The organism is Streptomyces longisporus, from assembly GCF_039532765.1.
Lineage (GTDB): Bacteria > Actinomycetota > Actinomycetes > Streptomycetales > Streptomycetaceae > Streptomyces > Streptomyces longisporus.
Genome location: NZ_BAAASG010000010.1, coordinates 1 through 57,671 on the forward strand (window position 1 = coordinate 1; position 57,671 = coordinate 57,671).

Genomic DNA, 57,671 nt, shown 5'->3' on the forward strand with positions numbered 1-57,671 from the left:
ATAAGCCCGGCCGTTCACAGCGTCCTCGCTGTGTATTTCAAAGGAACCTCGCCACCAGGAAAAACTTCCCGGTGTCGGGGTATCAACATATCTGGCGTTGATTTTTGGCACGCTGTTGAGTTCTCAAGGAACGGACGCTTCCTTTGTACTCACCCTCTCGGGCTTTCCTCCGGGCGCTTCCCTTCGGTCTTGCGTTTCCGACTCTATCAGACCGTTTCCGGTCCCGATTTCCTCGGTGCTTTCCAGGTTCCCGCTTTCGCGTTTCCCTTTCCGGCGGTTCCGACTTTATCAGAAGTTTTGAGCCGGACTGACCGGCCGCTCATTTCCGATTCATCGGGAGTGGCTTCTTCGAAATCGATGTTTCCGAGAAGCAGGCAGATACTCACTGCTGCCGACCGGACTAGATCCAGTTCCAGGCAACTGTTCGAATCTACCTCCCCGCTTGGGCCGTGTCAACGGCTCCTGCGGGGCGAAGGAGAGACTAACAGGTCGGGAGGCCCGGCCGCACATCAGGCGGCTGTCGGGACCGTGGCGCTGCGCTCCGCTGCCTCGACGTCACCTGTCTCCCCGGCACGGGCCGCTCGGCCGCCCAGGACGAAGACGTACACGAGGAAGGCGAGTTCTGCAGCGACCCCGATGCCTATTCGGGCCCACGTGGGCAGGCCAGAAGGGGTGACGAAACCTTCGATGGCGCCTGAGACGAAGAGGACGAGAGCGAGACCGATCGCCATGCCCACAGCGGCACGGCCCTCCTCTGCGAGGGCCGTGCGGCGGGAGCGGGGGCCCGGGTCTATGAGGGTCCAGCCGAGGCGGAGGCCGGTTCCGGCGGCCACGAAGACGGCGGTCAGTTCGAGCAGGCCGTGCGGGAGGACCAGGCCGAGGAAGGTGTCGAGTCGGCCGGCCGAGGACATCAGCCCGAAGCCGACGCCGAGGTTGATCATGTTCTGGAGGAGGATCCAGAGGACGGGCAAGCCGAGGAAGACGCCCAGGATCAGGCACTGAGCGGCGGCCCAGGCGTTGTTCGTCCAGACCTGGGCGGCGAAGGACGCCGCAGGATGGCTCGAGTAGTACGTCTCGTACTGTCCCCCTGGGCGGGTGAGTTCACGCAGCTCGCTCGGGGCCGCAATCGTGGCCTGCACCTCGGGGTGGGTGCCTATCCACCAGCCCAGAAGGACAGCGACGACGGTGGAAACAAGCGCAGTGGGGACCCACCAACGGCGCGATCTGTAGACCGCAGCAGGGAATCCCTGCGTCAGGAAGCGGGTGATGTCTCGCCAGGAGGCGCGTCGGGTACCTGTGACTGCGCTACGCGCGCGTGCCACGAGCTGGCTGAGGCGTCCGGTCAGCTGGGGGTCAGGGGCGCTGGACTGGATCAGAGAGAGGTGCGTGGCCGTGCGCTGGTAGAGCACGACGAGTTCGTCGGCCTCAGCGCCGGTGAGACGGCGTTGACGTCTGAGGAGGGCGTCGAGGCGATCCCATTCGGCTCGGTGGGCGGTGACGAAGACGTCGAGGTCCATCGGTTTGCCTGCTCCTCGGCTGTTCGTCGGCGGCTCGTCCTGGGGTCAGCTTTTCGTACTGCGGCGCGATGCGCCCTCAGCTTGGCAGACTGGCCGTTCACGGGGCAGGCCAGGGGAAGGACTACGGGCGTGAGTGAGCTTGTGACGGGCGAGGCGGTGGCGCTGGAGTTGCGCCCCGCGAGGCTGCCCAGCAGAGCACTTGCAGTACTGCTCGATCTGACCGTGGCCATGCTCGTCTACGTGGTCCTGACCATCGCTCTCGTCGCTGCCACGGCGTCGCTGGATGACGCGGCGCAGATCGCGGTGTCGATCGCGACCTCCGTTCTGGTGTTGGTGGGCGCGCCGATCGCGGTCGAGACGCTCAGCCATGGGCGGTCGCTCGGAAAGCTGGCGTGCGGGTTGCGGGTGGTGCGGGACGACGGCGGGCCGATCCGGTTCCGGCATGCGCTGGTTCGGGGTGGGATCGGTGTGGTCGAGATCCTGATGACGTTCGGGGTCGTCGCCTGCATCGCATCCCTTGTGTCGGCTCGCGGGCGCCGGCTCGGCGACGTGTTCGCCGGGACTCTCGTCGTTCGGGAAAGGGTGCCTGTGGTGCGGACGGGTTTTCTGCCTCCGCCCCCGCCCTGGCTGGCCGGGAGGTTCTCGGGGCTTGATCTGTCTGCGGTTCCCGACGGACTGTGGCTCGCCGTCCGTCAGTATCTGTCGCGCATGCAGCAGCTGGATCCGCAAGTGGGTTGGGCGATGGCGGAGCGGCTCGCATCGGACCTCTCGGCGCGTACGGGTACGCCGGTTCCCCAGGGGGTTCCACCGGCGGCGTATCTGGCGGGTGTGATGCAGGAGCGGCAAGCCCGGGAGGCGCGACGGGCCTTCGCGAATGGAGCCGCGGTCGGGGGCCCTGCTGCGGGTGGCGTGCACCCGGCTGATGCCCCGGGCTCCTACGAGCCCCCGGCCGGATTCCCTCCGGTGGCGGCTCCGCCGACTGCTCATGTGGCGCAGACGGCTCCGGCGCACGAGACCGTGCAGACCGCCCAGCCGGATGAACCGTCGAGTGACCGGCCAGCGGGCGGAACCACCGGGTCCACCAGCTTCGTCCCGCCGGCGTAGGCCCTTCGCGGCCGCCGGGCCGCCCGGATCAGGCAGGTACGTCCGCGCGTTTCCCTTGCACCGCTTCGGCGAACGTCTCGCTCAGGCGAATGTGGACGGCGGCGATTCGAGGTCTTCGAGCTCGATGCCGGGCGCGGCGAGCACCACGTCGCCGGCGATGTGGACGACGTGCTGCTCACCCGTGTCCAGGGCTGTGACCTGGTACTCGTCCACGGTCAGGCGGGCGTTGTCAGTGGCGTGTGTTTCTCTGTTCACCAAGGCCCAGGACTGGTCCACGGTGCGCGGGGCAAGGACGGGGTCCGTGAAGGCGACGAGGCGTACGCGAGTTGCTGTGGCGGAAGGGGTGAGGCGCAGGAGACGGGTGGTGGCGATGAGAAACGCTGGGGATGTGCCGGTGAAGGCGTGGGCGCGGACGTTGCCTTCGGCGGCATGGGCTCCGGTGGGGTCCGTCCGGACCCAGGTGACGCCGTCGAGGGCGGCACCGCGGACCTGCCAGCCCGCGGCATGCAGCTCGAGGCGGATGGGGCGGCCCAGCTCGTCGAGGGCGAGGTCGACGGAACCCTGCTGATCGCCCGCGGGGGTGGTGAGTTGGGAGACATAACGCCAGCCGGAAGGTCCGGGGGCGCAGTGGAAGTGCTCTTCTGCGAGGGGGGTGTGATCGTGCGGATCGTGGAGCGAATAGCGGCCGCGGGGCATGGGGGTCCTGGGTCTTGACGGGCTGGTCCGGCCGACGGGCCGCAGAGCCAAAGGGGCAGGCCCCCGACACGGGGGTGCGGGGGCCTGCCTCGGAGGAACTGCTGCTGGTGAGCGCGTCAGCGCACCGACACGCTCACCATCGGCTGAGCCGAGCCGCTCAGTAGCGGTAGTGGTCCGGCTTGTACGGGCCCTCGACGTCGACGCCGATGTACGCCGCCTGCTCCGGGCGCAGCGTGGTCAGCTTCACGCCGAGGGCGTCCAGGTGGAGGCGGGCGACCTTCTCGTCGAGGTGCTTGGGCAGCGTGTACACGCCGGTCGGGTACTCGTCCGGCTTGGTGAACAGCTCGATCTGGGCCAGGGTCTGGTCCGCGAAGGAGTTGGACATCACGAACGAGGGGTGGCCGGTGGCGTTGCCCAGGTTCAGCAGACGGCCCTCGGACAGGATGATGATCACCTTGCCGTCGGGGAAGGTCCAGGTGTGGACCTGCGGCTTGACCTCGTCCTTCACGATGCCCGGGATCTTGGCGAGGCCGGCCATGTCGATCTCGTTGTCGAAGTGACCGATGTTGCCGACGATCGCCTGGTGCTTCATCTTGGCCATGTCCGAGGCCATGATGATGTCCTTGTTGCCGGTCGTGGTGATGAAGATGTCGGCCTTGTCGACGACCTCGTCGAGGGTGGTGACCTGGTAGCCGTCCATCGCCGCCTGCAGGGCGCAGATCGGGTCGATCTCGGTGACGATGACGCGGGCGCCCTGTCCGCGCAGGGACTCCGCGCAGCCCTTGCCCACGTCGCCGTAGCCGCAGACGACCGCGGTCTTGCCGCCGATGAGGACGTCGGTGGCGCGGTTGATGCCGTCGATCAGGGAGTGCCGGCAGCCGTACTTGTTGTCGAACTTCGACTTGGTGACGGCGTCGTTGACGTTGATCGCCGGGAAGAGGAGGACACCGTCGCGCTGCATCTCGTACAGGCGGTGCACACCGGTCGTGGTCTCCTCGGTCACGCCGCGGATCTCCGAGGCGAGCTGGGTCCACTTCTGCGAGCCGTTGGTGATGGTGCGGTGCAGGAGTTCGAGGATGACGCGGTGCTCGTCGGACTCGGCGGTGTCGACGGAGGGGACCTTGCCGTCCTTCTCGTACTCGACGCCCTTGTGGACCAGGAGGGTGGCGTCACCGCCGTCGTCCAGGATCATGTTGGGGCCGCCGGTGGGGCTGTCCGGCCAGGTCAGCGCCTGCTCCGTGCACCACCAGTACTCCTCCAGGGTCTCGCCCTTCCAGGCGAAGACCGGGACGCCCTGCGGGTTCTCGGGCGTGCCGTTCGGGCCGACGGCGATGGCGGCGGCCGCGTGGTCCTGGGTGGAGAAGATGTTGCAGGAGGCCCAGCGGACCTGCGCGCCGAGGGCGACCAGGGTCTCGATGAGCACGGCGGTCTGCACGGTCATGTGCAGGGAGCCGGTGACACGGGCGCCGGCCAGCGGCTGGGTCTCGGCGTACTCCTTGCGGATCGCCATCAGGCCGGGCATCTCGTGCTCGGCGAGGGTGATCTCCTTGCGGCCGAAGTCGGCCAGGGAGAGGTCGGCGACCTTGAAGTCCTGTCGGTTGTCGACAGTCGTCATTGCGAGCTGCTCCTCGGGATTGGGTCGAGGGTGGGTACGGCTGGTCTGCGCGGCGGCGGGCACAGGGGTGCCCGAGAAGAGGACACAGGCATGCCCGCGTACGCGCAGCGCAGTCCGTCGGAGGCCCTCTCTCCCTCGGTCGGTCCGCGGTGGGACCGCCCGACCGCCATCAGCAGCGACGTCTGGCTCGGTTCCAAGCTACACCGGCCGCCGGGGCGGCCCCAGTCCGCCTTCCAACACATCGCGCCGAGAGGCCCGTGCGCCGGGTGCGGCAGCCAGGGGTCGCAGGGCGATAACAGGACACCTACGAACGGGAGAACAGGGGCAGCAGACCAGGCCGACCAGGGACTTTCGCGTCTTTGAGCAGGGCCGCAGACGTTTCGCGCCACAAAGGCGTCAGGAGATCGAGGCGGCTGAGGCTCGTCGCGGACAAGGGTGTGGAACCGGCGCCGACCGCACCGGCTGGATCAGCCGCCCAGTGGTGAACAGGGCCTCCGTCGCCAGGGTCCGGGTCCGCCACAGCCGGTTCACAGCGGGCGGCTAGCCTCTGCGCGGCGCGGATGTTCCGTGTGGGGAGGGAGTGGCGATGCGCAGGGCGCGGAAGCTCGGGATCTGGGCGGGGGTGCTGGGGTCGCTGGGTGTCGTGCTGGTGGTTGTGGCGCTGGCAAGCCTGTGGACGGGTTACCACGGGACCACGGTGGCCAGCGACAGCATGTCGCCGACGTACACGCAGGGGCAGCAGCTGGTGTACGAGCGCATGGACGGGACCGGGGTGCGGCGGGGCGACGTCGTGCTGTACTCGGCGCCGGAGCGCTACCAGGGCGCCGTCGTCATGCAGCGCGTCATCCGAGTCGGTGGCGATCACATCGTCTGCTGCACGGGGGAAGACCAGGGTGAGCGGCTCCTCGTGAACGGAAAGCCGCTCGACGAGCCCTACCTGGCGGGCGGTACCGCCGAGGGGACCAACCAGAAGTACGACGTGCGGGTTCCCGAGGGCCGGCTCTTCGTGCTCGGTGATCATCGGTCGAACTCGCGGGACTCGCGGGCCTTTCCCGACGATCATGGAGGCACGGTCCCGGTGAGCGCGGTCCAGGGTCGTGTGACGGACGACTACACCGGGGCGGCCCTGCTCGGGGTGGCCGCGCTGGTGGGTGGCCTGATCGCGCTCACCGGGCTCGGACTGGGGATCGCGGCGGTGGCCGTACGGAAGCGGGTCGTCGTGCCCCCGCCTCCGCCCTGGGCCGTACAGGTATGACGAGGGGGCGTGCGGCGAAGTGGTGTCAGTGGCCGGCGGGGTGGGACGCCGGTCCGCCGGGCGTGGCCTCGCGGTCGGGGCCCTTGGCGGCCTCGGCCTCGCTGTAGATGTCCGGCTCGAGGTAGATGACGCGGGCGATGGGGACGGCGGCGCGGATGCGGGCCTCGGCGGCGTTGATGGCGGAGGCGACCTCCGCGGCCGTGTCGTCGTGCTGGACTGCGATCTTGGCGGCGATCAGCAGTTCCTCGGGGCCGAGGTGGAGCGTGCGCATGTGGATGATGCCGGTGACCGTGTCGCCGTCGACGACGGCCGCCTCGATCTGCTTGACCTCGTCGACCCCGGCGGCCTCGCCGAGGAGGAGGGACTTGGTCTCGGCGGCAAGGACGAGGGCGATCAGGACGAGCAGGATGCCGATGCAGACCGTGCCGATGCCGTCCCAGACCCCGTCGCCGGTGAGCAGGGCGAGGCCCACGCCGCCGAGTGCGAGGACGAGACCGATGAGCGCGCCGAAGTCCTCCAGGAGGACCACGGGCAGCTCGGGTGCCTTGGCGCGGCGGATGAACTGCGACCAGGACAGCGTGCCGCGCAGCTCGTTGGACTCCTTGATGGCCGTCTTGAAGGAGTAGCCCTCGGCGATGATCGCGAAGACCAGGACGCCCACCGGCCAGTACCAGTGCTCCACCTCGTGCGGGTGGCGGATCTTCTCGTAGCCCTCGTAGATGGCGAACATGCCGCCGACCGAGAAGAGGACGATGGAGACCAGGAAGGCGTAGATGTACCGCTCGCGGCCGTAGCCGAAGGGGTGCTGCGGGGTCGCCTCGCGCTGGGCCTTCTTGCCGCCGATCAGCAGCAGGAACTGGTTGCCCGAGTCGGCGAGCGAGTGGACGCCCTCGGCGAGCATCGACGAGGAACCGCTGAACGCGAACGCCACGAACTTCGATGCCGCGATCGCGAGGTTGGCGCCGAGTGCCGCCACGATCGCCCTGGTGCCGCCTGACGCGCTCATCTGTCCGGGTTGTCCCTTCGCCTTCGTACGTACGCCGTCCGGGGCCCCGCCTCGTCGCGGCTTTGCCCGTCCTTTGCCGGTGGGCCATTCTTGCAGCCCTGCCCGACGACGGCGCGTCAGGTATCCACAGCTCCGGTCATACGATCACAGTGGCCCGGAAGACCGTACCCGCTCCCGACACCTCGGCCTTCTCGCCCGCCGGGACGAAGACCGACTGGCCGGGGCGCAGTTCGTGTTCGCCCGCCTGCACGGAACCGGCCGTGCAGAGCAGGATCTGCGGGGTGGCGCGGGTCAGGTCGTGGGCGGAACCGCCCTCGGGCAGGACGTAGCGCGACAGCCGGAACTCGTCGATCGGGGTCTCGTAGACCTCCTCGCCGTCCGGGGACGCCTCGGGGCGCAGCACGCCCGGGTCGCTCGCCTCGAAGCGGACGATGCGCAGGAGTTCGGGGACGTCGACGTGCTTGGGGGTCAGGCCGCAGCGCAGGACGTTGTCGGAGTTGGCCATGATCTCGACGCCGAGACCGTTCAGGTACGCGTGCGGGATGCCTGCCCCGAGGAAGAGGGCCTCGCCGGGCTGCAGACGTACGTGGTTGAGGAGCATCGCGGCGATGACGCCCGGGTCGCCCGGGTAGTGGTGCGCGATGTCCGCGTAGGGCGCGTAGTCGCCGCCGAGGTGGGTGCAGGCGGCCGCGGCTTCGGCGACCGTGTGGTGCATCTCCTCGGGGTCGGCGGTGAGGATCGCCGTGAGGACCTCGCGCAGGGCGGCGTCCTCGGGGTGGGCGTGCAGCAGGTCGACGTACGGCTTGAGGGAGTCGACGCCGAGGCCGTCGAGGAGGGCGGCCGCCCGGAGCGGGTCGCGGAAGCCGCAGAGGCCGTCGAACTCGGTGAGCGCGCAGATCAGTTCGGGCTTGTGGTTGGCGTCCTTGTAGTTGCGGTGCGGGGCGTCGACAGGGATGTTCCGGCGCTCCTCGTCCTCGTAACCCTCCTTCGCCTGCGCCAGGTTGGGGTGCACCTGGAGGGAGAGCGGGGCGCCGGCCGCGAGGATCTTGAGGAGGAAGGGCAGACGGGGGCCGAACTTGGCGACGGCGGCCGGGCCGAGCTCCTTCTCCGGATCCGCGTCGACGACCTCGACGAGCGTGCCGCGTCCGGTGCGCGAGGGGGCGCCGGGGTGGGCGCCCATCCACATCTCCGCCTGCGGTTCACCGGTCGGTTCGACACCGAGCAGGTGCGGGATCGCTGTGGTCGAACCCCAGGCGTAGGGACGGATGGTGTTGTCGAGGCGGTCCATGCTGTGTCTTCGTCTCCGTACGTACGCCGCGCTCGGCGGGCGCTGGTCAGTAAGCGCGGGGTGCGCGGGTCAACGTCAGGCCCCCGAGGCGAGCGCCAGGTAAACGGCGGCGAAATCCGTGATGGCGATCAGTTCGGCGAGGGTCTCCAGTTCGCCGCCGGGTTCCGGTTCCAGTTCGCTGATCGGCGTGTCGTGGCTGAGGGCCAGTTCACGGGCGGCCGGTGCGGCGGTGAGGCCCTCGATAGGGCGGTCGCGGAGCAGCACCACGCGCGCGTGCAGGGCGGGTGCTTCCTCCACGCGGTCGCGGAAGAAGTCGTCCGGGTCGGCGCTGGCGGCGAGCGGGCCGGCCAGCAGGGCGCTGTGTGCGGCGAGTGCCTCGGGGAGTTCGGCGACGACCGCAGGGCGGCCGGAGAGCTCGGCGAGGGCGGCTGCGAAACGCCGTCCCGCCGGGCCTGCCGAGACGCCCTCGGTCCATACGACGGGCAGCGCGTCGGAGAGTTCGGCGGCGAGCGTCTTGGCGGGGTTGCTGTAGGTCGCGATGGCGGGGCCGCAGCGCTCGGCGATGTGGTCGAGACGGTCGGCGATCTTCTCGACGGCCTCCGGTGGGGCGGTGACCAGGCCGGCACGGTCGAGAAGGGCGAGGAGGGGTGTGAGCAGCGCCCACAGGACGCCGGGGGCGGAGGCGGCGAGTTCCTGTTCGTCCTGCTCGTACGGGGCTGTCGCCATCGGTACGAAGAGGCCGTGGGCGCCTTCCACCGCCTCGTTGAGCGGGGTGCGGGCGGGGGCGACGGCGACGACCGTGCAGCCGCGGCGGTAGGCCGCCTCGGCGAGCAGGGACAGGCCCGGTTCGGTGCCGTCGGGGGTGGTGATCAGGAGCAGGTCGACGCTGCCGGCCCAGCCCGGGAGTTCCCAGCGCAGGGCACCCGCGGCGGGGGCGACGCCGGTGGGGGCGAGGCGGATGACGGGGCTGCCGGGGCCGGCGAGCGTGCCGAGGAGGTCGGCGGCGCAGATCGCTGCGGCGCCGGGGCCCGCGATGAGGACCGCGCGGGGGCGGCCGTCGGGCTTGAGGTCGTTCACGCCGGCCTCTGCGGCGTGCCGGGCGGCTGTGCGGACGCGGGCGCCTGCCTCGGCGGCGCCGCGTAGCAGGCCGCGGCGGTCGGCCTCCGAGAGGGCCTCGGGAGTGTCGAGCAGCGATTCGTCGAGCATGGGCGGCAGCCTCCGATCGCCGGGGGTTCTTTGTGTGCGCCGGGGTTGTGCGCGCGGCGGGGGCTTGTTGTGCGGGTGCCCTTTTGCGCGGTGCCTCATTGCGCGGGTGCCTTATTGCGCGCCGGCTTTTGCGGGTGCCTTCTTGCGCGGGTGGCGGGGCTCGGCGTTACGCGGGGCGGCGGGCCTCGTCGACGAGCAGGACGGGGATGCCGTCGCGGATGGGGTAGGCCAGGCCGCAGTCCTTGCCCGTGCAGATCAGCTCGGTTTCCTGCTCGTTGGCTTCCTGCTCCTTGAGGGGGGCGTGGCAGGCCGGGCAGGCGAGGATCTCCAGGAGGCCGGCTTCGAGCGGCATGGGTGTTTCCCTTCGGGGGCGCGCGAGTGCGTGTGCGGATGTGCCTGGTCAGCGTACCGCCGTGGGGAGCGGGGTGCCGGGGTTGGGACGGGGTCGGGTCGGGTTGCTGCGGGAGGGGTCGCCCCCGCCGCCCCCGCCCGTTCCCGTACCCAGGGGTGCTGCCCCTTCGACCCCGCCAGGGGGCTCCGCCCCCTGGCGGCCGCATCGGCCTGAACGGCCTCGTCCTCAAACGCCGGACGGGCTGAATCGGTCAGGCTCGGATGATGGTCAGGGCCTCGTCCCGGATCTTTGTCATGGTGGCCTCGTCCCTTGCCTCCGCGTTCAGGCGGAGCAGGGGTTCCGTGTTGGAGGGGCGGACGTTGAACCACCAGTCGGTGGAGGTGACCGTCAGGCCGTCGAGTTCGTCGAGGGTGACGTCCTCGCGGGCGCCGTACGCCGCCTTGATGGCCGCCAGGCGGTCGGCCTGGTCGGCGACCGTTGAGTTGATCTCGCCGGAGCCGACGTAGCGGTCGTACTCGGCGGTCAGGGCGGAGAGCGGGCCCTCCTGGCCGCCGAGGGCCGCGAGGACGTGGAGGGCGGCCAGCATGCCCGTGTCGGCGTTCCAGAAGTCCTTGAAGTAGTAGTGCGCCGAGTGTTCGCCGCCGAAGATCGCGCCCGACTTCGCCATCTCGGCCTTGATGAAGGAGTGGCCGACTCGGGTACGGGCCGGGGTGCCGCCGTGTTCGCGCACCACCTCGGGGACCGACCAGGAGGTGATCAGGTTGTGGATGATCACGCCCTTGCCGCCGTTCCTGGCCAGCTCGCGCGCGGCCACCAGGGCCGTGATGGCGGACGGCGAGACCGGGTCGCCGTGCTCGTCGACGACGAAGCAGCGGTCCGCGTCGCCGTCGAAGGCGAGGCCCAGGTCGGCGGACTCCTCGCGTACGCGCTGCTGCAGGTCGACGAGGTTCGCCGGGTCCAGCGGGTTCGCCTCGTGGTTCGGGAACGTGCCGTCCAGTTCGAAGTACATGGGTACGACGGTCAGGGGCAGGCCGGCGAGGACCGTGGGGACGGTGTGGCCGCCCATGCCGTTGCCCGCGTCGACGACGACCTTCAGGGGGCGGATGGAGGTCAGATCGACGAGGGAGCGCAGGTGGGCCGCGTAGTCCGACAACGTGTCGCGCGAGGTGATGGTTCCCGGCTCGGCGACCGGCTCGGGGGCGCCCGCCTCGCTCCACTGCTCGGCCAGTTCGCGGATCCGGGACAGGCCCGTGTCCTGGCCCACCGGCGCGGCACCCGCGCGGCACAGCTTGATGCCGTTGTACTGCGCCGGATTGTGCGAGGCCGTGAACATCGCGCCCGGCAGGTTCAGGGCGCCCGAGGCGTAGTACAGCTGGTCGGTCGAGCACAGGCCGATCTCGGTCACGTCGACGCCCTGTGCGGCCGCCCCGCGCGCGAAGGCACGCGACAGGCCCGGCGACGACGGCCGCATGTCGTGGCCGATCACGATCGCGTCCGCCCCGGTCACCTGGACGAAGGCCGCACCGAAGAGCTCGGCCAGCGACTCGTCCCACTGGTCCGGGACCACCCCGCGTACGTCGTACGCCTTCACGATCTGCGACAGATCAGCAGCCACGGCCAACCCTCCTGAAGTCCTATCGGTCGCCTCAAACTACCCGTACCGTCTGACCGTGCGTCGTGCGGTCTCGGAGTGGGCTTCCAGCCGTAGCCTCAGGTCAGAGCCGGGTGAGAAACCGGGAAGGACCGGGGCAGGATCCGGGAAGAGCCGGGGCAGGATCCGGAACGGTCAGGCATGATCCAGAACGGTCAGAATCCAGAACCGTCAGGGCAGCATCCAGTCCAGGACCGGTGAGCTCTGGCCCATCACGATCAGGCACATCACCAGCAGCAGGCCCGCGCTCCAGGTCAGCACCTTGCGCAGCAGATCTCCCTCGCGGCCCCGTGAGGCCCACGGCCGCGCAGACGATGGTGAGGTTCTGCGGCAAGATCATCCTGCCGAGGACACCGCCCGAGCTGTTGGCGGCGGCCAGGAGTTCGGGCGACAGACCGGACTCGCGGGCCGTGGTCACCTGGAGCGCTCCGAAGAGCGCATTGGCGGAGGTGTCCGAGCCGGAGACCGCCACCCGAACCAGCCCAGGACGGGTGACAGGAAGGCCGGTCCGGCTCCCGCCGCCGCCACGAAGTGCCGATGGTGCCCGCCTGCCCGGAGAGGTTCATGACGTACGCGAGCGCCGGCACGGACGTCACGGTCAGGATCGCGAACCTCAGATCGTGCACGGTCGCCAGCCACTCCTTGACCGCCACGCGTGCGTGCACACGGAGCACGACCGCCGTGCAGACCCCGGCGAGCAGGACGAGCGTGCCGCCGGTCGACACGATCGGCCAGATGAAGACATTGCCGCCGACGGGTTTCCCGCCCGCCCTGCGACATCGAGGAACGGCCAGTCGTACGTCTGCGTCGCCCGGGCCGACCAGTCCTTGACCGCCGGGATCTGCGCGACGGAGAAGACCGCGACGATGAACGCGTACGGGGCTTAGGGCGCGCAGGACTTCGGCCGCGGCTCCTCCTCGTCCAGTTCCTTGCTGCGCACGCCGGTCAGCACGGACGCGCGTACCGACTCGGTGGCGGGCACGCGGGCGTGCGGTACGGCGACCAGGGTGCCCGCGCCCACCAAGGAGGCACCGATGTGGGCGAGTTGCGGCGGAGACGTAGTCGGAGGCGGCGAACTGGGCGACGGCGAAGGCGACTCCGCACACCAGGGCGGGCACCCAGGTCTCGCGCAGGCCGCGCCGCCCGTCCACCAGCCAGACCAGGACGAGCCGGCACCAGCAGTGCCAGCAGCGGGGTTTGACGCCCCACCACGGAGTCCAGCGGCAGCCCCGTCACCTGCGCGAGTGTCACGACCGGTGTGCCCATCGCCCCGAAGGCGACCGGCGCCGTGTTGGCGACGAGTGCGACGAGCGCGACGCGCACGGGGTCGAAGCCGAGGGCGACGAGCATCACGGAGCGGATCGCGCCGGCGCACCGAATCCGGCGAGGACCTCCAGAAGCGCGCCGAAGCAAAGCGCGACCGCGAGCGCCTGGATGCGCGGGTCGTCCGACCGCGGTCCGCAGGAGCGGCGCAGGATGTCGAAGTGCCGGGTGCGGACCGTCATCCGGTAGACCCACAGGGCGTTGACCACGATCCACAGGATGGGGAGGAGCCCGAGGCGGCCCCCTGGGCGGCGCTGGAGAGCGTCTGGTCGAGCGGCATGCGTAGGGAGCCAGGCGACCAGAACGGCCGCCAGAAGCCCCGTCAGGCCCGCCAGGTGTGCCTTCATGCGCGCCCCGCCGGGCAGGATCAGGACGATCAGCAGGGGCAGGGCCGCAACGAGGGCGGACAGGCCGAGCGAGTCGGCGACGGGTTCCAGTTCCTGGACGTACACGGGCGCCTCCCCGATTCCGGCATGCGGAAAGCGATTTCCCTCCGGACCCATCACCGGAACGATCGTGTCCGCGCCAAATGCACGTCAATGAGTGTGCCCACTGGGCGGAACGGGGGACGGGAAGCGCAGCTCAGTTGTCCGGCGAGCGCAGTACCCGCAGATGCCCGCGCCGCGCGACCTCCATCGGGTCCGCCGTGCGCGCCCCGCCACCGCCGGCGCCCGCCGCCCGCTCCTGGGGGCGGGCCGCCTCGCGCACCGCGTTGGCAAGCGCTTCCAGGTCGTCACCGCTGGGGCGGGCCGGAGCGGAGCCGTCGAGCAGTCGGACGACCTCCCAGCCACGCGGGGCGGTGAGGCGCTCGGAGTGCTCGGCGCACAGGTCGTAGCAGTGGGGTTCGGCGTAGGTGGCGAGCGGGCCGAGGACCGCGGTCGAGTCGGCGTAGACGTACGTCAGCGTCGCGACGGCGGGACGGCCGCAAGCGGTGCGCGAACAGCGACGTACAGGGCTCACGACGTTGGACGGTACCGCACTCTTGAGCGGGCCGCGACGACTCTCCCCCAGGTCACCCCACCGTGTCGTACTGTGAAACACCCCACACCCCTTCCCTGGAACACCCGGCTGACCTGCACGGACACACATTCACAGGGCCTTGCGCGCCTCTTCGCCCGATCAACACACCGTACAAACACCGTCAATTGCCCCAAGATCGTCGGTCTCGTAGAGATACGGAAACGAGCCCAACCTTGGCTGGAATGGTCATCCTGCGACAGGCCCACCAGGGGCGTCCGAGGCGCTCGGGCCGGCCGCGTGGGGCACGGCGTGCGGTCCCGGCGGGGACTACGCTTCACCAGTGATGGACAACCCCGTACCGCACCGTGCCGCCCGCCCCGGGCCCCGCCGTCGTGATCGCCACGGCCGGGGCATGCGCGGCCCGATCGCGCCGCCCCAGGTGCCGCTCGCCGCGAGCCGTGCCGAGGCGTTCGCGGATCTGGTGCAGGACTCCGTGGAGCGGCTGGAGCGGCGGTGGCCGCAGCTCGCCGAGATCGACTTCCTCGTCCTCGAGGTGCCGCGTCTGGACGGTCCGGCCGAGGCCTGGAGCGACGAGGCAGTGCCGCTGGGCGGCACGATCCCCTCCCGGGAGGGGCGGCCCGCACGGGTGGTCGTGTATCGGCGGCCGGTGGAGATCCGCACGAAGGGGCGGGACGAGCGGGCCGCTCTGGTGCACGAGGTCGTCGTCGAGCAGGTGGCCGAGTTGCTGGGGCTTACTCCGGAGACGGTGGATCCGCGGTATGGCGAGGACTGAGCCGGCGTTCACTGGGGGCCGCCGCCCCCAGACCCCCGCTCTCGGCCTGAACGGCCTCGTCCTCAAATGCCGGACGGGCTGAAAACAACTACCGCTGCAGTACCGACAGGTCCTGGTCCGCCTCCGGTACCGCCACCGTTCCGCGGTCGTCCGGCAGGGTCTGGACCGTGAGGCCCGGGACTCCCTCGACCGTCGCCGCCAGGGTGCGTGCCGCGTAGACCGGGCCGCCGGACAGGGGCTCGACCGTCAGGGCGTAGGTGCCCTGGAGGCCGCTCGGGACGGGGGCGGCGATGTCCTGGGTGGTGCCGGCCTTGATCGTGTACGTCTTCGAGACCGCGGTGCCGCCGTCGCTGCCCGCGGACGCGGTGACCTTCACCTGGGCGGTGCGGGTGGGTGCGGTGAGGGACAGCGTGGTGCCCTTTGCGCTGTTGTCGGCGGACGTCGCGCGCGTGCCCACCGGGCTGGTGGCCGGGATGAACGCCGTCTCCTGCTTGTCGCCCTTGCCCCGTACGACACGCAGCGCGGCGACCACCGGTACGGACTTGTCGGTGGGCGTGAGGACCAGGGAGCCGGCCTCGCCGCGGGTGACGGGGCCGAGGTCGACGGCGGTGGTCATACCGGCCTTCACATGCAGCGTCTCGTTCCCGGCGGGCGTGATCCGACCGGACGGCGAGGCGAGCCGCACCTTCAGGTCGGCGTCCGCGTCGCCGGGCGTGAAGGCGATCAGACGCACGTCCGTGGCGTCCTTGGGGATGCCGGGCAGGACGAGGCTGCCCGCCGGGTCCGTGGACGCGGCCAGCCAGTCGCCGCCGACCTTGTCGTCGAGGGCCTGCACGGCGGCGCCCACGCGTCCGCTGCGGACGTTCACGTGCACGGTGAGGTCGGTCTGCTTCTCGTCGGTGAGCGTGGACAGCAGGACCGGGTCGCTGGAGTGCGGTGCGACGGTGATGCCCTCCCCCACGGTCGACTTGAGGGCGCCGTCCTTGCCGTAGAGCTCGATGTCGACGACGGCGGCGGAGTCGTCCGGGTTGGTGAGGTGCACGTAGTCGGTGCGGGCGGCGTCCGTGCTGGCGCCCGGGAACCAGAACTCGGTGTCCGGCGCGGTGCAGTTGACGCCCTGGAGGCCGCGTCCGCTGCCCGCGGCGACCTCGGTGGTCTCCTGCACCGCCCAGCCGGGCGCGAACCTGCCCTCGGCGGTGCCGACGAACGCGGGTGTGTCGGCACCGGAGGTGTCGCCCGTGACGGGCTTGCCAGGCTCCTTGGGCGTGAGGACCTGCTTGCCGGTCGTCGGCTTGCCGGCCTTCTTCTTGCTGCCCTTTTTGCTGTCCTTCTTGCCGCCCGTCTTGCCGCCGGCGCCCGCCGCGTCGGCCGACTGCTCGGTGGCGGACTGCAGTTGGGCCGTGCCGTCACTTCCCGTGCCCTTCGTGACGGGCGTGAAGGACGTGTACGACGTGTCGGCGAGGTCCGAGGTGCTGGGCTGCGGGCACAGCAACGTGGTGCGTTCCACGGGCAGTTCGGCGGCCGCCTTGGCGGTGTCCGCGCCGGAGGCGCCCGGCCCGGTGAGCGAGGCGAAGCCCGTGATGGCGGCGAGCGCGGCCGTGCCGGCGATCAGGGAGAGGGTGGTGCGGTTCACTGCTGACTCCCGTCGGGACGCTCAGGGGCGGGCGGGTTCGGCTGCGCCGGGTCGTACGCCGGGTCGTAGCCCTGCTGGTACGACGGGTCGTACGCGGTCTGGTCGTACGACCCCTGGGAGGTGCCTCCGTACGCGTACGGGTCGTACTGGCCGCCCTGGTACGGGTCCGCCTGGTACGTCTGGTCGTAGCTGCCCGCCGGGTACTGCTGGGTGCCCTGGTACTGCTCGTTGCCATAGCCGCCGTAGTCGGCGCCCTGGTAGCCGGCCGCGTCCCAGTCGCCGTAGGACTGCTGGTGCGGGACCGCCACCGGTGTCTCCTCCGCAGGAGGAGACGGGAACTCCTCGCTCTGGCCCGTCTCTTCGGTCTCGGCCTCCGCCTGGGCCCGCAGGCGGCGGGCGCGGCGGCCCTCACCGGCGACGGCCTCGGCGGGTACGGCCGGTTCCTCGGGAAGGTCGTCGTCGACGTCGCGGCGCCGGCCGGGCAGGGCCAGGACGACCAGGACGACGGCCAGGAAGCCCTGCGCCCACAGCCAGGCGGTGTGGGTGATCGGGTCGTCGAAGGTGACGTCCAGCTTGCCGCCGGAGGCGGGGAGCTGGAAGCCCTGGGCCCAGCCGTCGACGGTGGTGCGGGTGAGCGGCCTGCCGTCCAGGGTGGCCGTCCAGCCCTCGGAGGCGGTGTCGGCCAGGCGCAGGACGCGGGCGCCGGATCCGGACGGGACCGTGGTGTGGATCTCGACGGGTCCGGCGGCGACGGGTTGCGCCGTACCGGAGCCGGAGGCGGGAACGAGGGTGGCGCGCGCGACCTCCTGGTCGACCCGCCACAGGGCGCTGCCGCCCTGCTGGCTCAGCCGGGAGAGGCCGGGAGTGGCGTCGAGGACGCGGGTGACCTCGCGGGGTGCGCCCTTGCGGACGAGGACGTAGCGGACGGCGAACTTGCCGAGCTGGTCGGCCTGGTCCGCGCCGGAGCCGGCGACGAGGTTGGCGACGACCTTGTCGAGCCTTGCGTTCTCGCCGTCGGCCGCGGCGCTCTCGGCGTCGCCGAGCCGGGCGCCGGAGCCGCGCACCAGGGTGTAGCCGACGCGGGCCGTGGAGTCGCTGTCGAGCACGAGCGTGCGTGCCTGGTCCTGGGTGCCGCTCTCCTCGGCGACGAACGCGGGGACCTGCACCGGGTCCTGCCGCTCGACCGGTCCGTCGGCGCCGCGGATCATCCAGCCGAAGGCGATGACCAGCGGGCCCGCGAGCGCGGCGAAGGCTATGAGTGCGGCGACGGGCTGGCGCCAGCCGAAACTCTGCTCGGCCACACGCGCGCGTGCACCCTCGGCGCCGAGGACGGCGGCGGTCAGCAGGGCGAGGCCGTAGACGAGGGTTGCCGGGCCGGCCCAGGTCGAGCGGTTGGACAGGACCGCGAAGACGAGACCCACCAGGGCGACCGCCCAGGCCGTCCAGATTCCGAACTGACGCTCCGAGCGCAGCAGGGCGGCCAGCGCGGCCAGGACGATGCCGATGAGCATCAGCCCGCTGGCCGTGCCCGGGCCGCCGGGGCTCATGCCGAGCAGATCGAGGGCGGAGGCGGCCGAGGGGCCGTAGTCGAGCCCGGCCTCCTTGAAGAACCCGAGCGGGAGCAACGACAGCGACCAGGGGGCGAGGACCAGCAGCGGCGTGCCGAGCTGGGCAAGGAAGCGCAGGCCGTGGGCGGTGATGTCGGTGCGCCGCACGGCGAGCGGCGCGAGGCCGAGGACCAGCGCGACGGGCCACACGATGGGCGTGAACGCCGTGGTGATCGTCAGCAGCAGCGTGTACGCCCAGGTGGCGCGCCAGCTGCCGGGTGTGCCCGACGTGTTCGCGAGGCCGCTGGCCGCGATGCCCGCGCGTGCGATGAGCGGCAGCAGCACGGCCAGTACGGCGGTGCCGATGCGGCCGCCCGCGAGCGCGCCCGTGGCGGCCGGCAGGAAGGCATAGACGACGGCGGCCCATGCGCGCAGCAGACGCGACTCGACGAGCGGGCGGGAGGCGAAGTACGCGGTGACGCCGGCCAGCGGCACCGAGCACACGAGCAGGACCGTGACCGCCAGTCCGGTCGAGCCGAACAGCACGGAGGCGAGCATCGCCACGATCGCGAGGTACGGCGGCGCGGACGGGGTGCCGCCGGCGCCCACGGCGTGCCAGGAGTCGAGATAGCGCGACCAGAGCTCGCCGGAGTCGGCCGGGGCGGGCAGCAGGGCGCCGCCCGCGAGCGCGCCGCCGCCGAGCAGGGCGCGGCAGGCGACCAGCGAGACGAACAGCAGCACCAGGAAGAGCATCGGACCTGGCTTGCGGCCGATGCGCTTGAGGCGGGCGAACTGCTCGATCTCCAGGAAATCGGCGTCGTCGCCGCCGGGCCCGGACTCGACCGCGCCGCCGTGCCGTCCGGCGCCGGAGGTCACCTCGGGGTCGGAGCGGCCGACGAGATCGCCCGCGGCCTGCTCGACGGTGGCCCGTATGGTCGCGCCGGGCGGCGGGAACAGGGCGCGCAGTTCGCCCTTGTCGATCTGCGGCCGGCCGCGCCTGCGCCGTCCGGCGATGATCCGCTCGGGGCGCAGCAGCGTGCCCAGCAGGCCGCGGATCTCGTCGACGGCCTGCCCGGGGACCTTGCCGACGAGGTAGGCGACGGTCCGCACGAGCGTGCCGAGCACGAGGCGCACCAGCACCCAGGGCAGCGCGGCCGTACGCGTGTTGACCAGGAGGGTGTAGACGGCTCCGGCCTTGTCGACCTTGTGCGGGGAGGCGACGGTACGGCCCGAGCAGTCGACGGTGCGGCGCTCGCGGGAGGCCGCCTCGGCGTGTCGTACGACCGCCTCGGGGGCGACGAGGACACGGTGGCCGGCGGCGGTGGCGCGCCAGCACAGGTCGACGTCGTCACGCATCAGCGGCAGCCGGTTGTCGAAGCCGCCGAGCTGCTCGAAGACGTCGCGCCTGATCAGCATGCCGGCGGTGGACACCGACAGCACGGCACGGACATGGTCGTGCTGGCCCTGGTCCTGTTCGCGGCGGTCCAGGCCGGTCCAGCGGCGGCCGGAGTTGGCGATGGTGACGCCGACCTCCAGGAGCTGGCGGCGGTCGTACCAGCCGCGGAGCTTGGGGCCCACGACGGCCACGTCGTCCCGGCCGAGTTCGAGTTCGTTCTCCACGACGCGCAGCAGCTGGGCCAGGGCATCGGGTTCGGGGGCGCAGTCGTCGTGCAGCAGCCACAGCCACTGGACCGGCTCGCCGTGCGGGAGTTCCGGCATGTCGTACGCGTCGTCGCGCCAGCTGCGGGTGGCCGGGTCCCAGCCGCTGGGCCGCCTCAGATAGGGCAGCTCGTCGGGGGTCAGGACGGGTGCGCTGCGTTCCGCCTCCTCGACGGCCTGGCCGAAGCCGGTGCGCCGGGCGAGGTGCAGCACGCGGTCGGCGCCGAGGGCGTCGGTGAGCAGCTGGGCGGAGTCGTCCGCGCTGCCGGTGTCGGCGGCCACGGCGTACTGGACGGGGCGCTCCTGGCCGAGCAGCCCGGCGAGCGCGTCGGGCAGCCAGCGGGCGCCGTCGTGGGAGACGACGACCGCCGTCACCACGTGACGCGGAAACTCTGGTGTGGCAGCGAGGTCTTGGTGGGCTGCCGTGTGGCTGTGCACGGACATCGAGGTACGGGCCCCGGTTCGGTGGACTGCGGTGGACGTCTGTGCCCTCTGGGGGCAGCGAGGCGTCTCGGACGAGCGACCACACTATCGGCTGGGCATAACGGCGGCCCGCCGCCTGTGGACAACTCCACCTGCGACGGGCCGTTCGAATGTTTTGCGGTCACGTGAGGGCGTCGGCCGCCCGGTCAGATTGCGGCCTTCTTCAGACGGCGTCGTTCACGCTCGGACAGTCCGCCCCAGATGCCGAAGCGCTCGTCGTTGGCGAGGGCGTATTCGAGGCACTCGGAGCGGACTTCACAGGCCAGGCAGACCTTCTTGGCCTCACGGGTGGAGCCGCCCTTCTCGGGGAAGAAGGACTCGGGGTCGGTCTGGGCGCACAGCGCGCGCTCCTGCCAGCCGAGTTCCTCGTCCGCGTCGTCGACCAGCAGTTGCTGCACCAGCTCGGTCATGTGCGCCCCTCGTCTGTCTTTCGCGTCCCCGTGATGTAGCCGTTACCGATTCCGGCTGAACGACACGAGTGAAATTACAAGTGTGCTGCTCCGGGCGAGTCAAGCCGAGATCTGCTATTGAGCCCCTTATTCACTCTGCGGAACCAAGGCCATGCGGAAAGTGTTCAAATCGGCATAAACCTTGACATGCAGACGAGGCCCGGAAGGGCCTTCGACCCCGAGCAGAGCCTGTACGGGGAAGGACGCCCGCAGATCCGATCTCGTTCCACGCGCACCTCGAAGCAAACCGGATCACAGTCGGATCACAGGACCGCAACGAGGTTTGAGCGCCATGTGTCCCGGGTGACGCATGCACAAACCTTTCGCCTCCGACATGAACCGGATGAGGTGAACCATGTCCCACATGCCGGGCGTCGAGTTGACAGTGAGGGTGTGAACCGCTGTCCTTGTGGGCATGCTCGCGAACTTGGCGCTCACCTCGACCCGCACCGCCGGGTCCCACGGTGCTGCCCGCGCTCGCTGTAGCTGTTGTTGCTGTGCCAGCTGTTGAGCCACACCTGCTCCGGCTGTAGGCCCTGTCGTCCGTGACGGGGCTCCCGTTCCCTCTGACCTTCTTTCACTGAGGAACCACGCACCCCTTATGAACAGCGACAACGACCTCCAGATCGCCGGCGACATCCTCGAAGTGCAGCACCTGCTGCAGCCCCCGCGCGAGCACCCGGCCACCGTCGCCGAGTTCGTGGGCCTGGCCCGGTCCATCGCCGCCGACCGCTCCCAGTGGGAGCACCTCGTCGAGTACGACGCGACGACGCGCTGGTACCACCGGCTGCGCACGGGACCGGGCTACGAGGTGTGGCTGCTGTCCTGGGTGCCCGGTCAGGGCAGCGGGCTGCACGACCACGGCCGCTCCTCCGGTGTGCTGACCGTCCTGGAGGGCACGCTGACCGAGCGGACCGAGCGGGGCACGCGCGCGTTGGGCGCGGGCGCGCAGCGGGTGTTCGCTCCGGGGTATGTGCACGAGGTCGTCAACGACGCGCTGGAGCCGGCGGTCAGTCTGCACGTGTACTACCCGGGCCTGACGGAGATGCCGATGCACTCCACGTGCACGGCGGCCCCTGCCACTTACGACGAGGTGGACGTCGTAACCGCCTGACGCGTTGTCGTACCCGCCTGTAAGACTTGGCCCATGCGCATTGTGGTTCTGGCAGGCGGCATCGGTGGTGCCCGGTTCCTGCGCGGTCTGAAGCAGGCCGTGCCGGACGCGGACATCACCGTCATCGGCAACACCGGGGACGACATTCACCTCTTCGGACTCAAGGTCTGCCCGGACCTCGACACGGTGATGTACACGCTCGGCGGCGGTATCAACGAGGAGCAGGGCTGGGGGCGGGCCGAGGAGACCTTCCACCTCAAGGAGGAGCTCGCGGCGTACGGCGTGGGTCCGGAGTGGTTCGGGCTCGGCGACCGGGACTTCGCCACGCACATCGTGCGGACGCAGATGATCGGCGCCGGGTATCCGCTGAGCGCGGTGACGGAGGCGTTGTGCGACCGGTGGAAGCCGGGCGTACGGCTGATTCCCATGACGGACGACCGGGTCGAGACCCATGTGGCCGTCGAGGTCGACGGTGAGCGCAAGGCGGTGCACTTCCAGGAGTACTGGGTGCGGCTGCGGGCCTCGGTGCCGGCCGAGGCGGTCGTGCCCGTCGGGGCGGAACAGGCGAAGCCGGCGCCGGGTGTGCTGGAGGCGATCGCGGAGGCGGACGTGGTGCTGTTCCCGCCGTCGAACCCGGTCGTCTCCGTGGGCACGATCCTCGCCGTGCCCGGTATCCGGGAGGCGATCGCCGATGCCGGGGTGCCCGTCGTCGGCCTCTCCCCCATCGTCGGGGACGCGCCCGTGCGGGGCATGGCGGACAAGGTGCTGGCGGCGGTCGGCGTGGAGTCGACGGCCGCGGCGGTGGCCGAGCACTACGGCTCGGGTCTGCTCGACGGCTGGCTCGTCGACACCGTGGACGCGGGGGTCGTGGACCGGGTCGAAGCCGCCGGGATCCGGTGCCGGGCCGTACCGCTGATGATGACCGACATCGAGGCGACCGCCCGGATGGCACGTGAGGCACTGGCGCTGGCGGAGGAGGTGCGGGTGCCGTGAGCGGCATTTCCGAGGGCACGGGCGCGCGCGGCGACGGGGACGGCGGGTATCGGGTCTGGGCCGTGGGCGGGATTCCCGAGGTCGTGCCGGGGGACGACCTCGCCAAGTTGATCGCCGCCGCCGAGCCGGGACTGGTCGACGGGGATGTGTTGCTCGTCACCTCGAAGATCGTGTCCAAGGCGGAGGGACGGGTCTTGGAGGCGGCCGACCGGGAGGCCGCGATCGATGCCGAGACCGTGCGGGTCGTGGCGCGGCGCGGGGCCCTGCGGATCGTCGAGAACCGGCAGGGGCTGGTGATGGCCGCGGCGGGGGTCGACGCCTCCAACACCCCGTCCGGCACGGTGCTGTTGCTTCCCGAGGATCCCGACGCGTCCGCCCGGGCGATCCGGGAGGGGCTGCGGGGCGCCCTGGGCGTCAACGTCGGGGTCGTCGTCACCGACACCTTCGGGCGACCGTGGCGCTCGGGGCTCACGGACGTCGCGATCGGCGCCGCCGGGGTGCATGTGCTCGACGATCTGCGCGGGGGCGCGGACGCGTACGGCAATCCGCTCAGCGCGACGGTCGTGGCGACGGCGGACGAGTTGGCCGCCGCCGGTGATCTGGTCAAGGGCAAGACCGCCAGGCTGCCCGTCGCCGTCGTACGCGGGCTGCCGCACGTGGTGACGCAGGGCGACGGAGAGGGGGCGCGGGCCATGGTGCGCGGCGGGCGCGACGACATGTTCCGGCTGGGGACGTCCGAGGCGATCCGGACGGCGGTGACCCAGCGGCGCACCGTGCGGGCCTTCACGGACGAGCCCGTCGATCCCGGTGCCGTACGGCGGGCGGTCGCCGCGGCCGTGACCGCCCCGGCGCCGCATCACACGACGCCGTGGCGGTTCGTGCTGCTGGAGTCGCAGGACGCGCGGACCGGGTTGCTGGACGCCATGCGCGATGCCTGGATCGCCGATCTGCGGCGGGACGGGAAGAGCGAGGAGTCCATCGCCAAGCGGGTGCGGCGGGGGGATGTGCTGCGGAATGCGCCGTATCTGGTGGTGCCGTGTCTGGTGATGGACGGGTCGCACACGTACGGGGACGCTCGGCGGGACGGGGCGGAGCGGGAGATGTTCGTCGTCGCCGCGGGGGCCGGGGTGCAGAACTTCTTGGTTGCGCTGGCCGGGGAGCGGTTGGGGTCCGCATGGGTTTCCTCGACGATGTTCTGCCGGGATGTGGTGCGGGAGGTTCTGGGGCTGCCTGGGGACTGGGATCCGATGGGGGCGGTGGCTGTGGGGCATGCGGCGGAGGAGCCGCGGGCTCGGCCTGAGCGGGACGCTGCGGCGTTCATTGCGGTGCGGTGACGCGCCGCTGGGTGCGCCGAATGCCTACGGTTCGGGGTTGTCCGGGTTTCGTGCGCGGCTGCGGGTGAGTGGGGGCTTGTCGCGCAGTTCCCCGCGCCCCTTGAAAGCACGCACCAGTGCTTGTACGTACCGCCTAGTCTCGTAGGGCATCCCCGATACCCCCAGGAACTCAGCTGTGGCAGGACGGTTCTCTCCCCGGCCCACGCGTACGACCGTGCGCGGTGGGCATGTCGTGGTGCCCGGAGGTGTGCCGCGGCAGGCCAGTGCGCCCGGGCGGGTGCGGACCGTCGTACCGGACGGGCCGCTTGATCTCGGGCTGGTGCTGGGGCCGCTTCGGCGTGGTGGCGGGGATCCGACGTTTCGGGCCATGCCGGACGGGTCTGTCTGGCGGGCCAGTCTGACTCCCGGGGGGCCCGGGACCCTGCGGGTCTCCGTGTGCGGGGGTGAGGTCCGTGGGGAGGCCTGGGGGCCCGGGGCCGAATGGTTGCTGGAGCAGTTGCCGGAGCTGCTGGGGGGTGCGGACGAGCCCGATGCGTTCGTGCCGCGGCACCGGCTGGTGGCGCACACCGCGCATCGGCGGCCGGGGCTGCGGCTGACGCGGACCGGGCTGGTGCTGGAGTCGCTGATCCCGTCGGTTCTGGAGCAGAAGGTCACGACCCAGGAGGCGTACCGGGCGTGGCGGCTGCTCGTACGGAAGTTCGGGGAGCCGGCGCCTGGGCCCGCTGCGGGCGGGCGGCTGTGGGTGATGCCCGGACCGCGGACCTGGGCGTTGATTCCGTCGTGGGAGTGGCACCGGGCCGGGGTCGACAACAAGCGGGCGTCGACGATTCTGCGAGCCGTGAAGGTCGCTGCGCGGCTGGAGGAGGCGGTCGGGATGGAGCCGGCGGCGGCGCAGGCGCGGTTGGAGGTCGTGCCGGGGATCGGGCCGTGGACGTCGGCGGAGACCGTGCAGCGCAGTCATGGGGCGCCGGATGCGGTGACCGTCGGGGATCTGCATCTGCCGGGCATTGTGGGGTGGGCGCTTGCCGGGGACCGGGATGCGGATGATGCGGCGATGCTGGAGTTGTTGGAGCCGTATGCCGGGCAGCGGCATCGGGCTGCGCGGTTCATTCTGCTGAGCGGGCGTACGCCGGCGCGGCGGATGCCGAAGATGCCGAAGACTGACATTGGGCGGTTGTAGGGGCCCCGGGGCTGGGCGGGGCGCCCGCGCCGGCGGGTGCCGCCGACTCAGTGGGCGTACACCGGCGCGGCGGATGCCGACGACCGACTTCGGGCGGTCGTAGGGGCCCCGGGATTGGGCTGCCCGCGCAGGCGGGTGGCGCCAACTCAGTAGGCGTACACCGGCGCGGCGGATGCCGACGACCGGCTTCGGGCGGTCGACGGGGACCCGGGACTGGGCTGGCTGGGCAGGGCGCCCGCGCCGGTGGGTGCCGCCGACTCAGTGGGCGTACACCGGCGCGGCGGATGCCGACGACCGGCTTCGGGCGGTCGTCGGGGACCCGGAGCTGGAGCTGGGCCGGGGCTGGGTGCGCTTGCCAGCGCTTGGGGGGTGCCGCCTGCGCCCACCCGTGCCGCCCTAGGCGGCACGACTGCCCGCAGGCTAGGGGGGCCATGAGGGTCGCAGCACGCCCGCCCGCGGGCTAGCGGGGCTCCCAGGCTCCAGCGCAACGCGCCCGCCGGCTACGGGGGCTGCGCGGCCCGCAACACAACCCGCACGCAGGCCACCCGGGGCTCCCAGGCCGCAGCGCAACGCGCCCGCCGGCTACGGGGGCTACGCGGCACGCAACACAACCCGCACGCAGGCCACCGGGGTCTCGCAGGCCGCAGCAAGATGCGCCCGCAGGCCAGCGGGGCTTGTGGCCCGCAGCACGGGACGCCTCGGGACTACCGGGCACTACACAGACCGCGGCGCAGCGCGCCCCCAGGCCAGCGGGGCTTGTGGCCCGCAGCACGGGACGCCCCCGGACTACCAGGCGCTGCACAGATCGCGGGACGACACGCCCGCGACTGAGGGCTGTGCGGCCCGTAACACAGCCGGGCCGCAGGCCACCGGGGGCCCGTAGACGGGAGCGCGGCGCGCCCGCGGGCTACCCGGCGCTGCACCGGCCGCCGCACAGCACGCCCGGGCTACAGGGCGCTGCACAGCCCACGGCGCAGCCCGGCCCGCAGGGCCGCGCAGCGTGGTCGCAGGCTGTGGGCGCGGCCGTGCGGGTGCCCTTGGGGGCCCTACTGGTCCGAAGAGAAGCGGAGCGACGCTGCTGGGATCTGGGCGTCGCACCAGACTCGTACGCCGGTACGTAGTTCGTTGTCGGCGCCGATGACGGCGCCGTCGCCGATGACTGTGCCGGTGAGGACGGAGCGTTCGCCGACACGGGCTCGGGTGCCGATGAGGGAGTCGGTGATGACGGCGCCCGGTTCGATGACGGCGCCGGGGAGGATGGTCGAGCCGAAGACCCGCGCGCCCTCCGCCACGAACGCGCCCTCGCCCACCACGGTGCCGCCCGTGAGCTTGGCGTCGGCGGCGACCCTCGCCGTCGGCAGGATCAGGCGGTCGCCGCAGCGGCCGGGGACGGCCGGGGACGGAGCGCGGCCCAGGACGAGGTCGGCGGAGCCGCGGACGAAGGCCGCCGGGGTGCCGAGGTCCAGCCAGTACGTCGAGTCGACCATGCCCTGGAGGTGGGCCCCGGCCGCCAGCAGGTCGGGGAAGGTCTCTCGTTCGACCGAGACCGGGCGGCCCGCGGGGATGGTGTCGATGACCGAGCGGCGGAAGACGTACGCCCCCGCGTTGATCTGGTCGGTGACGATCTCCTCGGGGGTCTGCGGCTTCTCCAGGAAGGCCAGGACACGGCCGGTGTCGTCCGTGGGGACCAGGCCGTAGGCGCGCGGGTCGGTGACCTTGGTGAGGTGCAGGGAGACGTCGGCGCCCGTCTTCTGGTGGGTGTCGACCAGGGCACGGATGTTCAGGCCGGTGAGGATGTCGCCGTTGAAGACGAGGACCGGGTCGTCGGGGCCCGAGTGGAGGCGGGACGCGACGTTGCGGATGGCGCCGCCCGTGCCGAGGGGCTCCTCCTCCGTCACGTACTCGATGTGCAGGCCCAGCGACGAGCCGTCGCCGAAGTACGGTTCGAAGACCTCGGCGAGGTAGGACGTGGCGAGGACGATGTGGTCCACGCCCGCCGCTCTCGCTCTCGCCAGCTGGTGGGTGAGGAACGGGACGCCGGCCGCGCGGACCATGGGCTTCGGCGTGTGGACCGTGAGGGGGCGCAACCGCGTGCCCTTGCCGCCGACCAGGAGGATCGCTTCTGTCACCTGTCGTCTCTGCTTCCTGCCGGGACCGGCCGAACTTTCTTTCGACCGGCCAGTTTATGCAGACCGTCGTGTGGTGATGTGGATGGCCGTTGCGGTGTCCCGCGTTCCGCCCGGTGCCCCGCTATGACGTAAATAACGCTTCCGTGCCCGACTCCTTTGCGAGAACCGGCGGTCGCTCAGCGGCGGCCCTGGTAGTGCGCCGCGGTGGAGCGGATCGTGCCGAGCTTTCGGTAGAGCTGCCAGCCCGGGCATGCCGTGGGGTAGCCGTCGCGGTGGCCGGAGATCACATTCATGCGCACGTTCTTACCCTTTCGGTAGAGATTGCCACCGCTGGACTTCAGATATGTCTTTCCGCGCGGATTGGCCCCGTAGAGGCCCAGTTTCCAGGCCGTGAGCCGGGCGATGGCCTTCAGGACGGCCGCGGGCGGCTTGGTCTTGCTGAAGTTGCCGATGACGGCGATGCCCATGCTGTTGTTGTTGAAACCGAGGGTGTGGGCGCCCCTGACCGCCTTCGCCACTCCCCCGGCGCGGCCCTCGTAGATGGTCCCGCACTTGTCGACGAGGAAGTTGTAGCCGATGTCGCGCCAGCCCATGCTCACGACGTGGTAGCGGTAGATGGCACGGATGACGGAGGCGGCCTGCGAACAGCGGTAGGTGTTGCCGGACGACGTGTGGTGCACGAACGCCGCCTTGACCTTCTTCGTGTAGGCGAACCCCCTCTCGCGCAGATCCTCGTCCGCGCCCCAGCCCCGGCGGGTGACGATGCGGGGGCGGGGCCCGATGTGCGGCTTCTTGCGCTGACCGGCCGTCAACTCGTGCCCGCGCAGCGTCCGCATCTCCCGCACGGTCGCCGACCTGCTCAGCGCGGGGATCACGGTGGCGCCGAGCGGGACGAGATCGGCGTTGGCGGTGGACGAGGCCAGGGCCTCGGCCGACTCGGAGTTGCCGGTCCCGGTGCCGGGAGGTCCGGCCTGGCTGCCGTGCGGCACGAGCGGCGCCGTACTCCGCATCGGAACCTCGTCGCCGCCGTCGTCCGGGCCGCCGGGGTCCACGAGTTGCAGACGCAGGCCCGAGGGAAGGGCGGCCGGTGCCGGAACGGCGCGGGTGCTGCGGGCGTGGCCTTCGGTACGGGGTCCGCCCTCGGCCCGGACCCGGACCTCCACCCCGTCCGAGTCGCCCACCCACAGCGGTGCGGTGGAGCCGCGGACCCGGCCCGGGGCGCCCTCGGCGGTGCCGGGGTCGGCCGCGTCGTCGTTGTGGGTCTCCAGGCCGCGCCAGCCGGACCAGACGCCGTTGCCGGCCGCGCGGGTGCGGACCTGGACCTGGCCGTGCAGTTCGGTGTCCGGGTTGTCCCAGATGACGCCGACCATCGAGAAGTGCCGTACGTCCCGGCGGGTCAGTCCCTGCTCCACGAGGGCCGTCGAGGCCGTGGAGCCGAGGGCGCGGGTGAGGGGAGTCAACGGGGCGAGCGGCAGCGACTGGGTGCTGCCGTGGACGTCGGGCCGCGCGGGCGCCGGCGCGGATCCTGCGCCGGCGAGCGCGGCCCTCGCCGTCGCCACGGGGACGGGCAGAGTCAGCGGAAGGGCGAGGGCGGCCGCGCAGGCGACGCCGATCGAAGAGGCGATCGAGGAGGCAAGGAATCCACGCATGCTCCTGATCTTGGACATAGTCATACATATCTGTCCATACCGGATTTGACGGGCCGTCGGATTTCGTTCCTCCGAACCGGTGGCCCCACCGGGGGGTGCGCGAGTGGTCGTCCGCGTACCCTTGCGCGGGTGAACGCCACCGACCGCACCCCTGCCGACCTGCTGCGTTCCGCGCTCGCCGCGGACCCCGGACGCCCCCTGGTGACCTTCTACGACGACGCCACGGGCGAACGTGTCGAACTCTCTGTGGCCACCTTCGCCAATTGGGTGGCCAAGACCGCCAATCTCCTCCAGGGCGACCTCTCCGCGGCCCCCGGTGACCGGGTCGCACTGTTGCTGCCCGCGCACTGGCAGACCGCGGTGTGGCTGCTGGCGTGTGCGTCGGTGGGGGCGGTCGCCGATGTCGGCGGGGATCCGGCGGCGGCCGATGTGGTGGTGAGCGGGCCGGACACGCTGTCCGCCGCGCGGGCCTGCCGTGGGGAGCGGGTCGCGCTCGCCCTGCGGCCGCTGGGTGGCCGCTTTCCGCAGGTGCCGGAAGGCTTCGCCGACTACGCCGTGGAGGTGCCGGGCCAGGGGGACCGGTTCGTGCCGTTCGCGGCGGTGGATCCCGACGAGGCCGGGCTGATCGTGGCCGGGCGGGAGTTCAGCGGGGCGGAGGTGGTCGAGCGGGCTCGGGCGGAGGCGGCGGGGCTGGGCCTCACCGGGCCGGGGGCGCGGATTCTCTCCGGATTGCCCTACGACACCTGGGAGGGGCTGAATGCCGGGTTGTACGGGCCGCTTGCCGGCGGGGGGTCCGTGGTGTTGTGCCGGCATCTGGAGCAGCTGGGGGAAGAGGCGCTGGCCAAGCGGGTCGAGAGTGAGCGGGTGAGCGTGGTGCGCCGCTGAGCGGGGGTGGTGGCGGTTGTTTGGCGTGTGCGGCTTCGTCGTGGCTTGTCGCGCCCACGCGGCGGAGCCGCAAATCGACACAGCCCCGCGCCCCTCAAGGGCCGCTGCAGTCACCCGGGTGGGCCAGCACCGCACGACCGCGCCGCCCTCGCCGGGTCATGGTCGTAGGAACTGCACTTTCAAGTGCATGTTCGTACGCCGTGAGGGGGTGGAGGATGGCCTTGGGAGGTCGGCGGCGGCGGTGGGTGCGGTTCGGGGGGCTGGCGGTCGGTGTCGTGGTGGTGGGGGCCGTCGCCGGTGGGGTGGTGGTGTACGCGAAGCTCGACGGGAACATCAGGGCCGACGATGCGGCCGCCCGGGAGCTCGCCCGGTACGAGAAGGAGCGGCCCACCTCGCTCGTCAAGGGTGCGCAGAACATCCTGCTGATCGGGTCGGACACGCGGGCCGGGGACGGGAACGCCCGGTACGGGCGGGACTCGGGGACCGAGCGGTCCGACACGACGATCCTGCTGCATCTGTCCGCGGGGCGGCACGCCGCCACCGCGATCTCGCTGCCCCGTGACCTGATGGTGGACATCCCGGCCTGTCTGCGGTCCGACGGGAACCGCTCCGAGCCGATGTTCGCGATGTTCAACTCCGCCTTCGAGACCGGTGGTTCGGCCTGCACCATCCGTACCGTGGAGAAGCTGACGGACATCCGCATCGACCACCACATCGTCCTCGACTTCCACGGCTTCAAGGAGATGGTCGACGCGGTCGACGGCGTCCAGGTGTGCCTGAAGAAGCCGATCGACGACAAGGCGGCCAAGCTGAGGCTGCCCGCCGGACGGGTCACGCTCGACGGTGAGCAGGCCCTCGGGTACGTGCGCGCCCGCAAGTCCCTCGGCGACGGCAGCGACACCGACCGGATGGACCGTCAGCAGCGGTTCCTCGGGGCGCTCGTCAACAAGGTCCAGAGCAACGACGTACTGCTGAACCCGGTGAAGCTCTATCCCGTGCTGGACGCCGCCACCTCGTCGCTCACCACCGACCCCGGGCTGGCGAGTCTGCGTGAGCTGTATCAACTCGTGCGCGGGCTGCGCGACATCCCCACGAAAGCGGTGCAATTCCTCACGGTTCCGCGGGAGTCGTACGTCTACGACGCCAATCGCGACCAGCTCGTGGAGCCGGAGGCGGAGAGGTTGTTCGAACGGGTGCGCAGGGACGCGCCGTTGGCGGTCGCGCCGGAAGTTCCACGGGATTCCGACGCAAAGAGCCGTAATTCGGCCATGGATGGCGAGCGGAACTCGTACGGGTATTCGGGCGGGGATTCATATGAGCAGTCGCACGACTACGGCGCGTACGGGCGCGGCAACGCGAAGTCAGGCGGAAAGCGGTCCGGCGGGGCTCCGGGGGGCAGTTCACCCGCGCCGACGTTCCGCGGGAACACCGCCGACGAGGACAGCTGCGGGTAGGCGAGCAGCAACGCGACGAACAGCCGTCCCAAGAAAACCCAAAGAAATGGGCGGATTGCCCAGTTGTAGGGGCGTGGAATTTGTCACCGACGTCGCTCCACGCTGAACTGGCCGGATAGTGTGAGCGATCCGGTGCACCGGTCCGCCAGGTCCTTCCTGGGGTCGCGCACTGTGTGACCGAGACCCGAGCGTCTTTGAGGGGGAAGGCGCCGCGTGGCCCAAACGGAGGATTCGGAAACCGTGGACGCGCAAAGCCGTGGGCGGGCGGAGAACATCGACCCCGCAGACCAGTGGGTGCTCAATCCGAACACCGGCGAATACGAACTGCGACTGGCTCCTTCCGCACCGCAATCGGCGGTCCCCAGGCCGCGTAGATCCGCTCCCCGTGGCGCGGACGGCGCGGGGCGCGGGCGTACGGCGAACCCGCAGGCCCCGGGGCGCGGGGTGCCGCCGCAAAGGCGCCGCCGTGGTGCGCCCGAGGAGCCGCCGCCGGGGCGGCGCGGCCGTCGGCCGGTGCAGAAGAAGTCGAAGGCGAAGAAGGTCCTGCTGTGGACCGGCGGCACCATGGCGTTCGTGCTGGTCGCCACGGCCGGCGCCGGGTACCTCTACATCAAGCACCTCAACGACAACATCACGTCCGTCTCCGACGACGGCGCGAGCACCGGCGGCTTCAGCAAGGGCAAGGCGATCAACATCCTGCTGATCGGCACCGACAAGCGCACCGGCAAGGGCAACGACGAGTACGGCGACAAGAACAGCGTCGGTCACGCCGACACCACGATCCTGCTGCACGTCTCCAAGGACCGCTCGAACGCGACGGCGCTGAGCATCCCGCGCGACCTGATCACCGACATCCCGGACTGCCCGACCACCCAGGCCGACGGCTCCAAGAAGGTCATCGCGGGCACCAGCAACGTCCGCTTCAACACCAGCCTCGGCCAGGACGACCGAACGCCCAGCTGTGTCGCACGCACCGTCACGGAGCTGACCGGCATCAAGCCGGACAACTTCATGGTGGCCGACTTCAACGCGGTCAAGACGCTGACCAGCGCGGTGGGCGGCGTCGATGTCTGCCTCGGCAAGGACATCAACGACCCCAAGTCGCATCTGAACCTGAAGAAGGGCATGCGGCACATCGAGGGCGAGACCGCACTCGCCTTCGTGCGCACCCGGCACGCGGTGGGCTTCGGCGGTGACCTGAGCCGGATCACATTGCAGCAGCAGTTCCTCAGCGCGCTGATGCGCAAGCTGAAGTCGAACGACACGCTCACCGACCCGACGAAGATGATCAGGGTCGCCGAGGCGGGCACCAAGGCGCTGACCGTCGACGCCAACCTCGACAGCATCGGCAAGCTGAAGGACCTGGGTCTGGAGCTGGGCAAGCTCAACCCGAAGAACCTGACGTTCACCACGGTGCCGGTGATCGACAACCCGGCCGAGAAGGTGCACGCGACGGTCGTCCTCAAGCCGGGCGCGGCCCAGCCGGTGTTCGACGCCATCAAGAACGACGTCTCCTTCACCGCGGTGAAGGAGAAGAAGAAGCAGGAGGCGGCCGCGGTGGCCGCCCGTCTCAAGGGCACCAAGTCGGCAGCCTCCGCGGTGCGGGTGCGGATCCTGAACGGTGGCGCCATCCCCGGCAGTGCGCAGGCGGAGCTCGAGTACCTGCAGAACCAGGCGGGCGTACTGAAGTCCGAGAACGCCGGCAACGCGGGCGTGCAGCTCGGCAAAACGACGCTGGAGTACGCCCCGGACCAGGCCGACCAGGCGCGCCGGCTGGCCGCCATCCTGGGCCTGTCCGGCTCGGCGATGAAGCCGGGCAAGAGCGTGATCAACTCCCAGGGTCTGCCGGCCATCACGCTGACCCTCGGCAAGGACTTCCCGGGCGCCGGGGACTCGTTCACCGCGGCGACCAAGGCGCCGGACGTGGACAAGACCACGGCCGACAAGGTTGAGTGCGCCAAGTAGTGACCTGACAGGCCTGTCGTACGTCTAACAGGGCGTACGACAGGCCTGATGCATGGGCGCAGGGTGGGGAGGACGGGGAGATGGCGCAGAGCAGCGTGCAGGGGGAAGGGACGTTCCGGGGCGTTCCGCACACTCGTGAACCCGAGCGGGACGGCGGCGGGCGCCGCGGCAGACCGGGCAGTGGCGGGCCGCGGCGGGGGCGCCGGGTGCTCAGATGGTCGGCGACCACGCTCTCGGTGCTGATACTCGGCACGGCCGGCGCCGGATACCTGTACTACCAGCACCTCAACGGCAACATCCAGAAGGGCGAGCGCAGCAGCGGCGACGCCAAGGCGCAGAAGACCGCGCCGAACGCCGCGGGGCAGACTCCGCTGAACATCCTGCTGATCGGCTCGGACAGCCGTAACTCCGACGAGAACGTGAGGCTCGGCGGCGCCAGGTACGACCGCGGCACCCCGCCGCTGGGCGATGTGCAGATGCTGATCCACCTCTCCGCGGACCGCAAGAGCGCCGCCATGGTGAGCATTCCGCGTGACACCCGGGTCGAGATCCCCAAGTGCAGGGACCCCAAGACCGGCACGACGTATCCCGAGACCAACAAGATCATCAACGAGTCGCTGGCCCGTGGCGGTGCCGGCTGCACGCTGGCCACCTGGGAGAAGCTGACCGGGGTCTACATCGACCACTGGATGACGATCGACTTCTCGGGTGTGGTGCGGATGGCCGACGCCATCGGCGGCGTCGACGTCTGTGTGAAGCAGAACGTGTGGGACCACCCGACGGCCCGCGTGCCCGGCGGATCAGGACTGAAGCTGACGGCCGGCACCCACAAGGTCCAGGGCGAGCAGGCTCTGCAGTGGCTGCGCACCCGGCACGCCTGGGGCAGCGACCTGATGCGGGCCAGGGCCCAGCACATGTACCTCAACTCGATGATCCGCACGCTGAAGAACCAGAACGTCTTCACCGACACCGGGCGGCTGACGGACCTCGCCGAGGCGGCCACGAAGTCCCTCAAGGTCTCCGAGGAGATCGGCACCGTCAAGAAGCTCTACGACCTGGGCATGCAGCTCAAGTCGGTGCCGACGGACCGCATCACCTCGGTGACGATGCCGAACGTCACGGACCCGCAGAACTCCGACCACGTCATACCGGACGGCGCCGGCGCCGCAAAGCTCTGGGAGATGCTCCGCGACGACATCCCCCTCGACAACAAGGGCAAGGCCTCGGACGCGAAGAAGACAACCGCCAAGGAAGAGGCCACCACGGCACCTTCGGCGCCGGACGGCGAGATCGGTGTCGTGGTGCAGAACGCCACCGGGACCTCCACCCTCGGCCCGGTCGTCGGACGCGCGGGCACGGTCGCGCAGGAGCTGGTGCAGCAGGGCTTCACCAAGGCGTCCAAGGACGCGACGGCGGGGCTCTCCGCGGACCGGACCGTCGTGCGCTACCCGAGCGCCGAACTGGAGGGCGACGCCCAGCGCATCGCCAAGTCCCTGGGGATTCCGCTGAGCTCGGTGCAGAAGTCGACGGACGTCTCCGGAGTCACGGTCGTCGTCGGCGCCGACTGGCGCACCGGCACGGCGTATCCGAAGCAGTCGAAGCCCAAGGCCGGCGACCTGCCCGGCAACACGGACGCCATCAACGGCTCGGACAAGAGTCAGTGCATGGACGTGTACGGACCGTATCGCTGGGTCTGATCTTCACCGATCCGCACAGCGAACTCCCAAGTGACTGCACAATGATGAGGCGCGCTCACGTCCGAGGGACTTCAGGGGGGCGGCGCGCCCTCTCATTCGCCTGATCCGGGGGGACGGGCAAGGGAGAGGTTCGGCATGTCCAGGGGTGGGAGGCAGGGAGTTGGGGCGGAGCAGTGTGCGCGGAAAGGTTTCCGCGGTCGAGGACACGATGTCCCTGACACCGCGGGACCCGGACGCGACGACCGAGCACGGCCGGCACGGCGGAGGCAGACGCAGAAAGGGCCCGGGCGGCGAGGGGAAGCGCCGCAGACGGCGCGTCCTGCGCTGGGCGGCGATCGTCCTGGCGGTGGTGATACTCGGCACGGCGGGGGCCGCTTATCTCTACTACCAGCACCTCAACGCCAACATCAGGAAGGATGCCCTCAACCTCGGCGACGAGAAGGACAGGGCGGCCGAGTCGAAGGCCAACGCGGCCGGCCAGACGCCGCTGAACATCCTGCTGATCGGCTCCGACGCCCGGGACTCCAAGGAGAACCAGAAGCTCGGCGGCGCCAAGGACACCTTCAACACCGCGCCACGCGCCGACGTGCAGATGCTGCTGCACGTCTCGGCGGACCGCACCAACATGTCGGTCGTCAGCATGCCGCGCGACACCCTCGTCGACATCCCCAAGTGCACGGACCCCGACAACGGCAAGGTCTACGGGGCACTCACCTCGGCGATCACCAACGACTCCCTGGGCCGCGGTGGTCCCGGCTGCACGGTGGCGACCTGGGAGAAGCTGACCGACATCCACATCGACCACTTCATGATGATCGACTTCGCGGGCGTGGTGTCCATGGCCGACGCCATCGGCGGCGTACCGGTCTGTGTGGACGCCAACGTGTACTCCAAGTCCTCCGACGGCCACGGCTCGGGCCTGAAGCTCAAGGAGGGCACCACGTACGTCAAGGGCGTCCAGGCCCTGCAGTGGCTGCGCACGCGGTACGGCTTCGAGGACAACACGGACATCGCCCGGGCCAAGGCCCAGCACCAGTACATGAACGCGATGGTCCGTCAGCTGCGCGAGAACGCCACGCTCGGCAACCCGAACGAGCTGCGCAAGCTCGCCGAGACGGCCACCAAGGCGCTGACCGTCGACAACGGCCTCGGCACGGTGGCGAAGCTGTACGACCTGAGCAAGGAGCTCAGGAAGGTCCCCACCAAGCGCATCACCATGACGACGATGCCCTGGCAGTACTCCACGACCAACAGCGGCCGGGTCGTGCCGAGGCCGGGTGACGCGGCGAAGCTGTTCCGGCTCGTCCGCGAGGACATCGCGCTGGACGGCAAGGGCAAGAAGAAGTCCGCCGGTGCGAAGGCCTCCTCGGACCCGGCCGCGGCGGACGACAAGATCGCCGTACAGGTGCAGAACGGCACCAGGTCCGGCACGCAGCCCGCGGTCTCCGGACGGGCGCGCACGATCGCGCAGCTGCTGGTCGGCAAGGGGTTCACCGAGGCGGTGGCGGACACCGCGACGGTCCTCAGCGAGGAGAAGACGGTGATCCGCTATCCCGGCGCGGACCTGGAGGGCGATGCTCAGCGCATCGCCAAGTCGCTGGGGGTTCCGCTGAGTTCGGTGCAGAAGTCGACCGCCGTCTCCGCGATCACACTGGTCGTCGGCGCCGACTGGCGCACCGGCACGACATACACGGCCCCGGAGGACGACGACAGGACGCCCTCGTCCGCGCAGGTCATCAACGGCTCGGACAAGAAGCAGTGCATGCACGTGAACCCGGGCTACACCTGGTAGCCCGGGCTCAACGGGAGGCTCCGCGGGCTCGGTTGGAGGCGAGCACCGCGGGGCGGCGGGAGGCGATGACCTTCTTCGCGAGCGCCTTGGGGCTGGTCAGGAAGCCCCAGCCCCAGGACATGTGCATGGTCGCGAGGGCGACCGGGATCTGCAGCCGTGCCTTCAGCGGGAGCCCCTTGCCCGCCGGCACGGACCCCAGGGCTATCGCCGCGAGGTAGCCGCCGGGGACCACGAAGCCCCAGGGCGTCAGGAGCGCGCCGACCACGAGGCCGGCCGCGATCGCGAGGACCGCCGTCGGCGGCGCGAGGTAGCGCAGGTTGATCGAGCCCTCGTGGTAGCGGGCGACGACGTGCCGCCAGCGGCCGTAGTCCTTGTACTGCTTGGCGAGGGCCCTGACCGACGGCCGCGGGCGGTACGACACCTTCAGCTCCGGCGAGAACCAGATCAGCCCGCCGGCCTCCCGGATGCGGAAGTTCAGCTCCCAGTCCTGGGCGCGGATGAACTCCTCGTTGTACCCGCCCTGCTGCTCCAGCGCCTCACGCCGGAACACCCCGAGATAGACGGTCTCGGCCGCCTGGGCCTCGCCACCGGTGTGGAAGGCTGCGTTGCCGACGCCGATCTTCGAGGTCATGGCGGCGGCGACCGCGTGCTCCCAGTCGTTCTCGCCCTCGGCGTGCATGATGCCGCCGACGTTCTGCGCGCCGGTCTCCTCCAGGAGCCGTACGGCCGTCGCGATGTAGTTCGGCGAGAGCATGCCGTGCCCGTCGACGCGGACGACGATCGGGTGCCGGGAGGCCTTGATCGCGGCGTTGAGGGCGGCGGGCGTACGCCCCGCCGGGTTGGGGACGGTGTGCACGCGCGGATCCGAGGCCACGAGCTCGGCGGCGATCTCGTCCGTGCGGTCCTTGGACGGACCGAGGGCGAGGACGACCTCCATCTCGCCGGCGTACTCCTGCGCGAGGATCGCTTGGACGGCTCCGCGCAGATGCCGCTCCTCGTCGAGGACAGGCATGATCACAGAAACGGCGGGGAGCGGCGCGTCGGGGTTGGCGTTCATCGCCCGTTACGTTACCGCGAACGGGGGACACCTTTGCGCCCCGCCGGGGCGGTGGCCCGGGCTTCAGATCGTATCGGCCTACGGTGCTCACGGTCCCACGTACGGCCGTCGCCCGGAGGTGTCCGCCTTGCCCACGCAGCCTCGGTCCGCCGCGCCCGCCCCTCCGCAGCGCCGGCCCCAGCCCGTGCGCACCCCGCCGCCGCGCGGGCCGCGACCGCCCGTGCCACGGAGGAAGCCGCGCTGGGTGATGCGGGCGGCGACGACCCTCTCGGTGGTCGTGCTCGCCTCCGCCGGGATCGGGCATGCCGTGGTGACCAGCCTGGACGCGGGTATCGCGCGCGTCGACCCGTTCAAGGACATGAAGAACCGCCCCAAGGCCGGTCACGGCATGAACGTCCTGCTGGTCGGCACCGACGGCCGCGACCGGATCAGCGACGAGGAGCGGCACCGCTACCACCTGGGCGGCGAGCCCTGCCACTGCACCGACACGATGATGATCGTGCACATCTCGGCGGACCGCGAGCGGGCGACCGTGGTGAGCCTGCCGCGCGACTCGTACGCCATGACGCCCACGCACACCGACCAGAAGACCGGGAAACGGATCCCCGGCCACCCCATCAAGATCAACGCGGCGTACGCGGAGGGCGGCCCGAACCTCACCGTCCAGACCGTCGAGGACATGACCCATGTGAAGATCGACCACTATCTGGAGGTCGACTTCACCAGCTTCATGAAGACGGTGGACGTGCTCGGCGGAGTCTCCGTCTGCACCGCCTTCCCCCTCAAGGACACCTACACCGGACTCGACCTGCCCGCCGGGACGCATGTCCTCAACGGCGGACAGGCCCTGCAGTTCGTGCGGGCCAGGCATGTCGACGCGGACTCCGACCTCGGCCGGATGAAGCGCCAGCAGCGGTTCCTGGCGGCGCTCATCGAGCGGGCCACCTCCTCCGGGATCCTGCTGAACCCGATGAAGTTCCGGGACGTGACACGGGCCGTGCTGGGGTCGGTGCGCGCGGACAAGGGTTTCGGCACGGACGAGTTGCTGGACCTCGGGCGGGCGATGCGCAACTTCTCCCCCTCGTCCTCCGAGTTCACGACCGTGCCCATCGGGCAGATGGGGTACGTCGTGCCGGGCGTCGGCGAGACGCTGAAATGGGACACGGCCAAGGCCGACCGTCTCTTCCAGTCGCTGCGCGACGACAAGCCGCTGGCCGCGCGCCCGTCCCGCCCCCAGCCGGTGCCGGTCGAGGTGGACCCGCAGCAGATCCACGTCCAGGTCGAGAACGGCACGGCCACGGAGGGGCTCGGCAAGCGCGTGGACGCCGCGCTGGCGGCGACGGGGTTTCGCACGACACGGGTGCCGGCGGACGCGGACGACCACGGCCTGAAGCGGACGGTCATCGTCTACGACCCCGGGTGGGACCGCTCCGCGAAAGCGCTGGCCACCGCGCTGCCGGGCAGCGAGCTGCGGGAGGTGCCGGGGCTCGGGCCGACGTTGAAGGTGATCGCGGGGGCCGACTTCAAGCAGGTGCGGCGGGTGCGGGCGGAGGCCGCGGACCAGGGGGAGCCCGGGGTGATGACGGGCGACCAGGAGATGTGCTCGTAACCCGAACGGCCCTGTGCCGCGATCCGTGACGGAATGTCGCGGGTCGCGCACTGTGCGGCATAAGGTGCGGATTATTGGCGTCCGCCCGATGGCGCGCGGGGCCCGGCAGGCGTAGGAACAGAAGGGCACGGGGCCCACCCCCGGGCCCCTCTGCCTCTCAGGAGGAGCCATGACCCAGCCCGGAACCATGACCGCCATGAGCAAGGAGATGCAGGACTGCGTCCAGGCGTGCATGTCCTGCCACAGCATCTGCGAGGAGACCATGAGCTCCTGCATGCAGATGGGCGGGCAGGCCCAGATGCAGATCATGCGTGCGCTCATGGACTGCTCCGAGACGACCCGCATGTGCGCGGACATGATGATGCGCCGCTCGCCGATGTCGGCCGAGATGTGCGCGATGTGCGCCAAGGCGTGCGACATGTGTGCGGAGGCGTGTATGAGCATGCCGGACGACAAGCAGATGATGCGGTGCGCGGAGGCGTGTCGGCGGTGTGCCGAGATGTGCCGTGCGATGTCGGGCGCCACGATGTGACGCCTGTCTGAGCGTGGATCAAGGGCACCCGCGCGGTGGGTGCCCTTGGTCATGTGCGAGGCGGCGCGTTGCGCGGCACCCGGCGTCGGTGCAGGCCGTGACGGGGGCGTGGCCCGGCGGTGCGGGGTGCAGGCCGGGGGCGGTGCGCGGCCCGGCGGTTCGGGGTGCCGCCTGCGCCCACCCGTGCCGCCCTAAGCGGCACGAATGCCCGCAGGCTACGGGAGCACGAGTGCCCCGGCCGCCACGGCGCCGCGGCTGCCCGCAGGGCTACGGGGACGGCGCGAACGCCCGCAGGGCTACGGGGGCGCGAGTGCCCGCGGGGCTACGGGGACGGCGCGAACGCCCGCAGGGCTACGGGGGCGCGAGTGCCCGCGGGGCTACGGGGACGGCGCACACGCCCACAGGGCAACGGGAGACGGCGCACGCCCACAGGACAACCGGAGACGGCGCACGCCCACAGGACAACGGGAGACAACGCACGCCCACAGGGCTGCGGAGACGGCGCGAGTGCCCGCAGGGCTGCGGAGGCGCGGGTGCCGCAGGGGGGCGGAGGCGCGGGTGCCGCAGGGGGGCGGAGGCGCGGGTGCCGCAGGGGGCGGGGGCGCGAGTGCCCGCAGGCTGCGGGGCTGTTATGTGAACAGCGGTTCGAGCGCCCGTTGCAGGTCTGCCGCCGTGTGGTAGTGGACCGGCTGCATTCCCAGGGCTGCCGCCGCCTCGGTGTTTTCCTCGGTGTCGTCGATGAAGAGGCAGCGTTCGGGGCGGGTGCCCGCCAGGTCGGCTGCCAGGCGGTAGATGCGGGGGTCCGGCTTGGCGAGGCCTACGCGGGCGCTGTTGACGACCTCGTCCGCCAGGTCGGCGAGGCCGAGCGCGGTGAGGTCGTCCTCCAGGCGGACGGTGGCGTTGCTGACGAGGACGAGCGGCACCCGGGTGCGCGCCCGCCGCAGCAGCGAGACCACCGTCTCGTCGGCCGAGAAGGGCGACTCCAGCAGGGCCGTGCCCAGGTCCCAGGCCGTGGCCTGCGGGACCAGCCCGGCGAGGCCCTCGGCGATCGCCTGCACCCACTCCTGCAGGTCGACCCGGCCCAGCAGCACCGGCAGCCCGGTCTCCGGCGCGAAGGCGACCTTCGCGGTGGTGCCCTCGGCGAGCCCGGCGGCCCGCTCCAGGGCGTGCAGCCCGGAGGGGTCGTAGGACCGGATCACGTTGTCCACGTCGCAGAGCACCGCGTCGAACGGTGCTCTGCCAGGCCGCTCAGCCACCCGAGACCGTGACCTTCTGGTCGTTGTTCAGCTCGTCCACCAGCGTCTTGACCTTCGCCTTGTCCCAGACGAGGTTGCCGCCGACGGAGCCGGAGATCGGCATGTTCATCGACGTGCCGTCACCGCCGCTGACGCCCTTCATCGCCCAGAACATGGACGCCAGGTCCCACAGGCTCATGTCCTTGTCGACGGTGAGCGAGTCCAGACCCGCGCCCATCGTCGGGTACAGCTTGAAGGGGTTCATGACGGTTGACGGGGTGGCCACCTGGTGCGCCAGCGCGGAGAGGAACTTCTGCTGGTTCTTCGTGCGCTGCAGGTCGGAGGTGGCGAAGGCGTGCCGGGTACGGACGAAGGCGAGGGCCTGCTCGCCGTTCAGCGTCTGTGTGCCCGCCTTGAAGTCGGCGCCCGAGTACTTGTCCTTGAAGCCCTTGTCGATGGTGAGCGTGACACCGCCGACCGCGTCCACGATGTTCGCGAAGCCGGCGAAGCCGATCTCCACGTAGTGGTCGATGTGCAGGCCCATGTTGGCCTCGATCGTGCGGACGAGCAGCGTCGGCCCGTCCTCTGCGTACGTCGCGTTCAGCTTCGTCTGGCGGCCCGTGGCGGGGTAGGTCTTGCCGGAGGTCGACCCCTTGTAGGAGGGGATCGTCACGTTCGAGTCGCGGGGCAGCGATATCAGCGTGTCGCCGCTGCTGCCGACGTGCAGGATCATCATCGAGTCGGTCCGCTTGCCCTCCGCGGACCCGGTGTGCAGCTTCTGCTTCTGCGCGGAGGACAGCCCGGCCCGGCTGTCGGAGCCGACGATGAGGTAGTTCGTGCCGTCGCCCGAGGCCGGCCGGTCGATGACCGTGGACAGGTCGACGTCCCGGTGCAGCTTGCCGTCGGCCCAGAAGTACGTGGCGACCGACGTCACGGCCAGCACCGTGACCAGCGTGATCGCGGTCCACTTGATACGGCGCCGCCAGTTCGGCCGCGGCCGGTACGCGCCCTGGTCACCCGGGCCGCCCGGCCCTCCGCCGCCGGGCGAGCCGTAGACCTGGCCGGTGTTGTAGCCGCTGTCGTAGCCGTCGCCCGCGGTGTCGCCGCCGTACCCCTGGCCGTTGACGTACGAGGGCTGCTGGGGCACCCCGCCGCCGTACGGCGGGGCGGACGGGCCGGGGCCCCCGTACCCGCCCGAGGCAGGCCGGCGGACCTGCCGCATCGCGCGGGCACCCTCGGGGTGCGCGCTCGCGCTGCCGCGTCCGTACCGGTTGCGGTTGTCGTCGGACCATGCCTCGGGCCAATCGTTCATGGGGCCCAGTGTGCCGGGAGCAGCCATGCCCTTCACAAGGGTCGTAGGAAAATCAGGGCACGCCTGTTGCGAAGCCAACACAAAGTCCGCAGATGTGGCCTCGGCATAAGGTGGAGGCCATGACAGACCAGGCCCCCGCCACGGAATCGGACACCTCGGATATACCGGAGGTGCCTGGCAAGCCCACCTCGGCGTCCCGGACCACGCTCAGTCACATCATGACGCACAACGACACGAATCTGCTGGGCACGGTGCACGGCGGCGTGATCATGAAGCTGGTGGACGATGCGGCGGGCGCGGTGGCCGGCCGGCACAGCGGCGGCCCCGCCGTCACGGCGTCGATGGACGAGATGGCGTTCTTGGAGCCGGTCCGCGTCGGCGATCTGGTCCATGTGAAGGCGCAGGTCAACTGGACCGGCCGGACGTCGATGGAGGTCGGGGTCCGGGTCCTGGCCGAGCGCTGGAACGAGTCCACCCCGCCCACCCAGGTCGGCTCCGCCTATCTGGTCTTCGCCGCGGTGGACGCCGACGGCAAGCCCCGCCGGGTGCCGCCGGTGCTGCCGGAGACGGAGAAGGACCGGCGCCGCTACCAGGAGGCCCAGATCCGCCGCACCCATCGGCTGGCGCGGCGGCGGGCGATCGTGGAGCTGCGCGAGAAGCGGGCGGCGGAGGGCCTCGACGACTGAGCCGGAACACAGGATCGAGGCACACGCGGAACAGCCCCCGGCAGGACGCCGGGGGCTGTCGTGTGCGCGCAGGGGTGCTACGGCAGGTTCCGCGCCATCACGATGCGCTGGACCTGGTTGGTGCCCTCGTAGATCTGGGTGATCTTCGCGTCGCGCATCATGCGCTCCACCGGGTAGTCACGGGTGTAGCCGTACCCGCCGAGCAGCTGCACCGCGTCGGTGGTGACCTCCATGGCCACGTCCGAGGCGAAGCACTTGGCGGCGGCGCCCTGGAAGGTCAGGTCCTTGTCGCCGCGCTCCGAGGCGGCCGCGGCCTGGTAGGTGAGGGCGCGGGCGGCGGAGACCTTCATCGCCATGTCGGCGAGCATGAACTGGATGCCCTGGAAGTCGGCGATCGGCTTGCCGAACTGCTTGCGCTCCTGGACATAGCCCTTGGCGTAGTCGAGGGCGCCCTGCGCGACACCCAGCGCCTGGGCGGCGATCGTGATGCGGGTGTGGTCGAGGGTCTTCATCGCCGTGGCGAAGCCGGTGCCCTCCTCGCCGATCATGCGGTCGGCGGGGATGCGGACGTTGTCGAGGTAGACCTCGCGGGTCGGGGAGCCCTTGATGCCGAGCTTCTTCTCCGGGGCGCCGAAGGAGACGCCCTCGTCGGACTTCTCGACGACGAAGGCCGATATGCCCTTCGAGCGCTTGGACGGGTCGGTCACGGCCATCACCGTGTAGTACTCGGAGACACCGGCGTTGGTGATCCAGCGCTTGACGCCGTTGAGCACCCAGTGGTCGCCGTCGCGGACCGCCTTCGTCTTCATGCCGGCCGCGTCGGAGCCCGCGTCCGGCTCGGAGAGGCAGTACGAGAACATCGCGTCGCCCTTGGCGAGCGGGCCCATGTACTTCTTCTTCAGCTCCTCGGAGCCGGAGAGGATCACCGGGAGCGAGCCCAGCTTGTTGACGGCCGGGATCAGGGACGAGGAGACGCACACACGCGCGACCTCCTCGATCACGATGACCGTCGCCAGCGCGTCGGCGCCCGCGCCGCCGTACTCCTCGGGGACGTGCACCGCGTGCAGGTCGTTCGCGACGAGGGCCTCCAGGGCCTCCTGCGGGAAGCGGGCCTCCTCGTCCACGACGGCGGCGTACGGCGCGATCTTCGCCTCGGCCAGTGAACGGATCGCGTCGCGGAGCATGTCGTGCTCCTCGGACGGGCGGTACAGGTCGAAGTCAGCCGATCCGGCCAAGGTTTCTCACGCTCCAAGGACGCTTCTGACGCACTGTGGTGATGGCGCTAATTACCGTTAAGTAACTCAAATTTTAGGGGGCCGCCCACGGGAGTGATACGTGAGCTTGGCGACAGCGGGAAAAGTGCCCGGGGAACGGCCCGACTATGCTCGGCTCGGCACCCACCACGTCCCTCTCTGGAGCACCCATGGCCCTCAGGATCACCGTGATCGGCACCGGCTATCTCGGCGCGACGCACGCCGCCGCGATGGCCGAGCTGGGCTTCGAGGTGCTCGCCCTGGACGTCGTACCGGAGAAGATCGAGAAGCTGGCGCGGGGCGAGGCCCCGATGTTCGAGCCGGGCCTCGACGAGCTGCTGCGCAAGCACGTCGCCGGGATCGAGGGATCCACCGGGCGGCTGCGCGTCACCATGGACTGGGCCGAGGTGGGGGCCTTCGGCGACGTCCACTTCCTGTGCATCAACACCCCGCAGAAGCACGGCGAGTACGCCTGCGACATGTCGTACGTCGACTCCGCCTTCGCCTCGCTCGCCCCGCATCTGACCGGGCCGGCCCTGGTCGTCGGCAAGTCGACCGTGCCGGTGGGGTCCGCCGACCGGCTGGCCCGCTTCCTCGCCGAGAACTCCCCGGCCGGCGAGGACGCCGAGCTGGCCTGGAACCCCGAGTTCCTGCGCGAGGGCTTCGCCGTCGACGACACCCTGCACCCCGACCGGATCGTGGTCGGCGTCCGCAGCGAGCGGGCGGAGAAGCTGCTGCGCGAGGTGTACGCGACGCCGCTCGCCGAGGGGACGCCGTTCGTCGTCACCGACTTCCCGACCGCCGAGCTGGTGAAGACCTCCGCGAACTCCTTCCTCGCCACCAAGATCTCCTTCATCAACGCGATGGCGGAGATGTGCGAGGCCTCCGGCGGCGACGTCACCAAGCTCGCCGAGGCGATCGGGTACGACGACCGGATCGGCAAGAAGTTCCTGCGGGCGGGCATCGGGTTCGGCGGCGGCTGTCTGCCCAAGGACATCCGGGCCTTCATGGCGCGCGCCGGTGAGCTCGGCGCCGACCAGGCGCTGACCTTCCTGCGCGAGATCGACTCGATCAACATGCGGCAGCGCGGGCAGATGGTGGAGCTGGCCCGGCAGGCGCTCGGCGGCGGGCCCTTCCTGGGCAAGCGGGTCGCGGTGCTCGGCGCCACCTTCAAGCCCGACTCGGACGACGTGCGCGACTCCCCCGCCCTGAACGTCGCCGGTCAGATCCACCTCCAGGGCGGCCAGGTCACCGTGTACGACCCGAAGGGCATGGACAACGCCCGCAAGGTCTTCCCGACACTGGGTTACGCCGACACGGCACTGGAGGCCGTGCGGGGCGCCGACGTGGTGCTGCATCTGACGGAGTGGCGGGAGTTCCGCGAGCTGGACCCGGCGCAGCTGGGCGAGGTGGCGGCGGCCCGGGTGATCCTGGACGGCCGCAACGCCCTCGACCCGGAGCTGTGGCGCACGGCGGGCTGGACGTACCGCGCGATGGGGCGCCCCACCGCCTAGGCGTCGCACGAACATGAACGACGCCGGTTCGGCCGAGGCTCAGTCGGCCGAACCGGCGTCTTGTTGCATTCTGCACCACCGGCGCGCGGCGGGGTCGCCGTTCTACTTCGCACGGTACCGGCGCATTTTCGCGCGTGCCCCGCACACCTGCATGGAGCACCAGCGGCCCCGGCCGGCCGGGCTGCGGTCGTAGTACGCCCAGTGGCAGGTGGACGACTCGCAGGCCTTCAGGCGCGGCCAGGTACCGGCGACGAGGGACTCGGCGACGGCGGCGGCGACGCGGGAGAGCAGGGGCTCCGCGTCGGCGGGTGCCAGGGCTGCCGAGCCGTCCGCGGGGTCGACGGTCAGGCGCAGGGGCGCCGAGGCCAGCAGCTCGCCCAGGGGGGTCACCGGGGCGTGCGGCGGATGACCGGCGTGGGCGAGCAGCACGGCGCGCAGTGACTCGCGCAGCTCGCGCGCGGCCGCCAGCTCGCCCTCCGCGAGACCGAACCGCGCCCGGCCGTCCGCCGTGTCCAGCGCGTCGGCCCCGGACTCGAGGTCCAGCGTGTTCACCAGGGACTCGACGAGGACCAGGCTCCCCGGCGCGGCCGATCTCTCACTCATGCTTGCGACGTTACCTCCAATGAGGCAGCATGCAGTAACCGTTACTGCATAACCCCATCTACAGGTAACGCAGGAGGAAGTCATGGCTCTCGCCAAACTGGGCGCCGTCGTCCTGGACTGTCCCGACCCGAGCGCACTGGCCGGGTTCTACGCCGGGGTACTGGGCGGCACCGTCGAGACGGAGGACGGCTGGGCGGACCTCACCACCCCCGACGGCCGGGCGCTGGCCTTCCAGGCCTCCCCCGGTTTCGTCGCCCCCGAGTGGCCCGCGCCCGACCACTCGCAGCAGTTCCACCTGGACCTGACGGTCGAGGACCTGGACGCGGCCGAGGCGGACGTGCTGGCGCTCGGCGCCAAGCCGCTGGACGCCGACGACCGCTCGCGCACCTGGCGGGTTTACGCGGATCCGGCCGGGCACCCGTTCTGTCTCTGCGCCTGCTGAACCGGGAGGACACCATGCCAGTGGCCCGCTTCCGCTCCGTCATGCTCGACTGCCCCGACCCGCAAGCACTCGCCCGCTTCTACGCGGGTGTCGCGGGCGGTACCCCCGAGGAGGAGGACCCCGACTGGGTCGTCCTGCACATCCCCGGCGGCCCCCGGCTCGCCTTCCAGCGGGCTCAGGGCCTCACCCCGCCCGAGTGGCCGCGTGCGGACCGCAACTCGCAGCAGTTCCACCTCGACTTCGACGCCGGGTCGACCTGGGAGGAGATCGACGCGGCGCACGAGAAGGTGCTGGCGCTGGGGGCGCGGCCGCTGGACCTGGAGGACCGGGAGAAGAAGGACTTCCAGGTGTACGCCGACCCGGCCGGGCATCCGTTCTGCCTGTGCCGGATCAGCGAACCGTAGACCGGCCGTCGGCCTGCGCGATCGTCGCCGTCGAGGGCTCCCTGCGCTCCTGGAGCGCGCGGGCCGTGAAGTCGGCCGTACGCAGCACGCGCTGCACGTTTCCCCAGGTCAGCAGGGCGACATCGGGTTCGGACCAGCCGCGGTCCAGAAGTTCGGCGATGAGGCGCGGGTAGCAGGAGGTGTCGCCCAGGTCCTGGGGGTGGGCGGTGCCCGCGTCGTAGGTGCCGGACAGGCCCACACAGTCCGGGCCCGCCACCTCGCGCACATGGTCGAGGTGGTCGGCGACGTCGCGGACGGACGGACCCGTCTGGTCCGGCGTCAGCGGCACCATGCACAGGCCCTTGGCGGCCCCCAGCCGGGTGAGCAGGTCGTCGGAGAGGTTGGCAGGGTGGGGGCGCAGCGTGGCGGAGGCGGAGCGGGTGAACAGGACCGGCGCCCTGGAGACCGCCAGGGTGCGGCGGACCGTGTCGGAGGAGGCACCGGAGAGGTCGGCGAGCACACCGAGCCGGTTCATCTCCCGCAGGACCTCCTCGCCGAACCGGGTGAGCCCGTCCTCGCTCGCCCAGGACACCCCGGACAGGGTGAGGACACGCAGGCCGAGGGTGTGCAGGGCGCGCAGGATGCCGAGGGAGTCGCCGAGCGCGGCGGCTTCGGCGGGGCCGAGCAGCACGGCGATACGGCCGCAGTTGTGGGCGTCGGTGGCCTGTCCGGCGGTGCAGACGAGGCGCAGCCCCTCGGGGTGGGCGCGCGCCACGATGTTCACGAGGTCCAGCTGCTCCAGGGTCACCGCGACGATCCGGTCGCCGTCGATGCCCTCCGGCAGGTGCAGCGACCCGAACAGCATGCCGACATGCCCCTCGTGCAGCCGTGGCACATCCGTCTCGACATCGCTCTCGCCGAGTTCCAGGTCGTACCAGGACAGATGCCTGAGGGCCCAGGGGAGCCCGTTGTAACCGTCGGCGACGGGATGGACGGCGAGGATGGCATGGGCGCGCTCCACGGGGTCGGCGCCCGGATCGGAGACGGGCTGGTAGGACCCGGCCTGGAAGGGGTCCGGCAGGCCGATGCCGTCAAGCTCCCCGATGGTCTGCAGTTCGTCGTCCTGGAGGTCTGCCATGGCGGGCTCCGTACGTCGTGAATCGTCCCCAAGGGGTACGGTCACCGTCGCACGGGGGCGCGGGGCGCTTCCTGATGAGTGGGGCGTTCGGGGGTACGGGACCCGGCTCAGCGCTCCTGAGCCGCCTCGATGACCTCGTCGGGCGGGGCGTACGGCTGCACCGACCACCCCGCCCCGGGCGGTCAGCCGTCCAGCGACTCGATCGTCGCGTTGGACGGCGGGCGGGTCGCCTGGAGCTCGCGGGCCACGTCCTCCGCCGCGCCCAGCACCCGTACCGAGTTCTGCCAGGTCAGCTTGGCCAGGTCGGGCTTCGACCAGCCGCGGTCCAGCAGCTCGGCGATCAGGTTCGGGTAGCCCGAGACGTCGTTCAGGCCGTCGGGGGTGAAGGCCGTGCCGTCGTAGTCGCCGCCGATGCCCAGGTGGTCGATGCCGGCGACCTCACGCATGTGGTCCAGGTGGTCGGCAACCGTGGAGACCGTGGCGACCGGGCGCGGGGTGCGCTCCTCGAAGGCGCGGTGCAGCTTCATCGCCTCGGGGGTCGTGTCGAGGTGGTGGAAGCCGTGGGTACGCAGGTTCTCGTCCGCGGCGGCCGTCCAGTCCACGGCCGCCTGGAGCACGAACTTCGGCACGAACGTCACCATCGCCACGCCGCCGTTCCCGGGCAGCCGCTCCAGCACGTCGTCCGGGATGTTGCGCGGGTGGTCGCAGACGGCCCGGGAGGAGGAGTGGGAGAAGATCACCGGCGCGGACGTGGCGTCCAGCGCGTCCCGCATCGTCGTCGCCGCGACGTGCGAGAGGTCGACCAGCATGCCGAGCCGGTTCATCTCCCGGACCACCTCGCGCCCGAAGGCCGTGAGCCCGCCAACATGGGGCTCGTCGGTCGCCGAGTCCGCCCACGGGTTGTTGTCGTTGTGGGTGAGCGTCATGTAGCGCACGCCCAGCCCGTACAGGCCGCGCAGCGTACCGAGCGAGCAGGCGATGGAGTGCCCGCCCTCCGCCCCCATGAGGGAGGCGATACGGCCGTCCCTGCGCGCCGCCTCCATGTCGGCGGCCGTCAGCGCCGGCGCCAGGTCCGCCGGGTAGCGCGCGAGCAACTGCCGTACGCAGTCGATCTGTTCGAGCGTCGCGGGCACCGCGTCCGGCAGATCGGAGCGGACGTACACCGACCAGTACTGCGCACCGACGCCGCCCTCGCGCAGGCGCGGGATGTCGGTGTGCAGATGGGCGTTCTGGTGTACGGCGATGTCGCGGGCGTCCAGGTCGTAGCGGACCTGCTTGCGCAGCGCCCAGGGCAGGTCGTTGTGGCCGTCGACGACCGGGAACTCGGCGAGCAGTTCCCTGGCCGCCGCCGACGAGGCGGAGGTCATCGCCGTCACTTCCGCGAGCCGAAGCCGAAGCCGCTGGACCCCTCGACCTTGGCGCGCAGGCGCTTGCCCTTCTCGGTGGCCTGGTCGTTCAGTTCCTGCTGGAACTCCCGCATGCGACCGAGCAGCTCCTCGTCCTGCGTGGCCAGGATGCGGGCCGCGAGCAGGCCCGCGTTGCGGGCGCCGGCGACGGACACGGTCGCGACGGGCACACCGGCCGGCATCTGCACGATCGACAGGAGGGAGTCCATGCCGTCCAGGTACTTCAGCGGCACCGGGACGCCGATGACCGGCAGCGGGGTGACGGAGGCGAGCATCCCGGGGAGGTGAGCGGCACCCCCGGCGCCCGCGATGATCACCTTGAGTCCCCGCTCGGCGGCCTGCTCGCCGTACGTGATCATCTCGCGCGGCATGCGATGCGCGGAGACGACGTCGACCTCGTAGTCGATCTCGAACTCGTCGAGGGCCTGGGCGGCGGCCTCCATGACGGGCCAGTCGGAGTCCGAACCCATGACGATGCCTACAACGGGGCTCATTCGGTGATCGTGCCTCTCAGGTAGCCGGCAGCGTGACGTGCGCGTTCGAGAACGTCGTCCAGGTCGTCGCCGTAGGTGTTGACGTGGCCCACCTTGCGGCCGGGCTTCACGTCCTTGCCGTACATGTGGATCTTCAGCTGCGGGTCGCGGGCCATGCAGTGCAGATACGCGGAGTACATGTCCGGGTAGTCGCCGCCCAGCACATTGACCATGACGGTCCATTTGGCGCGCGGGCGCGGGTCGCCGAGCGGGAGGTCGAGGACCGCGCGGACATGGTTGGCGAACTGCGAGGTCACGGCCCCGTCCTGGGTCCAGTGGCCGGAGTTGTGCGGGCGCATCGCGAGCTCGTTGACGAGGATGCGGCCGTCGCGGGTCTGGAACAGCTCGACGGCGAGATGGCCGACGACGTCCAGTTCCTTGGCGATGCGCAGCGCCATCTCCTCCGCCCGCAGGGCGAGGGCCTCCTCCAGCTCGGGAGCGGGCGCGATCACGGTGTCGCACACGCCGTTCACCTGCTGGGACTCGACGACCGGGTAGGCGACCGCCTGGCCGTGCGGGGAGCGCACGACGTTCGCCGCCAGCTCCCGTACGTAGTCGACCTTCTCCTCGGCGAGGACCGGGACGCCCGCGCGGAACGGGTCCTCGGCCTCGGTGACGTCGTCGACGACCCACACGCCCTTGCCGTCGTAGCCGCCGCGGACGGTCTTGAGGACGACGGGGAAGCCGTCGCCCTCCGCCGCGAAGGCGGCCACGTCCGCCGGATCGGTCACGATCCGGTGCCGCGGGCACGGCACACCGATCGCATCGAGCCGCGCGCGCATCACGCCCTTGTCCTGGGCGTGCACGAGCGCGTCGGGGCCCGGGCGCACGGGGATGCCGTCCGCCTCCAGCGCCCTGAGGTGCTCGGTGGGCACGTGTTCGTGATCGAAAGTGATCACATCGCAGCCCCTCGCGAACTCACGCAGCGTGTCGAGGTCGCGATAGTCGCCGATGACGACATCGCCGACGACCTGCGCCGCGGAGTCCTGAGGGGTGTCACTGAGAAGCTTGAACCTGATGCCGAGCGGGATGCCTGCCTCGTGTGTCATACGAGCGAGCTGGCCTCCGCCGACCATGCCGACTACCGGGAACGTCACGCCCCTAGGGTATCGGCCACGCCACGTCGGCCGGTTTCCGGCCTTTTCCACGGCCTCTTACTCCCGCCTTTCCGGGCTTTTCCTGTGCTCTTCCCCACCTCTATCCCGTCTGTGAACGCAACGACACGCGTTTGAGAAGGCGGGTGGTTAGCATGGCTGGGTTGACGAAACCGACCGAATGGGGGCCTGCACGGCCATGGGACATGGTTCCGCCGGGCTGCGAAGGCTCGCACACGAGGTAGCGAAGTTCGGTGCGGTGGGTGCCCTGGGCACCGTCGTGAACTTCGGAGTCTCCAATCTGCTCTGGCACCTCACGAGCCTGCAGGCCGTACGCGCCAACGTGATCGCCACCGTGGTCGCGATCGGCGTCAACTACCTGGGGTTCCGCTACTTCACCTACCGTGACCGCGACAAGAGCGCCCGGACGAAGGAGCTCTCCCTCTTCCTGGCCTTCAGCGCGGTCGGCCTGGTGATCGAGAACGGCATCCTGTACGCGGCCATCTACGGCTTCGGCTGGGACAGCTCGCTGCAGCGCAACATCTTCAAGGTCGTCGGCATCGGACTCGGCACGCTGTTCCGCTTCTGGTCGTACCGCTCGTGGGTGTTCAAGGCCCTGCCCGCCCACGAGGCCGTCGCCGACGCCGAATCGATCCTGGAAGAAGCCGAAATAGCCGAGGCCCGCCGACCCAAGCCCAAGGCGCGCGTCAGCTGATCGCTCCGCGGACTCTGCCGCGGGGCCGGCGTGCCGGCTGCGAGCCCGCCCCGGTGCACCGGACTTGACCAAGGCGCCGAGAGCCTGCCCGAAGCGCCCGTCCCACACGAGGTGAACCGCACCCCCACCGGGGGTTCCGGTCTCACCGGACCATCGGCTCCTCGTCCTCCGCCGGCGGCCGCTTCAGCGGCGTGCGGGACAGGAACAGGCCGAACACCGGCGGCTGGGTCTGCAGCATCTCCAGGCGGCCGCCGTCCGCCTCCGCCAGGTCCCGCGCCACCGCCAGCCCGATGCCCGTGGAGTTCCGTCCGCTGATCGTGCGCTCGAAGATCCGCGCACCGAGGTCGGCGGGCACGCCCGGTCCCTCGTCGGTGACCTCCACGACCGCCTGGTTGCCGGTCACGCGGGTCCGCAGCGCCACCGTGCCCCCGCCGTGCATCAGCGAGTTCTCGATCAACGCCGCCAGCACCTGCGCGACCGCGCCCGGTGTGCCGACCGCCTGCAGATGCCGTTTGCCGGAGCTGACGATCGCCCGCCCGGCCTGGCGGTAGGCGGGCCGCCACTCGGCGAGCTGCTGCTGGATGACCTCGTCGAGGTCGAAGGAGACGGCGTTGCCGGTGCGGGGGTCCCGGGAGTTGGTCAGCAGCCGCTCCACCACGTCCGTCAGCCGCTCGACCTGGGTGAGGGCGACATTGGCCTCCTCCTTCACCGTGTCCGGGTCGTCGGTGAGGGTGATCTCCTCCAGCCGCATCGACAGCGCGGTCAAAGGTGTGCGCAGCTGGTGGGAGGCGTCGGCGGCCAGGCGCCGCTCGGCGGTGAGCATCCGGCCGATGCGCTCGGCGGAGGAGTCCAGGACGTCCGCCACCCGGTCCAGCTCGGGAACGCCGTACCGCTTGTGGCGGGGCCGCGGGTCGCCGGATCCGAGTCGCTCGGCGGTCTCCGCGAGGTCGGTGAGGGGGGACGCGAGCCGGTTGGCCTGCCGGATCGCCAGCAGTACGGCGGCCACCACGGCGAGCAGCGCGACCAGCCCGATGATCAGCAGCGTGCGGCCGACCTCCCGGCTCACGGTCGAACGCGGCTCCTCGACGACGACCCGCTCGCCCTCCTCGCCGGTGGCCCGGCCGCGGATGACCTCGCCGTCGGGCTTGGTGCCGACCGCGATGGGCGACTGCCCCGGGATCTCGATCACGGCGTACCGCTCTCCCGTGACCTGCCCCTTCAGCACCTCCGCGCTGACCGTCCCGGCCCCGATGAGCCGGCTGTCCACGATGCTGGCCAGCCGCTGTGCCTCGGAGCTCACCCGCTCCTGGGCGCTGTTGCTGATGGTCCGCGTCTCGACGATGACGAGGGACACACCGAAGACGGCGATGACCACGAGCACGACGGCAAGCGTGGACTGGATGAGACGACGACGCACGAGGCCCTCCGGGCAGTGGCTTTACGACGACCAGTGTGCCTCGGGCGCCCTGCCGACTCCGAGCGGCTCCTGCCGGCTCTTCTCGAACTAGCTCTTCTCGAACCGGAAACCCACACCGCGCACGGTGGCGATGTACCGGGGGTTCGCCGCATCGTCGCCCAACTTCTTGCGCAGCCAGGAGATGTGCATGTCGAGGGTCTTCGTGGACGACCACCAGGTGGTGTCCCACACCTCGCGCATCAGCTGGTCCCGGGTGACGACCCGGCCCGCGTCCCGCACCAGCACCCGCAGCAGGTCGAACTCCTTGGCGGTGAGCTGGAGTTCCTCGTCCCCCATCCACGCCCGGTGCGACTCGACGTCGATCCGCACGCCGTGCGTGGCGGGCGGCTGCGCCGGCTCGGCCGCGCCGCGCCGCAGCAGGGCCCGGACCCGGGCGAGCAGTTCGGCGAGGCGGAACGGCTTGGTGACGTAGTCGTCGGCGCCCGCGTCGAGGCCGACGACGGTGTCCACCTCGTCGGCACGCGCGGTCAGGATGAGGATCGGCACGGTGTGGCCTTCGGCGCGCAGCCGGCGGGCGACCTCGAGGCCGTCCATGCCGGGCAGACCGAGGTCCAGCACGACCAGGTCGATGCCGCCGGCGTTTCCGGCGTCGAGCGCGGTGGGTCCGTCCTCGCGCACCTCGACCTCGTAACCTTCCCGGCGCAGGGCACGGGCCAGCGGCTCCGAGATGGACGCGTCGTCCTCGGCGAGCAGTACACGGGTCATGAGGTGATGGTAGTCCGCTCTTGACAGGTGCTGTGGTGTGATCGGCACCCGTGATTCTTACCTTCGGACACTCCGAAGCGAACCTGTGTCTGTGCGGTGCCATCGTCGAAGAGACCTTGGAAAAGGTGTGTATGGTTCCACCTCCGCCTGTGATCCCCGTCTCAAGTCCTTCCATATCCGGCACTGTCCTGCCGTATGGTGAAACAACGCCTGTAGCACTGCGGGGACCTTTGGCAACCACTTGACGCCGAAGGTCTCTTTTGTGTGCGGTAAACCCCCACCAGCACAGCAAGGAACGACCATGGCGTCCAGCCTGACGAAGGACTCGGTCCGCCCGGACACCCCCGGCTCCGAGAAGACCTTCTTCGGCCACCCTCGCGGACTGGCCACTCTCTTCATGACCGAGATGTGGGAGCGGTTCTCCTACTACGGCATGAGGGCCCTGCTCCCGCTCTACCTCGTGGCCCCGGGTGGCCTGCACCTGAACGCGGGCACGGCGACTGCGATCTACTCGGTGTACGTGTCGCTCGTGTACCTGCTTGCCCTGCCCGGCGGCTGGGTCGCGGACCGCTTCCTCGGCCCCCGCAAAACGGTCGCCGTCGCGGGTCTGATCATCATGCTCGGCCACCTGTGCCTTGCACTGCCCGCGGCTGCGAGCTTCTTCGTCGGCCTGGGTCTCGTCGCCATCGGTTCGGGTCTGCTCAAGGCCAACATCTCGACCATGGTCGGCCACCTCTACAAGGGTCCCGAGGACCCGCGCCGGGACGGCGGCTTCACGCTCTTCTACATCGGCATCAACATGGGTGCCTTCGTCGCGCCGTTCGCCATCGGCACCGTCGGTGAGAACGTCAACTGGCACCTGGGCTTTGCGATGGCCGCGCTCGGCATGGCGCTGGGTCTGGCCCAGTACCTGCTGGGCAGCCGCCACCTGAGCGAGCAGAGCAGCGTGGTCCCGACCCCGCTCACCGCCCAGGAGAAGGCAGCCACGCTGCGCAAGGGCCTGATCTGGCTGGCCGTCGCGGTCGTCTTCTACGGCCTCGTCGGCGGCACCGGCCACTTCACCCTCAACTGGGCGCTGATCCCGCTCACCGTCATCGGCCTGATCGTGCCGATCCTGGTCATCGGCCGGATGCTGCGGGACAAGGACCTGGAGCCGGCCGAGAAGTCGAAGGTGCGGGCGTACATCTGGTTCTTCGCCGCCGCCGCCGTCTTCTGGATGATCTACGACCAGGGTGGCTCGACCCTGTCGCTGTTCGCGAGCAGCTCGGCCAAGAACACGATTCTCGGCTGGGGCTTCCCGGTCTCCTGGTACCAGTCGGTCAACCCGGTCATGGTCATGACTCTGGCGCCGGTCTTCGCCTGGCTGTGGCTGTGGCTGAACCGGCGCGGCAAGGAGCCGAGCACGATCGTGAAGTTCGCCTCCGGTCTGATCCTGATCGGTGCGTCCTTCTTCGTCTTCCTCGCCCCGCTGTCGATCGCCGAGGGCGGCCACAAGGCCGCGGCGATGTGGCTGGCCGCGATCTACTTCGTGCAGACCGTCGGCGAGCTGACGCTGTCCCCGGTGGGTCTGTCCGTGACGACGAAGATGGCGCCGAGGAAGTACGCCTCCCAGATGATGGGCGTCTGGTTCCTCGCGGTCACCGCGGGCGACTCGATCACGGCCCTGCTGTCGAACCCGGCCGTCGGCGGGGTCAACCTCGACAAGACGGGCTTCGTCGCCCTGGAGGCGGTGCTCGCCGTGATCGCGGGTGTCGCGGTGTGGATGTTCCGCAACAAGGTCAACAAGCTGATGGGTGACGTGCACTGACACCTGCCCGAGGCGCTTCGGAGGGTCATCGCGCCATAGGGGCGTGGTGACCCTCCGGGCGTCAGAAGGAGCCTTGGCTGCCTCACCATGAAAAGCGCCCCTGGATTTCGTTTTGTTGATCATACGCTGCTAGGGCATGCGCCTGATTGTCTGTGCGTAACTGCATGACATATAGCCCTCCCCCAATAGCAAACAGGGGAGCACAATTGCACAAGAGGATCGCAGCAGCAGTGTCGACAAGCGTCTTGGGAGCCTCCCTGGCGGTGGCAGTCCCTGGTGACGCGTTTGCACTGGCTCCTGGAAAGTGTGAGGTCACTGCCCACTTGAAGCTGGGAAGGGCACAGGCGGTGTCCAAGTGCCAGCCTTTCATAGGGCCGAGCACCCAGCGTCGGGTGAATCACCACCGCGCCGTTATCAAATGCGCCAACATTCGAGCCACTGGCGGCACCGAGCACGACATCTATGTGACGCTCAACGGTCCTTGGAAGTATCCGGGGCAGACTTCAACGATTACCTGCCCCATCCGTTCTTCCCTCGCTGGATACTGGCAGCAAACCAATTAGCGTCTGCCTTCGTCGCACGGTGGGAGTGGCGGCCCTTCGATGAACTCGCCTGAACGCGTGCACCGTCGGGCCGCCACGGCGGCCATCCTTCCCGGACCTCAGCGAGTCCGTCGCCCGGGCATGAACGTGAACACCGCGCCGCCCAGCAGGACCGCCGTGCCCGCCACCAGGCCCAGTGCCTTCAGGGCGCCGTGGTCGCTGGAGCCGGTTTCGGCGAGGCCGCCCGTACCGCTGCTGCCGCTGCCGCTGCCGCTGCCGCTGCCGCCGGAAGTCGACGAACCGCCCGAGGCGCCGCTCGCCTGTTGTGTCGTGTCCAGGGTCAGGGAGACCTCGGTCCTGTCCGGCTTGCAGGTGGTCGTCGTGCCCAGGGCGTTGATCGTGAGGACGCCCGGGGACAGGGTCGACTTGCCGTCCGCGCCCGGCTTGTAGGTGCCCGTCAGGTCGGGGATCTCGATGGGTTCGCCGGACTTGATGTCCTTGGAGTTCGCCGGGCCCTCGACGTGCACCGTTCCCTTGTCGGCGCCGCCCAGGACCACCTCCATCGACGGCTTGACCGAGCCCTTGGGGATGTCGGCCGGGCTGTCCATCACGGACTTCCTGAACTGCACGGTGAGGTCGAAACTGCCGCCGTTCTTCCTGGCGTCGATCTGGATGGGCGAGGTCGCCTTCTTCTCACCGATGGGCGACTGGCAGGTGTACGGGATGTCGACCTGCTTGCCGGTGAAGTCGGTCTGACCGCTGCCGGTGCCGTCACTGGCGGACGCGGAGGCCGACGCGGACGGCGAGGCGGACTGGGAGGCCGAGTCCGTCGGCTCCGGCGTCGTGCTCGACGAGCTGCCGTCGCCGGGCGACACCTGGATCGTCGCCGCCTTCTGCAC

47 protein-coding genes and 2 pseudogenes (1 of these 49 running past the window's edge) are annotated in these 57,671 nt (G+C 70.6%); 20 read left to right on the forward strand and 29 right to left on the reverse strand.

Annotated features, from left to right (window positions below; all coding sequences use genetic code 11):
- Positions 1 to 509 precede the first annotated feature (509 nt).
- Positions 510 to 1,517, reverse strand: coding sequence for a stage II sporulation protein M (locus tag ABD355_RS21125; RefSeq protein WP_344402074.1), 1,008 nt, complete (start codon positions 1,515 to 1,517; stop codon positions 510 to 512).
- Positions 1,518 to 1,646: 129 nt separating this feature from the next.
- Here ABD355_RS21125 and ABD355_RS21130 point away from each other — a divergent pair, with 129 nt between their 5' ends.
- A complete protein-coding gene (locus ABD355_RS21130) occupies positions 1,647 to 2,621 on the forward strand; it encodes an RDD family protein (protein ID WP_344402075.1) in 975 nt (324 codons plus the stop codon).
- 81 nt (positions 2,622 to 2,702) lie between these two features.
- Here the strand turns inward: ABD355_RS21130 and ABD355_RS21135 are convergent, their stop codons facing one another.
- A complete protein-coding gene (locus ABD355_RS21135; RefSeq protein ID WP_344402076.1) occupies positions 2,703 to 3,317 on the reverse strand; it encodes a hypothetical protein in 615 nt (204 codons plus the stop codon).
- A gap of 157 nt (positions 3,318 to 3,474) precedes the next feature.
- Positions 3,475 to 4,932, reverse strand: coding sequence for an adenosylhomocysteinase (gene ahcY, locus ABD355_RS21140; protein ID WP_344402077.1), 1,458 nt, complete (start codon positions 4,930 to 4,932; stop codon positions 3,475 to 3,477).
- A 586-nt stretch (positions 4,933 to 5,518) separates the two neighbouring features.
- On the opposite strand from ahcY, the gene lepB reads away from it, so the two are divergent.
- Positions 5,519 to 6,187 (forward strand): signal peptidase I, encoded by a 669-nt coding sequence (gene lepB, locus ABD355_RS21145; protein WP_344402078.1) that lies wholly within the window; start codon positions 5,519 to 5,521, stop codon positions 6,185 to 6,187.
- Positions 6,188 to 6,212: 25 nt separating this feature from the next.
- Here lepB and ABD355_RS21150 read toward each other — a convergent pair whose 3' ends face one another.
- From ABD355_RS21150 to ABD355_RS21195, 9 genes and pseudogenes are all read right to left on the reverse strand, one after another.
- Entirely contained in the window at positions 6,213 to 7,193 is a 981-nt protein-coding gene (locus ABD355_RS21150; RefSeq protein ID WP_344402079.1) for a cation diffusion facilitator family transporter, read from the reverse strand.
- Positions 7,194 to 7,329: 136 nt separating this feature from the next.
- Positions 7,330 to 8,481, reverse strand: coding sequence for a mannose-6-phosphate isomerase, class I (manA, locus tag ABD355_RS21155; RefSeq protein WP_344402080.1), 1,152 nt, complete (start codon positions 8,479 to 8,481; stop codon positions 7,330 to 7,332).
- Between the two features lie 75 nt (positions 8,482 to 8,556).
- Complete coding sequence (locus tag ABD355_RS21160; protein WP_344402082.1) at positions 8,557 to 9,687, reverse strand: SIS domain-containing protein; 1,131 nt, start codon at positions 9,685 to 9,687, stop codon at positions 8,557 to 8,559.
- Between the two features lie 166 nt (positions 9,688 to 9,853).
- Positions 9,854 to 10,039, reverse strand: coding sequence for a Trm112 family protein (locus ABD355_RS21165; protein ID WP_344402083.1), 186 nt, complete (start codon positions 10,037 to 10,039; stop codon positions 9,854 to 9,856).
- 250 nt (positions 10,040 to 10,289) lie between these two features.
- Positions 10,290 to 11,654 carry a phosphomannomutase/phosphoglucomutase gene (locus ABD355_RS21170; RefSeq protein ID WP_344402084.1) on the reverse strand — a complete coding sequence of 455 codons (1,365 nt, stop codon included), beginning with the start codon at positions 11,652 to 11,654 and terminating at the stop codon, positions 10,290 to 10,292.
- Positions 11,655 to 12,033: 379 nt separating this feature from the next.
- Positions 12,034 to 12,162: pseudogene (locus ABD355_RS21175) on the reverse strand (L-lactate permease); the annotation flags it as partial.
- Between the two features lie 411 nt (positions 12,163 to 12,573).
- Positions 12,574 to 12,711: a hypothetical protein gene (locus ABD355_RS21180; RefSeq protein ID WP_344402343.1), complete on the reverse strand. Its 138-nt coding sequence runs from the start codon at positions 12,709 to 12,711 to the stop codon at positions 12,574 to 12,576.
- Between the two features lie 209 nt (positions 12,712 to 12,920).
- Positions 12,921 to 13,516 (reverse strand): annotated as a pseudogene (locus ABD355_RS21190) (L-lactate permease); the annotation flags it as partial.
- Between the two features lie 79 nt (positions 13,517 to 13,595).
- A complete protein-coding gene (locus ABD355_RS21195) occupies positions 13,596 to 13,973 on the reverse strand; it encodes a DUF3499 domain-containing protein (RefSeq protein WP_030941657.1) in 378 nt (125 codons plus the stop codon).
- A gap of 343 nt (positions 13,974 to 14,316) precedes the next feature.
- Here ABD355_RS21195 and ABD355_RS21200 point away from each other — a divergent pair, with 343 nt between their 5' ends.
- Positions 14,317 to 14,766, forward strand: a complete 450-nt coding sequence (locus ABD355_RS21200; RefSeq protein ID WP_344402334.1) for a metallopeptidase family protein — start codon at positions 14,317 to 14,319, stop codon at positions 14,764 to 14,766.
- A gap of 88 nt (positions 14,767 to 14,854) precedes the next feature.
- Here ABD355_RS21200 and ABD355_RS21205 read toward each other — a convergent pair whose 3' ends face one another.
- The 3 genes from ABD355_RS21205 to ABD355_RS21215 form a co-directional block, all read right to left on the reverse strand.
- Positions 14,855 to 16,399, reverse strand: a complete 1,545-nt coding sequence (locus ABD355_RS21205) for a DUF5719 family protein (protein WP_344402086.1) — start codon at positions 16,397 to 16,399, stop codon at positions 14,855 to 14,857.
- On the reverse strand, positions 16,396 to 20,049 hold the full coding sequence (locus tag ABD355_RS21210) for a glycosyltransferase (RefSeq protein WP_344402087.1): 3,654 nt from the start codon (positions 20,047 to 20,049) through the stop codon (positions 16,396 to 16,398). Before ABD355_RS21210 ends, ABD355_RS21205 begins: the two co-directional genes overlap by 4 nt.
- A 185-nt stretch (positions 20,050 to 20,234) precedes the next feature.
- On the reverse strand, positions 20,235 to 20,498 hold the full coding sequence (locus ABD355_RS21215; protein WP_010986447.1) for a WhiB family transcriptional regulator: 264 nt from the start codon (positions 20,496 to 20,498) through the stop codon (positions 20,235 to 20,237).
- A 640-nt stretch (positions 20,499 to 21,138) separates the two neighbouring features.
- On the opposite strand from ABD355_RS21215, the gene ABD355_RS21220 reads away from it, so the two are divergent.
- From ABD355_RS21220 to ABD355_RS21235, 4 genes are all read left to right on the forward strand, one after another.
- Positions 21,139 to 21,651, forward strand: a complete 513-nt coding sequence (locus ABD355_RS21220) for a cysteine dioxygenase (RefSeq protein ID WP_344402089.1) — start codon at positions 21,139 to 21,141, stop codon at positions 21,649 to 21,651.
- A 33-nt stretch (positions 21,652 to 21,684) separates the two neighbouring features.
- On the forward strand, positions 21,685 to 22,644 hold the full coding sequence (gene cofD / locus ABD355_RS21225; RefSeq protein WP_344402090.1) for a 2-phospho-L-lactate transferase: 960 nt from the start codon (positions 21,685 to 21,687) through the stop codon (positions 22,642 to 22,644).
- On the forward strand, positions 22,641 to 23,978 hold the full coding sequence (locus ABD355_RS21230; protein ID WP_425585777.1) for a coenzyme F420-0:L-glutamate ligase: 1,338 nt from the start codon (positions 22,641 to 22,643) through the stop codon (positions 23,976 to 23,978). The genes cofD and ABD355_RS21230 overlap by 4 nt, the downstream gene beginning before the upstream one ends.
- A gap of 175 nt (positions 23,979 to 24,153) precedes the next feature.
- Positions 24,154 to 25,158 carry a DNA-3-methyladenine glycosylase family protein gene (locus tag ABD355_RS21235; protein WP_344402091.1) on the forward strand — a complete coding sequence of 335 codons (1,005 nt, stop codon included), beginning with the start codon at positions 24,154 to 24,156 and terminating at the stop codon, positions 25,156 to 25,158.
- 1,046 nt (positions 25,159 to 26,204) lie between these two features.
- Here ABD355_RS21235 and manB read toward each other — a convergent pair.
- Together manB and ABD355_RS21245 are read right to left on the reverse strand one after the other, a co-directional pair.
- The gene (gene manB, locus ABD355_RS21240; protein ID WP_344402092.1) at positions 26,205 to 27,287 is read right to left on the reverse strand and encodes a mannose-1-phosphate guanylyltransferase; all 1,083 of its coding nucleotides are present in this window, start codon (positions 27,285 to 27,287) and stop codon (positions 26,205 to 26,207) included.
- A 176-nt stretch (positions 27,288 to 27,463) separates the two neighbouring features.
- Positions 27,464 to 28,936: a peptidoglycan recognition protein family protein gene (locus tag ABD355_RS21245; protein WP_344402093.1), complete on the reverse strand. Its 1,473-nt coding sequence runs from the start codon at positions 28,934 to 28,936 to the stop codon at positions 27,464 to 27,466.
- A gap of 129 nt (positions 28,937 to 29,065) precedes the next feature.
- Between ABD355_RS21245 and ABD355_RS21250 the strand changes: the two genes are divergently transcribed.
- From ABD355_RS21250 to ABD355_RS21270, 5 genes are all read left to right on the forward strand, one after another.
- On the forward strand, positions 29,066 to 29,821 hold the full coding sequence (locus ABD355_RS21250; protein ID WP_344402094.1) for a TIGR03089 family protein: 756 nt from the start codon (positions 29,066 to 29,068) through the stop codon (positions 29,819 to 29,821).
- A 215-nt stretch (positions 29,822 to 30,036) separates the two neighbouring features.
- Positions 30,037 to 31,275 (forward strand): LCP family protein, encoded by a 1,239-nt coding sequence (locus ABD355_RS21255; RefSeq protein ID WP_344402096.1) that lies wholly within the window; start codon positions 30,037 to 30,039, stop codon positions 31,273 to 31,275.
- 240 nt (positions 31,276 to 31,515) lie between these two features.
- Entirely contained in the window at positions 31,516 to 33,240 is a 1,725-nt protein-coding gene (locus tag ABD355_RS21260) for an LCP family protein (RefSeq protein WP_344402336.1), read from the forward strand.
- Positions 33,241 to 33,320: 80 nt separating this feature from the next.
- On the forward strand, positions 33,321 to 34,937 hold the full coding sequence (locus ABD355_RS21265; RefSeq protein ID WP_344402097.1) for an LCP family protein: 1,617 nt from the start codon (positions 33,321 to 33,323) through the stop codon (positions 34,935 to 34,937).
- Between the two features lie 208 nt (positions 34,938 to 35,145).
- Positions 35,146 to 36,729, forward strand: a complete 1,584-nt coding sequence (locus tag ABD355_RS21270; RefSeq protein WP_344402098.1) for an LCP family protein — start codon at positions 35,146 to 35,148, stop codon at positions 36,727 to 36,729.
- A 7-nt stretch (positions 36,730 to 36,736) separates the two neighbouring features.
- Here ABD355_RS21270 and ABD355_RS21275 read toward each other — a convergent pair whose 3' ends face one another.
- Positions 36,737 to 37,786 carry a glycosyltransferase family 2 protein gene (locus tag ABD355_RS21275; RefSeq protein WP_344402099.1) on the reverse strand — a complete coding sequence of 350 codons (1,050 nt, stop codon included), beginning with the start codon at positions 37,784 to 37,786 and terminating at the stop codon, positions 36,737 to 36,739.
- 127 nt (positions 37,787 to 37,913) lie between these two features.
- On the opposite strand from ABD355_RS21275, the gene ABD355_RS21280 reads away from it, so the two are divergent.
- The gene (locus ABD355_RS21280) at positions 37,914 to 39,395 is read left to right on the forward strand and encodes an LCP family protein (RefSeq protein WP_486388677.1); all 1,482 of its coding nucleotides are present in this window, start codon (positions 37,914 to 37,916) and stop codon (positions 39,393 to 39,395) included.
- Positions 39,396 to 39,564: 169 nt separating this feature from the next.
- Complete coding sequence (locus ABD355_RS21285; RefSeq protein WP_344402101.1) at positions 39,565 to 39,927, forward strand: four-helix bundle copper-binding protein; 363 nt, start codon at positions 39,565 to 39,567, stop codon at positions 39,925 to 39,927.
- Positions 39,928 to 40,556: 629 nt separating this feature from the next.
- Here the strand turns inward: ABD355_RS21285 and ABD355_RS21290 are convergent.
- Together ABD355_RS21290 and ABD355_RS21295 are read right to left on the reverse strand one after the other, a co-directional pair.
- Positions 40,557 to 41,183 (reverse strand): HAD family hydrolase, encoded by a 627-nt coding sequence (locus ABD355_RS21290; RefSeq protein ID WP_344402102.1) that lies wholly within the window; start codon positions 41,181 to 41,183, stop codon positions 40,557 to 40,559.
- Positions 41,176 to 42,474, reverse strand: a complete 1,299-nt coding sequence (locus ABD355_RS21295; protein ID WP_344402103.1) for an LCP family protein — start codon at positions 42,472 to 42,474, stop codon at positions 41,176 to 41,178. Before ABD355_RS21295 ends, ABD355_RS21290 begins: the two co-directional genes overlap by 8 nt.
- 119 nt (positions 42,475 to 42,593) lie before the next feature.
- On the opposite strand from ABD355_RS21295, the gene ABD355_RS21300 reads away from it, so the two are divergent.
- Complete coding sequence (locus ABD355_RS21300; protein WP_344402104.1) at positions 42,594 to 43,160, forward strand: acyl-CoA thioesterase; 567 nt, start codon at positions 42,594 to 42,596, stop codon at positions 43,158 to 43,160.
- 77 nt (positions 43,161 to 43,237) lie between these two features.
- On the opposite strand, the gene ABD355_RS21305 is transcribed toward ABD355_RS21300, so the two are convergent.
- Complete coding sequence (locus tag ABD355_RS21305) at positions 43,238 to 44,395, reverse strand: acyl-CoA dehydrogenase (protein WP_344402106.1); 1,158 nt, start codon at positions 44,393 to 44,395, stop codon at positions 43,238 to 43,240.
- Positions 44,396 to 44,583: 188 nt separating this feature from the next.
- Here ABD355_RS21305 and ABD355_RS21310 point away from each other — a divergent pair, with 188 nt between their 5' ends.
- The gene (locus tag ABD355_RS21310; protein WP_344402107.1) at positions 44,584 to 45,927 is read left to right on the forward strand and encodes a UDP-glucose dehydrogenase family protein; all 1,344 of its coding nucleotides are present in this window, start codon (positions 44,584 to 44,586) and stop codon (positions 45,925 to 45,927) included.
- 102 nt (positions 45,928 to 46,029) lie between these two features.
- Here ABD355_RS21310 and ABD355_RS21315 read toward each other — a convergent pair whose 3' ends face one another.
- Entirely contained in the window at positions 46,030 to 46,530 is a 501-nt protein-coding gene (locus ABD355_RS21315) for a CGNR zinc finger domain-containing protein (protein ID WP_344402108.1), read from the reverse strand.
- An 82-nt stretch (positions 46,531 to 46,612) separates the two neighbouring features.
- Between ABD355_RS21315 and ABD355_RS21320 the strand changes: the two genes are divergently transcribed.
- Positions 46,613 to 46,972, forward strand: a complete 360-nt coding sequence (locus tag ABD355_RS21320; RefSeq protein WP_344402109.1) for a VOC family protein — start codon at positions 46,613 to 46,615, stop codon at positions 46,970 to 46,972.
- 14 nt (positions 46,973 to 46,986) lie between these two features.
- Positions 46,987 to 47,376 (forward strand): VOC family protein, encoded by a 390-nt coding sequence (locus ABD355_RS21325; RefSeq protein ID WP_344402111.1) that lies wholly within the window; start codon positions 46,987 to 46,989, stop codon positions 47,374 to 47,376.
- Here the strand turns inward: ABD355_RS21325 and ABD355_RS21330 are convergent.
- From ABD355_RS21330 to ABD355_RS21345, 4 genes are all read right to left on the reverse strand, one after another.
- Positions 47,363 to 48,493 (reverse strand): dipeptidase, encoded by a 1,131-nt coding sequence (locus ABD355_RS21330; protein ID WP_344402112.1) that lies wholly within the window; start codon positions 48,491 to 48,493, stop codon positions 47,363 to 47,365. The genes ABD355_RS21325 and ABD355_RS21330 overlap by 14 nt on opposite strands.
- 182 nt (positions 48,494 to 48,675) lie before the next feature.
- On the reverse strand, positions 48,676 to 49,860 hold the full coding sequence (locus ABD355_RS21335) for a dipeptidase (protein WP_344402113.1): 1,185 nt from the start codon (positions 49,858 to 49,860) through the stop codon (positions 48,676 to 48,678).
- 5 nt (positions 49,861 to 49,865) lie between these two features.
- Positions 49,866 to 50,393 carry a 5-(carboxyamino)imidazole ribonucleotide mutase gene (gene purE, locus ABD355_RS21340; RefSeq protein ID WP_344402114.1) on the reverse strand — a complete coding sequence of 176 codons (528 nt, stop codon included), beginning with the start codon at positions 50,391 to 50,393 and terminating at the stop codon, positions 49,866 to 49,868.
- Entirely contained in the window at positions 50,390 to 51,529 is a 1,140-nt protein-coding gene (locus tag ABD355_RS21345; RefSeq protein ID WP_344402115.1) for a 5-(carboxyamino)imidazole ribonucleotide synthase, read from the reverse strand. Before ABD355_RS21345 ends, purE begins: the two co-directional genes overlap by 4 nt.
- Before the next feature lie 196 nt (positions 51,530 to 51,725).
- Here ABD355_RS21345 and ABD355_RS21350 point away from each other — a divergent pair, with 196 nt between their 5' ends.
- A complete protein-coding gene (locus ABD355_RS21350) occupies positions 51,726 to 52,241 on the forward strand; it encodes a GtrA family protein (RefSeq protein WP_344402116.1) in 516 nt (171 codons plus the stop codon).
- 142 nt (positions 52,242 to 52,383) lie between these two features.
- On the opposite strand, the gene ABD355_RS21355 is transcribed toward ABD355_RS21350, so the two are convergent.
- Positions 52,384 to 53,658 carry an ATP-binding protein gene (locus ABD355_RS21355; protein ID WP_115907786.1) on the reverse strand — a complete coding sequence of 425 codons (1,275 nt, stop codon included), beginning with the start codon at positions 53,656 to 53,658 and terminating at the stop codon, positions 52,384 to 52,386.
- A gap of 87 nt (positions 53,659 to 53,745) precedes the next feature.
- On the reverse strand, positions 53,746 to 54,423 hold the full coding sequence (locus ABD355_RS21360; RefSeq protein ID WP_030941720.1) for a response regulator transcription factor: 678 nt from the start codon (positions 54,421 to 54,423) through the stop codon (positions 53,746 to 53,748).
- A gap of 301 nt (positions 54,424 to 54,724) precedes the next feature.
- On the opposite strand from ABD355_RS21360, the gene ABD355_RS21365 reads away from it, so the two are divergent.
- Positions 54,725 to 56,230, forward strand: coding sequence for a peptide MFS transporter (locus ABD355_RS21365; RefSeq protein WP_344402117.1), 1,506 nt, complete (start codon positions 54,725 to 54,727; stop codon positions 56,228 to 56,230).
- A 661-nt stretch (positions 56,231 to 56,891) separates the two neighbouring features.
- Here the strand turns inward: ABD355_RS21365 and ABD355_RS21370 are convergent.
- Positions 56,892 to 57,671: the 3' portion of a hypothetical protein gene (locus tag ABD355_RS21370; protein WP_344402119.1), read on the reverse strand. Its footprint extends 525 nt past the window's final position; 780 of the gene's 1,305 nt are visible here — the last part of the coding sequence; its start codon lies beyond the right edge, outside the window; its stop codon occupies positions 56,892 to 56,894.

Coding starts and splice junctions, on each gene's coding strand:
- ABD355_RS21125 (WP_344402074.1), bottom strand. CDS start 1,517: ATGGACCTCGACGTCTTCGTCACCGCCCACCGAGCCGAATGGGATCGC.
- ABD355_RS21135 (WP_344402076.1), bottom strand. CDS start 3,317: ATGCCCCGCGGCCGCTATTCGCTCCACGATCCGCACGATCACACCCCC.
- ahcY (WP_344402077.1), bottom strand. CDS start 4,932: ATGACGACTGTCGACAACCGACAGGACTTCAAGGTCGCCGACCTCTCC.
- lepB (WP_344402078.1), top strand. CDS start 5,519: ATGCGCAGGGCGCGGAAGCTCGGGATCTGGGCGGGGGTGCTGGGGTCG.
- ABD355_RS21150 (WP_344402079.1), bottom strand. CDS start 7,193: ATGAGCGCGTCAGGCGGCACCAGGGCGATCGTGGCGGCACTCGGCGCC.
- manA (WP_344402080.1), bottom strand. CDS start 8,481: ATGGACCGCCTCGACAACACCATCCGTCCCTACGCCTGGGGTTCGACC.
- ABD355_RS21160 (WP_344402082.1), bottom strand. CDS start 9,687: ATGCTCGACGAATCGCTGCTCGACACTCCCGAGGCCCTCTCGGAGGCC.
- ABD355_RS21165 (WP_344402083.1), bottom strand. CDS start 10,039: ATGCCGCTCGAAGCCGGCCTCCTGGAGATCCTCGCCTGCCCGGCCTGC.
- ABD355_RS21200 (WP_344402334.1), top strand. CDS start 14,317: ATGGACAACCCCGTACCGCACCGTGCCGCCCGCCCCGGGCCCCGCCGT.
- ABD355_RS21210 (WP_344402087.1), bottom strand. CDS start 20,049: ATGTCCGTGCACAGCCACACGGCAGCCCACCAAGACCTCGCTGCCACA.
- ABD355_RS21215 (WP_010986447.1), bottom strand. CDS start 20,498: ATGACCGAGCTGGTGCAGCAACTGCTGGTCGACGACGCGGACGAGGAA.
- ABD355_RS21220 (WP_344402089.1), top strand. CDS start 21,139: ATGAACAGCGACAACGACCTCCAGATCGCCGGCGACATCCTCGAAGTG.
- cofD (WP_344402090.1), top strand. CDS start 21,685: ATGCGCATTGTGGTTCTGGCAGGCGGCATCGGTGGTGCCCGGTTCCTG.
- ABD355_RS21245 (WP_344402093.1), bottom strand. CDS start 28,936: ATGCGTGGATTCCTTGCCTCCTCGATCGCCTCTTCGATCGGCGTCGCC.
- ABD355_RS21255 (WP_344402096.1), top strand. CDS start 30,037: ATGGCCTTGGGAGGTCGGCGGCGGCGGTGGGTGCGGTTCGGGGGGCTG.
- ABD355_RS21265 (WP_344402097.1), top strand. CDS start 33,321: ATGGCGCAGAGCAGCGTGCAGGGGGAAGGGACGTTCCGGGGCGTTCCG.
- ABD355_RS21270 (WP_344402098.1), top strand. CDS start 35,146: ATGTCCCTGACACCGCGGGACCCGGACGCGACGACCGAGCACGGCCGG.
- ABD355_RS21275 (WP_344402099.1), bottom strand. CDS start 37,786: ATGAACGCCAACCCCGACGCGCCGCTCCCCGCCGTTTCTGTGATCATG.
- ABD355_RS21285 (WP_344402101.1), top strand. CDS start 39,565: ATGACCCAGCCCGGAACCATGACCGCCATGAGCAAGGAGATGCAGGAC.
- ABD355_RS21295 (WP_344402103.1), bottom strand. CDS start 42,474: ATGAACGATTGGCCCGAGGCATGGTCCGACGACAACCGCAACCGGTAC.
- ABD355_RS21300 (WP_344402104.1), top strand. CDS start 42,594: ATGACAGACCAGGCCCCCGCCACGGAATCGGACACCTCGGATATACCG.
- ABD355_RS21310 (WP_344402107.1), top strand. CDS start 44,584: ATGGCCCTCAGGATCACCGTGATCGGCACCGGCTATCTCGGCGCGACG.
- ABD355_RS21315 (WP_344402108.1), bottom strand. CDS start 46,530: ATGAGTGAGAGATCGGCCGCGCCGGGGAGCCTGGTCCTCGTCGAGTCC.
- ABD355_RS21320 (WP_344402109.1), top strand. CDS start 46,613: ATGGCTCTCGCCAAACTGGGCGCCGTCGTCCTGGACTGTCCCGACCCG.
- ABD355_RS21325 (WP_344402111.1), top strand. CDS start 46,987: ATGCCAGTGGCCCGCTTCCGCTCCGTCATGCTCGACTGCCCCGACCCG.
- ABD355_RS21330 (WP_344402112.1), bottom strand. CDS start 48,493: ATGGCAGACCTCCAGGACGACGAACTGCAGACCATCGGGGAGCTTGAC.
- ABD355_RS21335 (WP_344402113.1), bottom strand. CDS start 49,860: ATGACCTCCGCCTCGTCGGCGGCGGCCAGGGAACTGCTCGCCGAGTTC.
- purE (WP_344402114.1), bottom strand. CDS start 50,393: ATGAGCCCCGTTGTAGGCATCGTCATGGGTTCGGACTCCGACTGGCCC.
- ABD355_RS21350 (WP_344402116.1), top strand. CDS start 51,726: ATGGGACATGGTTCCGCCGGGCTGCGAAGGCTCGCACACGAGGTAGCG.
- ABD355_RS21360 (WP_030941720.1), bottom strand. CDS start 54,423: ATGACCCGTGTACTGCTCGCCGAGGACGACGCGTCCATCTCGGAGCCG.
- ABD355_RS21365 (WP_344402117.1), top strand. CDS start 54,725: ATGGCGTCCAGCCTGACGAAGGACTCGGTCCGCCCGGACACCCCCGGC.